Below are 44,155 nucleotides of genomic sequence, written 5' to 3'. Positions count from 1 at the left end.
AATTGAGAAGAGTTAACAGATTGTTTATAGGTTAATAATTTTTTAGCAATTTTATTCTCAGATGAAGATAAAGATTCTTTGAGGGCGAATGAAGAAGAATTATTAACGTGTAAAAGAATTTGTTGCCATTGAGATTCAGATAAAAAAGATAAATCTTCTTGCTCTGATAATGATAATATGTTGTGGCTTATGGCATAAGTATTATTTTTTAAACTACGAATATTGTCTATTTGTTGCAGTTTCTCTTCTATTTTGATTTGAATTTTCTGTGTTAAATTTATATCTTGTTTAAAAACTGGTAATAAACCACTACGAGTTTTTTTCTTTAACTCTTCTGTAGTAATATCGTCAACAAAATCACCGTTCCGGGGGGCAATAATTTTTGTAGGAGAAATAGTGCCAACGGCTAATTCTGGTTGATTATAAAAACGATAGCTAATTAATCCAGTAAAAGTAGAGACGGATAATAACACCATCACTGGAGAGTGAATTTTACATATCCATCGAAATATGATAGGTTTATCTTCATCGTAATGATAAGAGTTAGACTCTCGATGGCAAGAGACGGAAATAGAGTGTGGAGTATCTTTATTTTGCCAGTCTTGAAAAGTTTTGCGAATCAACTGTAACGTATTCATATTAAATCAATTTGACCCCTAAGACCAATAATAAGCGTATAACTTTAAACGTAATCACAACTCCTCTACTTAACCTAATCTCATTATACTTTATTTATTCTCATCTCCTAGTCTCCTCATCTTGTAGAGAATGAGGAATGACGAATATTCAACGCCTTGACATTTATTTTCTACCTAAAAATCAATGAATGTTCAATAAATTAAACTGAAAGTCATATCAAATAAAGTTTCTAGTTTATTTTAATTAACTTTATGTGTTAGCTTTTTATTCATTTTATTGATAATCAATTCCTATTTCTTGATTTTTATAACATTGTTGGGCTTCTAAAGAAATTAAACTTAAGGGAATATTATATTTACGGGCAAGGTTGGCACAATCTTCATATTCTGGTTGAATATTGAGAATTTTTCCGTCTTTTTTGGCTATTTTTACCAAAACATCGCCATATTTTGTGTTAATTGTGTTAATTTCTCTCTCTAAAACTGAGCGTTGTTGAATTTGACGGCGAATACCTATGGTAGTAGTTTCTCGAAAAATAATGCTTTCACAAGTATCTATTTTATCTAAGTCACAAATTACTGTTAATAAAACTCCCAATCGATTTTTTTTCATCATCACAGGTTGGGTAAAAACATCCCTTGCACCAATTTTTAATAATTTCTCGAAAAGATAACCAAAAATTTGCGGATTTGTGTCGTCTATCTGGGTTTCTAATAATGCTATTTCTTCCACCGATGATGATGTTTCTGTCTTTCCTAACCACAAACGCAAAATATTGGGTATCACTAAATCTTTATTACCTGCACCTAACCCTATTTTTTCTAATGTCATTGAGGGAGGTTGCCCAAATTTTGTTACTAAAGTAGTTGCGATCGCTGCTCCTGTGGGAGTTACTAATTCTTGATCAATACCATTATTATAGACAGGAATTTGCTTAGTTTGCAACAATTCTAACACGGCGGGTACTGGTACTGGTAATTTACCGTGAGCAGCTTTAACCATACCTCCTCCTGTGGGTAAAGGAGAACAGTATAACTTTTGAATTTTTATATAATCTAACCCTAAACAAGTGCCAACAATATCGACAATTGCATCTGTGGCACCAACTTCATGAAAATGAACTTTTTGAGGTGAAATACCATGTACTTTTCCTTCTGCTTGCGCCAGACATCGAAAAATCCCTAAACTATTCTCTCTAACTATGGCAGGTAAATTAGCATTATTGATCAGGTTTTCAATCTCAGCTAAATGGCGATGATGGTGAGGATGGTGGTGGGTTAAGTTTACCTCAATTTTAATGGCACTTTGCCCTTGTCTTAAAACATTTTCTTGTGTTAATCGATATTCGGAGGTTAAATTTAATCCTTTTAAACCATTTTCGATATATTCTAAAGGCACACCAACAGATACTAATGCACCTAAAAACATGTCACCAGCAATACCTGTCGTGCACTGTAAGTAAGCTATTCTTTCCATTTACGATAAAATCAATTAGTAATGAGAAATTAACCATACTTATTACCTAATACTTATAACCTATTCATTATTAACTATTCGACAATTATTAACTATTCATTATTCATTATGGCTACATTATACGAATTAAATGCCGATAATCCACAACCTCGTAATATTGAAAAAATTATCAAAGCTCTAAAACAAGGTGCTATTATGCTTTATCCCACTGATACAGTTTACGCTATTGGTTGTGATATGAATGTAAAATCTGCCGTAGAAAGAGTTCGAGCTTTAAAACGCTTATCTAATGATAAACCATTGACTTTTCTTTGTTCTTCTTTATCTCATATTTCCGAATATGCCGTTGTTAACGATATCGCTTATCGTATCATGAAACGCTTAATTCCTGGTCCTTATACTTTCTTGCTACCGACAACTAAATTAGTGCCTAAATTGGTAATGTCTCCTAAACGTAAAACTACTGGGATTCGAGTGCCTGATCAAAATGTATGTCAGGCTTTGTTACAATCTTTAGAAAATCCTATTATTTCGACTTCTGCTCATATTATTGATGAATTTGGAGAATTTCCTTCTGAAAATTGGGAAAAATTCCGCTTATTTGATCAGTTTGATAAACAAGTTGATATTATTATTGACGATTATACTAATCCGGGTTTTGATGTTTCTACTATTATCGATTTTTCTACTAATAAACCTTCTATAGTGCGCCAAGGATTAGGGTGGAAAGAGGTAAACAACTGGTTTAATTTTGATTAAATAATTAAAACTACGATTAAACGTTGATCTCACTTTTACATTTAAAAATTACTATATTTTCTCAAGTTTTAATTAATTTTATATGCCAAAACAAAGAAAAAAAGCTGACTTTCCTACCAAAATTTGTTCTGTTTGTAATTTATCTTTTACATGGCGTAAAAAATGGTCTAAATGTTGGGATGAAGTTAAATACTGTTCGGAAAAATGTAGAAAACATAAATAAAATTATTACAGAATAGTGATGGGTAAATAGTGAAATAATTAATAGCTGTGGAATAGGCATTTTGTCTGCAATTAATCATTATTTTTATTAATCAATAATTTTAGATCAAACTGAGCATGAAAGAATGAATTATTTAGTTAAAAGAATCTTAATTTCTTTACCGACTTTACTGGCTATTAGTGTGGTAATTTTTTTAATCTTAGCATTAGCACCCGGTGATCCTTTAAGTGAGTTTGCGTCTAATCCTAATATAACGGCAGAAGTAAGAGAAAATATCAGAAAATCCTTGGGGTTAAATCAACCTATTTATCTTCGTTATTTTAAGTGGCTTTTTGCTTTTTTTCGAGGAGATTTAGGTTATTCTTTTACTAGCAGAAGCCCTGTTTTAGATTTAATTTTACAACGTCTTCCTCAGACTTTAATGATTGTAGGTATTGCCTATATAATTAGTATTTTTTTGGCGATTCCTATGGGTTTAATTTCTGCTGTTAAACGTTATTCTTTACTTGATAATATCATTACGGCGATCGCTTTTTTTGGTTATTCAATTCCGCCTTTTTTTACTGGATTATTATTGATAATTATTTTTAGTGTACAACTGAAATGGCTTCCTTTTATTTTTGATAGTAATTTAATTGTTACTAATTGGCAAACTTTCTTACAACAAATTAAACAGTCACTAATGCCCATCATAGTATTAAGTCTATATCAAACTGCAGTATTAATGAGATTTATGAGATCATCAGTGATGGAAGAATTAAGTAATGATTATGTGCGCACGGCTTACAGTAAAGGTTTAAATAGTTATCAAGTAGTAATAAATCATGTTTTACGCAATGCTTTAATTCCTGTTATCACTCTTGTTGCTCTTGATATTCCTAGTATATTTACTGGGGCGTTGGTAACAGAACAAATTTTTCGCATTCCTGGTATTGGTGCTTTATTAATAGAATCTATTTATCGTAGTGATACTCCAGTAGTTATGGCGATCGCAATGATTTATGGCATTTTAATAGTTATCTTTAATCTTATAGCAGATTTAACCTATTCATGGCTTGATCCTAGGGTAAGATTAAATTAAAGTAAAATTTTGTAAGCTAATTGTTTAGTAAATCAATCTTTTATTTTCCATCAAACTAATTTAAACGATTAAAATAAAAACTTAATAAAAAGAAATCAAAATGTTAAAGTAAAGATAAAATTTATGAGGAAATATAACTAGGTGAAATCTAATTTTCAAACCAAAATAATTAATCTTAATAATTCAGGCTTAGGTTGTTTATTAACATTTATAATTGTTAGTTTATTGTTAGGTACAATCGGTTTACAATGGGTTGTAAATGGGTTTTTAATCTTTATTGCCTTACTATTAATTACTCCCATTATCGCAATTTGGGGGTTTCGTTGGTGGTTAAAAAGAATTTTAGTAGAAGATAATTGTCCAGTTTGTAATTATACTTTTACTGGGTTTAATCATACTGATTGCCGTTGCCCGAATTGTGGGGAAGTTTTAAAAGTAGAACATGGTAAGTTTATCAGAGAAATCCCTGAAGGCACTATTGAAGTCACGGCGATAGATATTTCTAGTCAAATTTTAGATCAAGGAGAGGAATTTAGAATGAGGAATGAGGAATGAGGAAAATTTAGCCATTGCCCTGTGCATCGTTGCCATTCATTCCCTTCCCACCTTTTAAGGAAGGATAAAAGGGAATATCTATATCCTCACCAACTTCTTGACGCACCCCTAATTAACTATTAATGATGATAGAGTTTTTTCTGATGATATTTTGATTAACTTTTAGAGAAAGATTTAGGGGTTGCACAGAATTAGAAGATATTTTTTGCAAATTTTTATCTAGTTTATTAATTATAATTGGCTCAATTTCGAGATCTTTTAATAAGATAAAATATTCTGTAACTTCATTAATTTGAGAAAAAGTTAGTTGATTATTGCTCCATAATTCCATGATTTGATTAATGCTATGTAAACGTTGTAAAGAAGTATCAGCATTTAATTGATGTATTAACTCGGCAAAAGAAGGAGAATATTGTTTATTTTTAATGGTGTTTTTTTTCCATAATTTATAACTCATAAATCCGACACCGACTGTAAAAAATACTGTTTGCCAAATAATTCCTAAAGCTAACCATTTATTATCTATTTCTGTCCAAATATTTAAAATGATATAACTAGCGATCGCCAAAGTTCCAGCACTAGTAACAGAGAAAATTAAGGGTTTATTTTGAGGAGTAAAAAACCGAATTAGATATTGATTATAACTTTTCCAAGATAGATATTTTACTTGATAAGTAGCTAACAAGGTACCAGCAAAAATAGAAGTAGCTAAAATCAATTTTAGATCACCAACACTCAAAGTTAATCCTAAGAGAAATAAATATAATCGACGATTATTTAAACATCTCAAGTATTTATTTTTTATCATCATAGTTCGAGTAGAAAAGTTAAGATTTAAAATGGGGATAATGAGGTATGAGATATGGGCAATACAATAAATAGATAATAGGTAGGGAAGGGTTGACACTTTAACGTCTAAAGACAAAAATTCCTATGTACCCCACAATACTTAAAGCCTTTTTCAAAATATTGATAACGGCATTAATATTTTGATCACACACAAACCCACAATGAGGACATAGCTGAGGCAATTATCTTAGCATGAGATAACTGAAAAAACAACTATTCCTACTAATAGACATCTCTCATAATTGGCGAAACGAGGGCTGAAGCCCTTACTACGAATCAATTAAAAATCTTTTTACCAGAAGTCTAATGAATAATATTCACTGCACCCTCAAAAGCATCGTAATACATTCCACCCTTGAAAGAGGCGATGCTTTTTGCGAAGTTATTGTAAAATGCGATGGGGGATACCATGGGCAATTAAATTAATGGGGCATTGATAAGTTTCTTGTATCATTGTTGATGTAATTATTTTGTCTTGGTGATAGTGTAGTGTTCGATTTAAACAAGCAATAGTTTTGACATAGGTAGAAATAACACCTAAATCATGAGAAATTAACAAAATTGTTATATACTCGTTAAGCTCTTTTAGTAATTCATAAATATTCTTTTGAATTTTTGAGTCAACATTGGCAGTAGGTTCATCTAATAGTAAGATACTCGGTTGACTGGCTAATGCACGGGCAATATATACTCTCTGTCTTTCTCCGCCTGATAATTCACCAATAGATCTCCCCCTTAATTCTATCATACCGACTTGTTCTAAACAATGGGTTACAATTTCTTCATCTTTGGAGTTATAACGTTTAAATAAATGTTTTTTTGAGAGTCTGCCCATTCTGACAACATCTTCTACTAGAATAGGAAACGCTTGATCAAATTCTAAAACTTGAGGCACATAACCGATATATTTTCTACCTTGAGAAACAGGATAATTCATGATAGAAATTTGTCCAGATAGAGGAGAAATTAAGCCTAATAAAGTTTTTAATAAAGTACTTTTTCCAGCACCATTTGGTCCAATTATCCCGATAAAATCTAATTCATTTACTTGAAAATTTATATTCTCTAAAACATTCTTTTTACCATAATTAACATAAATATTAGATAACTTAATTACTGCATTCATTATCTGATTTTTTCCTAAAATATCATTCATAAATTATTCTGTCTTTTTACTTCATCGATTGAGCTAATTTATCAGCAACTTGTAAGAGATTTTCTGCCCAATTTTCTGCTAAATCATCTAATAAAACAACTTGAGCATTAATTTCTTTTGCCAGAGTATCAACGGTTTTTTTACTGAATTGAGGTTGAGCAAAAATAACGGTAATATTATCACTTTTAGCTTGTTTAATCAGATTTGCTAATTCCGCAGAAGTTGCCTCTTGCCCTTCAAATTCTATTGGTATTTGTTGTAAGTTATAATCTTTAGCAAAATAACCCCAAGCTGCATGATAAATTAAGAATTTTCGTTTATTGACATTAGCAAACTTTTCGGTTATTTGTTGATCCAATACATCAATTTCAGCAAGAAAATTAGTTAAATTTTGTTTATATATAGCTTTATTTTTAGGATCAAGTTTTACTAATTCTTGATAAATATTTTCAGCTTGAATTTTAGCCAATTTAGGGGATAACCAAATATGAGGATCAAGGCTTTCTATTCCTTCTTTTCTTTCTGTTTTTTCATCTTCATGATCCTGATGATTATGTCCGATCATGGTTATTTTGTCAATATCTTTCCCAGAATTAATAATAGGAATTTGTGCATTAGCAGATTTAATTTTTTCTAACCATACTTCTTCAAAAGGCACACCAATACTAATATAAGCTGATGATTTACTTAAATTAGCTAATTGTTGCGGTAATGGTTCGTAAGTTTCGGCTGACATACCCGGTTCAACCATTACATTTACAGCTACTAATTCTCCGCCAATTTTTTCAACAAAATATTTTTGAGGTAAAATGCTTACCGTCAAATTTAGTTTATTTTCCCTAAAATTAGATACAGTTTCTTCAATTTTTGTATTATCTAAGTATGATTTTGTTTTTTGATTTTCTTGGTTACATCCTGCTAAGTTAAATAAAATAAAAATTAGTAATAAGTTAATTAATTTAAGGTTAAAAATTTTCATAAAAAGCCTCTATACTCACAGTATTTAATTATAACGAAACTGTTAAAATGCTTGTATGTTTAGCTGTTCAGATAATCAGATGAGATAATGATTGATTCATTCCAAAGATTCTTTATTCAGTTGGCGAATAGGCTGTTTATATTCTCATAACTCCTATAGCTTAATTTTTAAACCTATTACTAATCATCAAAGAGTAAAAATTATTGGTATTGCCCACCTTAGATTTAGGATAAAAATTTCTAGTTTATTGAATAACTTCTATATTAGATTTTTTTTCTGTCGATTCAGAACTATTATCTTTTTCTAAGGATTCAACTGCGGTAATTTCTTCATCAGTTTTATCGATATTTAATTCTTGTTTAATTTCTACTTTTTTAGTTTCAACGTTAGCAGTTTTTTCTTCAATATTTTTAGCTTTTTCTTCTTCCTCAATTATCGGATTTTCTTCCTCCTTATTTAAAGTTGGTAAAGATTCTTCTACATTTTCGTTAACTTCTTCCTCTGGGGTAATTTCTTCTTGAGTAATAACTTCTTCTTCGGCAGTTACATAGTTACGAATAGTGATAGCTTTAGCTTTGTTTAAACTAATTTTACCTGTAACTAATTTAGCTAAAGTATCTTTAATGTTAGGATCATATTCGATGGCTCTTACGGTACTATTAAAAGCATTCTTAATCACATTGCCATTTTCATCTATAAATTCTAATTTAACCCAGTTTTGCCCTTTATTAAAACCAGTTAAATAAATTGGTTGCCAAGTATCCAATAAAAAAGATTCACCATTGACAGTAACTCGAATACGCCAATCAGAAATCTCGTCATCAGGATTTTCTTTCGCCACAACATGAAGAGGTGCATTAGTTAAATAAAAATCTAACATAATCGGTTGTGCACCATAAACTCCTTGAGGGCGACTATAGGTAAGTAAAGGTAGAGTATCGGAAGGGTTATTATCTTCTGTGGGGGTAAAAACATGAAAAGTAGTTTCAGCGTAAGCACCTTCATTTTTAAAACTTTCATGCCAAGGCCGAGATGCAAATACTCTGATAGTATGAGTACCGGGGGTTAAATCCGATAAAATAATGGGTTTTTCTATGCTATAAATAGCTTGATAGGGTTGATCATCAACAAAAAAGTGTAAATGAGGACCCATTTGTAATTCTTCATCTTTAAATATATCTAATCCCTTCACATCTAAAGTTACCGATACATCTTTGGTATTTAAGACTTCCCCATTATTGGGAGTAAGAATTTTCACCTGTGGTTGAGATTGCACAAAATTTTGATTAAGTTGTTGAATTAAGGCAGGAGGTGCAACTTCGGCGATATTTTCAACGTTAGGAATTGGTGGTTTTGAATCAGTATTAAATGCTTGTACACTGTCGATGGTATCATTACAGGCGGCTAAAATACAGCTAAAGATAATGATAGTTAACCAAGAGAATATTTTTTTAAACATCAGACTTTTATCAAAAATAAATTTTACTAATCTAATCATAACGACAGAATAGACTTCTTGTAAAAGTTTCAGTAATAGGCAATAGTGAGGAGAATTTATCTTAAATTACTTTAGTTTAATGATACTTTTATTGTGTAAGAGATTTAATTTTATTAATGAGGTAATGCTTGAAAAATCTGATTATTACTATTAAAATCAAAGACTATTAGTTATAAAATTTTAACCCTAGTCAATGAGTTATTCTTTAAATGAGTAAATCAATTAATCTGTATCCTTCAAAATCTTTAATCTTGGGGATAACTTTAGCATTAATTTCGTTTGTAATTTTACCTATTAAAACTATCGCTCAAAATCAAAATAATACCCAACAAAATATCATCGCTCAAACAAATTCTGAGGATGAAGCAAAAGTTGCTGAGGTAGAAAAATTAAACACTCAAATGGAAGAATTGTTGCAAAAAGGGAATTACCGAGAAGCTATTTCTGTGATGGAAAAAATATTAGCTATCGTTAAAGAAGGGTTGGGGGAAAATAATGTTTATACAGCCGTGTTGATAAATAATTTAGGAGAATTATATTTTGCTGTAGGAGATTATAAAAAAGCAGAATCTTTTTATCAACAAGCATTAATGATTATCAAAAATATTTCTAAGGAAGATACTTTAAATACAGCTATTTTTCTGAATAATTTAGGAAAAGTACAACATATCCAAGGAAATTATAGGGAAGCTGAATCTTTTTATCAACAAGCCTTAACTATCACAAAAAAAGTATCAGGAGAAAAAAACTTAACTGTTGCGACTTTATTAAATAATTTAGGTGATTTACAGCGTTTACAAGGAAATTATCCACCAGCAGAATCTTTTTATCTACAAGCATTAAGTATCGCTAAAGAAGTATCTGGAGAAGATAATCCTGATAGTGCCATATTTCTGAATAATTTAGCTTTATTATACTATACCCAAGGCAATTATGAAAAAGCTGAACCACTTTACCAACAAGCATTAAGGATAAAAAAAGCAATATTCGGTGAAAATCATCCTGATGTAGCAGTTTTGGTTAATAATTTAGCAGAATTATATCGTTTTAAAGGTGACTATGAAAAAGCAAAATCCTATTATCAAGAATCATTAAATATTAGTAAAAAAATATTAGGAGAAAAACATCCTACTATTGCTCAATCATTAAATAATTTTGGGTTACTATATTTTTCTCTCGGCAATTATCAAGAAGCGGAATCTCTTTATCAACAAGCCTTAGGGATTCGTAAAGAAGTTTTAGGGGAAAATCATCCTGATACGGCACAATCTTTGAATAATTTAGCTTTAATCTATTTTGCCCAAGGAAATTATCAGGAAGCAGAATCGTTTTATCAACAAGCTTTAGCTATTTATCAAAAAGTATTAGGAGAAAATCATCCAGATACTTTAACCGCATTGAATAATTTAAGTGAATTATATCGTTCACAAGGAAATTATAAGTCAGCAGAGCCTCTTTATTTACAAGTGTTAACTACTCGGAAAAAAATATTAGGGGAAAATCATATAGATATAGCTCAATCTCTCAATAATTTAGCTTTGATGTATCATGAACAAGGAATGCTTGAAAAAGCTGAGCCTCTTTATAAAGAATCATTAGCTATATATGAGAAAATACTAGGGGAAAATAATCCTGATACGGCTACTTCTCTAAATAATTTGGCAGAGTTATATCGTTTACAGAAAAGATATAAAGAAGCACAACTTTTATATGAAAAGTCTTTAGCTATTAGAAAAAAATTATTAGGAGAAAAACATTCTGATATTGCACAATCTCTCAATAATTTAGCTTTACTATATCAACTACAGTCAAATTATACAAAAGCAGAAACTCTTTTTCAAGAAAGTTTAGAGATTTATAAACAAACCTTAGGAGAAAAACATCCGAATATTGCCACTTTACTCAATAACTTAGCAGGATTTTACTGGGAAGAAAATAAAATAAATCTAGCCATTGATTACTTAACCCAAGGCACTGATATTGAAGAAGATAGACTGACAGATTTTCTGAATACTATTGGCGATGAATCTCGTAAACAAGCATACATTAATACTCTGGTAGATTCAACTAACGTTGCCAGCACTATACATTTAACCGCCGCCCCTAATAATCCTCAAGCCGCCCGTTTAGCTTTAACCACAATACTTAGAAGAAAAGGAAGAGTCTTAGATGCACTAAGCAATATAATTGTTACCTTACGACAAAAACAGACACCAGAAATACAAACTCTTTTTGATAATCTTGCCCAAAAAAGAAGTCAATTAGCATCTCTTTCTTTTGAAGGTATTGGTAAACTTAATCCTTCAGTTTATCAAGAATTAATCAACAATTTAGAGCAAAATATTCGTCAATTAGAAGCAGATTTATCTTCTAAAAGTAATGAATTTCGCACTATAAATCAACCCATAACTATCGAAAGTGTACAAAAAGCGATTCCTAAAAATACAGCTTTAATTGAATATCTGGTTTATAACCCCTATAACCTGAAAACAAAAACAATGGATAATCCTCATTATGTAGCTTATGTATTACTCAATGAAGGTGAACCTCAAGCCATTGATTTAGGAGAAACACAAATAGTTGATAACATTATTGAAAAATTCCGCATTGATTTAGCCGACATCGGTAAACCAGAAGATTTAAACAATAATGCCCAAACACTCTATCAATTAATATTTAAACCACTGTTACCACTTCTTCAGGATAAAAAAACTCTTTTGATTTCTCCTGATAGTCAACTGAATCTGATTCCTTTTGTAGCATTAAAAGATGATCAAGGTAAATATTTAGTCGAAAATTACTCTATCAGTTATCTTACCAGTGGTAGAGATTTATTAAGATTAGAAACTCAATTTAAACCACAATCTGGTGCAGTTATCGTTGCCAATCCAACATATAATTTAGAGAAGGATGAAACTTTGATAGCCAGTGTTAGTAGAGGAAAAAATAGTAAACGCTCAGGAGATTTAGATCAATTAGCATGGTGTTGCAGTGCTTTAGAAGGTACAAAAGGAGAAGCTAATGCAATTATTCCTTTACTATCTCATCCTCAAGTTTACACAGAAAATCAAGCCTTAGCGGAAAATATTATCAAAGTAAAAGCACCTCAAATTCTTCATCTTGCTACCCATGGTTTCTTCTTACCTAACAAAGAGGAAAAAACAACTACCTCTAATCAGATTAACTCTCAAAATCAGCTTACCATAATTCAAAGTGAAAATCCTTTATTAAGATCAGGGTTAGCTTTTGCTGGATTTAATCCTGCTGATAATAAAATGGATGGTGCGTTAACGGCTTTAGATGCTTCTAGTTTATATTTATGGGGTACAAAATTAGTAGTTTTATCCGCTTGTCAAACGGGAATTGGGGATGTCAGAAATGGTGAAGGAGTATATGGTTTAAGAAGAGCATTTGTATTAGCTGGGGCTGAAAGCCAACTAATGAGTTTATGGGATGTATTTGATATTACTACTCAAGAATTAATGACGAATTATTATAAAAGATTAATGAAAGGAGAAGGTAGATCAGAAGCACTACGTCAAGTACAATTAGAGATGTTAAAAAGTGAAAAATTTAGCCATCCAGTGCATTGGGGGGCATTTATTCCCCTAGGAGACTGGCGTAATCTTGACAGGCAATAAATTGAATAAATTTCTTGAAAAAAATTAATCTGATTCCCAACCGCACCACCTAAGTAGAGTCTGCTGTTGAGAATCTGAAGACTATAAGAATCAATAATTTTAACACACTACATCAACAAAAAAATACGTAGTTTTAGCAAGGGGTTTAAACCTCTTGTTTAGTCAAAAAATAGGTAAGTAGTATATAATTAGATACTCTAATTCTAACAATGGGCTTAAACCCATTACCCATTGCCTATAGCAATCCTAAATGATTCGTAGCAAAATAAGGACTACAAATTTAAAGGCAAGGGGTTTAAACCCCTTGTTGAATAATAGGTAAAACATTATTTCCTATCTTTAAATATTTCATAACTGATTTAGGATTGCTATATTCTCATCAAAATACTTTTTGACGCACCCCTAAGTAGTTATAAATAATCGAAAATATTTTTCACAAATCTTAATGTTTAATCTTATCTAATAAATCATAAAAAGGTTGCCAATTATCTTCAGTAGTTATCGGTTGCCAAATATCTTCAATAATATTTCTAACAGGTACAATTTGAGGATTATATTGATTAAGAGTATCTTGAATATTATCTAATTCTTCTCTAACAAAATTTTCTAAGGCTTGATGATATAGTTTTTTCCATAGTTCTAAGTTAGCTGAATTAATGTCGCTATTTTCTAAAATTAAATTATGATTTTCATGCCAACCATAATTAAATTGAGTGGCTAAATCAGCAAAAAATTTAGGATAACTAACTTGACTTTCCTTTAATAAATTAACGGTTTCTTCGACTAACTTTTTGCCTAAATTATCAGGTAGATTTTTAAACCCTAATTTTCTGAGCATCAAACTTTGATAAAATTGCTGATAATATTGATCATAATTAGTTAATTGTGCCTGTAAATCTTGATAAGGAATAAGTAAAGCAAGGGGTTTTTGTAATAACTCTAAATTCAACTTACAAATTAAGGGTTGATTTCCATAACTATATCTTCCACCGTAATCAAAGTAAGCAGCCACAAAAAAGGGATCATAAGTATTAATAAAACCATAAGGACCGTAATCGAAACTTTCTCCTGTAATAGACATATTATCAGTATTTAATACTCCGTGACAAAAACCTGCGGCCATCCATTGTGCGGCTAATAATGCTATTCTTTGGACTAATTCTCTATAAAACTCGATGTAAGGATTTTCGGAAGTGGTTAAATGAGGATAATAATAATAAATTACATGATCTAATAAATTTTTGATCAAATCAGGGCGTTTAAAATAATATAGCCTTTCAAAACTACCAAAGCGAATATGAGATTGACTAAACCTAACCATAACAGAACTACGAGTCGGTGACGGCTCATCTCCACGCCATAAAGATTCTCCCGTTTCAATTAAGGAAAAACAACGGGAAGTATTAACACCTAAACGATGTAAAGCTTCACCAGCAATAACTTCTCTGACACCGCCTTTAAGAGTAAGTCTGCCGTCTGCGGTGCGAGAATAGGGTGTTCTTCCTGATCCTTTTGTGCCAAAATCGTATAGACTACCATCAATTCCTCTAATTTGTCCATATAAAAAGCCTCTACCATCACCTAATTGGGGATTATAAGCACCAAATTGATAACCATGATATTTTAAAGCTAAAAATGAGCGTATTCCCTGAAATTTGCCGAAGGCTTCTATCCAATCATTTTCGGTAACAGAATTTTTCTCTAAACCCATGAAAGATAATAAATCATAGTTAGCAAATCTGAGAATATGTTGAGGAAATTCTGCGGCGGCAACTTCATCATAATAATCATCGCCTAAATTTTCCATAGCTGTTTCATATTCAAGGGTGAGAAAAGGATTTGTCATGATGGATTTAAAAAGTTAAGTTAAAGTATAGATATTAAAATTAACTTAACATTTCTTTGCCATTAAGATTAGATTTCTATCTTACTTTTGTGCTTTTCTTTGTGCCTTTGCGAGAGAAAAATGGAAAAATGCTTAAATCTCTAACGGTAAATCTTGTTGAAATTGAATATAAAAAAGATTTTGGTAATAGTATAAACCAATGGCAATTAATCCTAATCTAGCTTGAGAGATTTTTAAGTTTTTTATTTTTATTTCTCCCCAAATTCGACAATAACATTCGACATCTAATATTGCTTTACCTAAATTAATTAAAGATGTTTGATAGTTAAGTTTATTATTAGCCATTTTTTCAGTTATCAGTATTAATTCTCTAATCAATTTTTGTTCATAACTTGCTGCTGACAAAGATAAAACTTGATAGTTAATCATACTCGGTTTTTCTATACACCATTGATTGATAGTAAATTTTAAGTTATTGATCTTAATTATATTATCTTCATGGGCAGATTTTAAAATTGAACAACAACGGGCATGGATATAATAATTAATAAAATTTACTTGATTTTTTTTATTTTTTATGCTGGTTTTTAATTCTAAAAATTCGATTTTATTTACTTCATTTAACCACTGATTGATAAGGCGATCGCCAATAATAAATTCTAGCCAAATATCATCAGAAACTTTAACAAATATATCTTGTTTGGAATAACTTTGATTAAAAATATTAGCTATATTTTGAGCTAAATATAAAGGAGGTTGTGTCTGAATTTGTGTTAAAGATAAACAAAGACAAGTTTTATAGGTAATGTTATCCTTATTTTTACTTAAATCTATAGAAAACTGAATATTGGATAAGTCATAAAGAGAGTTTAATTGTGTCTTAATTAAGGTAGTAAGAGAAAAAGATTGATCGAAAATTAATAAATGATTCATTTAATGAGCATGATATAGCAATCCTAAATCATTCGTGAAGAATTAAAGATTAAAAAATAAATCTATAAATCTTACTATACCTTAAAGCTGACCACTGAAAGCTGATAGCTAACACCTCAAAAAATAGGTAAGTATTATACAATTACATACTCTCATTCTAACAAGGGGCAGCCATCTCATTGCAAGGGTGCCTATCCCGAAAATACTATGAGGCAACCCTTAATTAAATAAATCGATACTTCTTTTCAAAATAATTTTGATGGTGACAATTATGCTTAAATAAATTGAAGTTAAAAAGGCATTATAAGTAGAAGAGTTTATAGAATATTCTTCTCTTTCTTCTTCCGATTCTGCCCTCATAAATTTTCGTTTTTTGATATTAAAGTAAATTAATTGACTAATAATTAAAGTGACTAAAATTATAACTACTCCATCATTATTGATTAATAAACCAATACCACTTAATAAGGTTAAGAAACCACCAATAAACATAAAGTTAGTAACTAAATGATCAACTTTTTTTTGTTGTATTTGTTCAAGACAGGTATCCAGAAAACAAGATTCTTTTGCCGTTTTTAAAGCCAAAATACCTCCGGCAATCCAAAATAAACCAAAAATTCTGAGAAAGTTCTCTATTATATATAATAATAAATTCATTTTTTAGTTACTTTCACTTTGTTCTATTGCCCCACTGTTTCTTTAATAAACTTAATATAAAGATGTTTAAAAGTAGATTTTAATACTCTAGGTAGGCCAAAATCTATGGGCATTAATGCAGATGGTAATTGCCAATTTTCTACTAACAAATCTTCTGGCTTAAGTAAAGGAAATTCAATGTCTTTTAGATCACTTAATAAGCCTAATTTTTTTTGTGCGACTAAAGTAGGCACTATTTCTGACGATACATTTAGTATATCAGCGATGGCGACATCAAGCGCAAAAACATTATTAGAAGCACCTAAAATACCTAATTCCCTAGGCTCTCCAGCACTAGGTCCATTTCCTTCATGGGCGATGATACCATCAATAATAGTCAAATCAGGATTGATAGCCTTAGCGGTTTCTACCAACATTTCTCCAAAACGACTAGCATCTTTTCCAGCTTCCATGTGCCACCATGCCTTCATTTTACCTGGCACACAACCAAATAAATTTTTTACTCCCATTGTCATAGTTAACTGCATATGAGACTTAATTTTTGGTAAATTGATAATTACATCCGCTTCCATAGCCTCTTTCGATAACCGCAGATTCTGAAAATTATGGTTATCAATAGGGTATTTTTGGCCATTAAACTCGATAATTGGCAAATTTAACTCTTCACATAGGGGTAAATAACCGTTAGCTTTGGCTACACCCTTGGCACTACCAAAAGCTGGGCTATCCCCGAGAAATGGTTTTCCGCCAACTTCTAGCACCATCTGAGCAATACAATAAACTATTTCTTTGCGAGTAGTACATTCTTTCGTGGGGCGAGAAGCAGTTAATAAATTAGGTTTTAGCAATACTCGATCGTCTTTTTTTACGAAAGCAGATATACCACCTAAAGGAGCAAGTAAATTTTCTAAAGAAGTGCGTAATTCTTTTAAATTGTAAGATTGAGCTTTAATTAAAGAAACTTGAGTCATAGTACACTAATAATAAAAAATCAAGAATAAACATCTAATATATAGCAGTATTTAAACATTCTTGCCATCTCCTAATCTCATCCCCCGTGAAACAAGCATCTTGCCTGTAATTTTTCATTTCTGGTGAAACAAGCATCTTGCCTGTGATTCCTCATCCCACCATCCAGAAGGCAAGAAAATACCCTTTAAAACCTTTACTTTTTCTTCTGTCATAAAATATGTCCAAGCCTCATCTAAAGGGTAATTAGCGTCATTATAGACCATTATTTTTTGTCGATGATATTCATTGAAAGGAGAATTTTTACCGACATAACCTTCTAACTCGTCTAAATTTTCTAAGTCTTTAACGGAAGCAAAAGAGAGTAAATAGCCAAAAACTTGATTATCTCCTTCAATTATAGCGGGATAACCCATCGGTAAAGCAAATAATCGTCCCTTTGCCCAACATTTTGTTTCTTGTAAAGTTTTCCCTTGACAATACATTTGGTAATATTTCCCATTAGGTTTTAACGTGCCATAAACAAAAACTTTAAGCATATGTTTATACTGAATTAAGGCACAATCAATTATAAAGATCATTTACCGCCTATTATCTCAATTATTAATTAAAAATCATGTTTTTATTTGGACTCGGAGACAAAAAATTAACTTTACCTACCCCAGAGGAAGCATTACCCGGTAGAAGTAATAGTATGCCTATTCCGAAGCAACATTATGTTAACGGAAATCCCATGACTCCTCCTTATCCTGAAACGATGAAAATAGCGATGTTTGGCATGGGTTGTTTTTGGGGTGCTGAGAGAAAATTTTTGCAGTTAGAAAAAGTCAATTATCTCACTGCGGTAGGCTATGCTGCTGGTTTTACCCCAAATCCTAGCTATGAGGAAGTTTGTAGCGGTAGAACAGGGCATAATGAAGTCGTGAGAGTAGTTTATGATCCTGATACCATAACCTATGAAACTCTTTTAAAAGTTTTTTGGGAAAATCACGATCCAACTCAAGGTATGCGTCAAGGAAATGATAAAGGTACTCAATATCGTTCAGGTATTTATACTTATTCTGATGAACAAAAAAATTTGGCAGAAAAATCGAAAATTCTATTTCAAAAAGAATTAAAAAAAGCAGGTTATGGAGAAATTACCACTGAAATTATTCCCGCCCCTGAATTTTATTTTGCTGAAGGTTATCATCAACAATATTTAGCAAAAAATCCTAACGGTTATTGTGGTTTAGGTGGCACAAATGTTTCTTGCCCTGTCAGTTTATTAACTTATTGACACTTCCTCCTTAAATCAAAGATTGTAATAAAGGATTCTTGTTTTTTTCACTTTCCCTCTTAACTGACAATTCTTCCTTAGTTAAGGGGGTGTTTTCATTCGTTGAGGTAAAATTACATTTTATGAGTTCAAGAAGAGTGAACACTTCAACTATTGCTGAAGACATCTCATTTGTTATTAGTATTGTTAATTCATTGTAAGGCGATCGTTCAAATTTCTTAAAACCATTATTTAGCTATGAAGTTAATTGCAACGAATTAATTTAATTCAACACTATCAGAATAACTATATAACTCAATGCCTAATTTTTGAGCCACAGGTTTAGCACGATCATCTACCATTGGACAAATTACCAGTTTGCGATCGACTTTTCTCTGATGGCGTTTTTCATAAAAGGCAGCTTTGCGATCAAAAATGTACATTCCTGCCTTATCAATGGAAGATTTGAGTTCACAAAGTATTAATAAACCATTTTTAACAATCACATCAATTTCCACTTGATCGGGTCTGCCAAAAACTTCCCCTTCATCATCAAATTCATTAACATTGATTACTTCTACCCCAAAAGAATCTTCTAAAATTCCCTTGAGTCCATTCCGAAAACTGGCTTCAGAATATAATCCCCATCTTGCCCCTAAAGCTCCGATGGCACTATCATATTTTTTATGAAGTTTTTTAATTTCCTCAAGAGTTTCATCCCATTTATGATTTTGTTCATCCCATTTATGATTTTGTTCATCCCATTTACGAGCTTGTTCTTCTCTATCTCGCTGTAACTCTGTCAAAATACGGTCAAATTTACTATCGGTTTCTTGCTTTGGAGAATAATATTCAGAAACTGTGCGAAGGATAAAATCTCGAATTTGTGGATCTTTGCTAATCAATTCGGGGAGTTGTTGTTGAATTATATTTTTGATTTCCGTTTCAGTCATATTAGGGTTTATTTTTTTAGCTTTATTTTTGATTATAAATCTTCTCAAAACAGAATTTATGGGCTTAGTTTTTTGCTTCTATATGTCATTGACTATTATCGATCTATTTAATAAAGACTTAACCATTGTGCTACTGTTGGCGGTAAAGGTAGTAAAATTGCAATTAATAAAACTAAAGCTAATAATCCTAAAATATCTCTGGTATTATCTAATTCTGTTACATCGTTTAAAGCTGGTTGATCTGTGACAGGCATAAAGATTAAAATTATCGCCCATAATAAAAATTCTGTTCGTACTAAGGCTAATATTATGACTAAAAGACGGGTTATTTGTCCGATAATAAGAGCTTTTCCCTGTCCAAACATAGCATGAACCATGTGTCCTCCGTCTAATTGTCCTACCGGCATTAAATTTAAAGCAGTGATAATTAATCCGATATAACCAGCTACAGCCGCTGGATGTAAGGAGATCGCTTGATCGGCTACTAATTTACTACCTAAGACAATTTTACTGATAATAGAGAATAAAAGTGAAAAACGAGGATCTAAGGCGGTAAAATTTAATATATTCATCTTTTCAGGCATTGGCACTATTTCCGAATAAGCTAAACCCCATACTAATACTGGTATAGTGACTAAAAATCCCCCCACCGGTCCGGCGATCGCCACATCAAAAACTGCTTGACGATGGGGCATAGGTGATTTAATAGAGATAAAAGCACCAAAAGTACCTAAAAAGAAAGGAAGAGGAATAAAATAGGGTAAAGTTGTGCGAATTTGATAATAAATAGCGAAAAGATAATGACTTAATTCATGAACCCCTAAAATAGCAATTAAACATAAACTATAGGGTAAACCCTGTAAAATTAAAAAAGGATTAGTTTCTAACTCTGATACTTGCACACCGCTAATCTCTGCACCGATAATGGTAGTGGTAAGTAGGGTTAATAGTAACAAAAATAAAGCCATACCTGGGCGAATTAATTTTTCCTGTGGTAATTTTTGGGGAAGTGTATCAGAATAAGGATTAGGTACTAATGCAAAAAAAGGTTGTCCTTGTAAAGTTTCTTGAAAAATAATCAAAAAGCGATCTTGAAAAACTTTTTCTAAATTACCCTTAACGATAGGATAGGCTTTTTCAGGGGCAGTCATTAACTTACCCATACATAAAATCCCTTGGGGTAAATAGTCAATTTTTTGTAAATAATAAACTCCCCAAGGAAAACAATCTCGTAAGGCTTTTTCCTCTTGTGCATTGATAGGGTTAGGAGGTTTAGTTTTTTCTTCCTGAGTAGATTCAGATTCCTTAAGAGTTTTTTCTAGTTTTTCTAAAGAAGATTTATCCTTTGATTCTGTTGGCGGTATTTTACCCCTTTGAATTAACCAAATATATAATATTGGCGAAATCAATAACGGAATCAAGACTAAAAATGATGGCATGGAATTTTGACTAGGATTGAGGATATACCATCCTGCCCAAATTAAAGGAGGAATCATTAAAGATAACCAGAGTAACCAAATGGGGGTTGTAGTAATTTTGCTTATATTTTGTTTAATTACCATATAACTAATGGTACTAAGGAAGAGAAAAAGAATAATTAATTCCATGTTTATTTATAATGGTAAGGCTGTCCGCTATTTTTTGAGGATTATCTTAAAAAGAAGATAGTAAATAACCAATAATTGAAAAATGAACCCTAATTCTAATTCTACAGAAAAAAATAACCATCAGACAAATCACCTCAACCCTCGTTATAAACAACCTAAATTAATTTTAGAAAATATTTTTGCCTTTTCTCCTAATAGAGATACCCTAGGGGGCACTTCTTATTTACTAATTCACCCCGAAGGAAATATTTTAATTGATTGCCCATCATGGCACGAATTTAACCGAGAATTTTGTTTTGAAAATGGAGGGGTAAAATATTTATTTTTAACTAATCGTGATGGTATTAGTAAAGATATTACACAAATAAAAAAAGATCTTCATTGTGATTTAATTATTCAAGAACAAGAGGCTTATTTATTACCTAATCAAAACCCGATTACTTTTTTAAAAGAAGATCAAATTTATGATGATTGTCAACTAATTTGGACATCTGGTTATTCTCCGGCATCCTCTTGTTTATATTTTAGTGGTAATAACGGCGTTTTATTTTCAGGAAGACATTTATTACCTATCGGCAATAATCAAGTAACCGCTTTAAAAATGAAAAAAACCTTTCATTATCCCCGACAATTACGCAACGTGAAATTATTATGCCATCGTTTTTCCGAAAATAACTTAAACTATATATGTCCGGGAGCAAATACTGGGTATTTACGAGGTAAAGGCTTTATTGATAACGCTTATGCTCAAATCAAGAGAAATTAAGCAAAAATATCAACAGATATAGTCATCAACCGTTTTGAAATGAATTTTACAAATACAAGATCTCAAATGTTAAAATATGAAAAAAGTATTTTAATTACTTTTCAAAATCCCTAACACCAGTTTTGTGTAAAGAGAATCAATAAAAATGACTATTAAAACTCCCGTAGAATTTCAAGACGAGTTTGACGTAATTATCATCGGTGGAGGGCATTCTGGCTGTGAATCCGCCTTAGCTAGTGCTAGATTGGGGTGTCGCACTTTGATGTTAACCCTCAACTTAGATAAAATTGCGTGGCAACCTTGTAATCCTGCGGTAGGAGGTCCTGCTAAATCCCAACTTACCCACGAAGTCGATGCGTTAGGGGGTGAAATTGGCAAAATGGCTGATCGAACTTACTTACAAAAAAGAGTGTTAAATAATTCAAGAGGACCTGCGGTATGGGCATTACGAGCACAAACTGATAAACGAGAATATGCCTCCGTAATGAAAAATATTATTGAAAATGAGCCTAACTTATCCATTCGTGAAGGCATGGTGACAGATTTGGTATTAGGGAAAAACGATGAAATTATTGGAATTCAAACTTATTTCGGTACTTGTTTTAAAACCAAAGCAGTGGTATTGACTACAGGCACGTTCTTAGACGGGAAAATCTGGATTGGGGGGAAATCTATGTCAGCAGGAAGGGCAGGAGAATTTGCGGCAATAGGCTTAACCGAAACCCTTAACGATTTAGGCTTTGAAACGGGAAGACTAAAAACTGGTACACCAGCACGGGTTGACAAAAGAACTGTTGATTACTCCAAAATGGAAGTACAACCCCCTGATGATGAAATACGCTGGTTTAGTTTTGATCCTGAAGTATGGATCGAACGAGAGCAAATGAACTGTTATCTCACTCGCACCACCCAAGCAACTCATACTTTAATTAAAGATAACCTCCATTTATCTCCTATTTATGGTGGTTTCATTGATTCTAAAGGGCCGAGATATTGCCCTAGTATTGAAGATAAAATCGTTCGTTTTGCCGATAAAGAAAGTCATCAAATTTTCATCGAGCCTGAAGGTAGAGACATCCCTGAGTTATATATACAAGGCTTTTCCACCGGTTTACCTGAAAATATCCAACTGGCCATGTTACACACTTTACCCGGTTTAGAAAACTGTGTCATGTTACGTCCAGCCTATGCAGTAGAATACGACTTTTTACCGGCAACTCAGTGTTATCCTACCCTGATGACAAAAAAAATTGAGGGTTTATTTTCCGCCGGTCAAATTAATGGTACAACTGGTTATGAAGAAGCGGCCGCCCAGGGAATTGTTGCGGGAATAAATGCCGCTAAATTTGCACAAAATAAAGAGATGGTGGTGTTTTCTCGTGAGCAAAGTTATCTTGGTACTCTTATTGATGACTTATGTAATAAAGATCTCCGTGAACCTTACCGAATGTTAACCTCACGCTCGGAATATAGGCTTATTTTACGCTCAGATAACGCAGATCAACGTTTGACTCCTTTAGGAAGAGAAATAGGGCTAATTGACGATCGCCGTTGGGAGTTATATCAAAGAAAACAAGAGAATATTATTGCCGAACAAGAAAGGTTATATGAGACAAGAATAAAGGAAAAAGAGGAAGTTTCGATAAAAATTATTGCCGATACACAACAGAAAATAAAAGGCTCAATTACCCTAGCAGATTTGTTGCGTCGTCCGGGTTTCCATTATGAAGATTTAGTTAAATATAACTTGCATAATTCTGAGTTAAATAAAGCTGAAAAAGAAGGAGCAGAAATTGAAATTAAATATTCTGGTTACATTAAAAGACAACAAAATCAAATTGAGCAAATTGCCCGTCATAGTAATCGTAAATTAGATGAAAATTTAGATTATATGAACATAGAAACTTTATCAATGGAAGCAAGGGAAAAACTAACAAAAGTCAGACCTTTAACTATAGGACAAGCTACTAGAATTGGAGGCGTAAATCCTGCGGATGTCAATGCTTTATTAATTTATTTAGAAGTGCAAAATAATTTATGTAAAGCTAATAATAATCAATTGTGAAAATGATCAAACTTGCCGAGCCAATTTATTATTACCAAGTGAAAAGTATCTCATTCCCTCAATGGGTAGAAGTTTTAGTCGATTGTGTCTATGCTGAAGGATTATACACTTACAAAATTAAGCCTGATACCATCATTAAAGCCGGTGATATTGTTAGTATTCCTTTTGGTAATGCCATCGTCGGTGGTATTGTGATCAGATTATTATCTCAACCTCCTGAAAATTTGGCGATCGAGAATATCAAAGAAATTGATGAGGTTATTACTACAGGGTTTTTTCCTTCACATTATTGGAAATTACTTGAACTTACAGCCGAATACTATCTCACCGATTTAATCAATGTAGTTAGGGTGGCTTTACCGCCAAAGTTATTGGGTAAATCTCAACGAAGATTAAGATTATTAAGCCAAAATATTCCCGATAATTACGAAGATGATTGTAATATTAATCAAATGCAAATCATCAAATTACTGAAACAAAGTAAAACAAAAGATTATAGTTATAGTTTTATCAATCAAAAAGTAACCAACGCCAGAAAAGCAATTACCGCATTAGTTAAGCGTCAATGGCTAGAAATTTATTTGCAACCTCCCTCAAAGGCAACCCCAAAGTTAACCAAAGTTGTGACATTTTTAGGGGAAAACGAAGACAGTCAACTGAGTCAAAAACAACGAGATGTATTGACAATTTTGAAAAATAATGAAGGAGAGTTAGCTTTGCCAGAATTACTGAGAATCTGTGAGTTAAATAGTAATTCTGTAGTAAATACGTTGGCAAAAAAAGGTTGTGTGGTGATTCAAGAAAGAGAAACTTTACGTTTATTACGGGATTCTTCACCAAAAAAAGACCAACCTAAAATATTGACAAAAGATCAGGCTCGTGCATTAGATATTATTAACAGTTTGGATTGTTATTCTACGGTATTATTACATGGAGTGACAGGCTCAGGAAAAACAGAAGTTTACTTACAGGCGATCGCACCTATTCTAAAAAAGAAAAAATCCGCCTTAGTCTTAGTGCCTGAAATCGGATTAACACCGCAATTAACCGATAGATTTAGGGCAAGATTCGGGGAAAAAGTATGCGTATATCACAGCGCTTTAAGTGACGGTGAAAGATATGACACATGGCGACAAATGTTAACAGGAGAAGCTCAAATTATTATCGGCACTCGTAGTGCAGTTTTTGCACCATTGCCCAATATTGGTCTGATAATCTTAGATGAAGAACATGATACCAGTTTCAAACAACATCAACCGATACCCACCTATCATGCAGTCAAAATAGCTCAATATCGAGCAGAATTAGTCAATTGTCCGCTAATATTAGGCTCTGCTACTCCTTCCCTCGAATCTTGGCGACTTGCCACGGAAAATAAGCCTTTAATACTCCAAAATAGCGAACTTTCTACTTCCCGAGACTTGGGAGTAGGGAGGCAAAAACACCAAAATTATTACTTATCCTTGCCTAATCGTATCCAAAATCGCCCCTTGCCTCCAGTGGAAATTATAGACATGCGTCAAGAATTGCGTAAAGGCAACCGCAGTATTTTTAGCTATAGCCTTCGAGATGCCTTAAATAACCTCAAAACTCAAGGAAAACAAGCAATTTTATTTATTTCTCGGCGAGGACATAGTACTTTTGTCTCTTGTCGTAGCTGTGGTTATGTGATGGAATGCCCCCATTGTGACGTATCGTTATCTTATCATTATACTCACGAAGGGGCAACGGAATTATTACGATGTCATTATTGTAATCATACCGAATTGCATCCCAAAAAATGTCCTCAATGTTTTTCCCCTTACCTAAAGTTTTTCGGCACAGGCACACAAAAAGTATTATTAGAGTTAGAAAAAGAGTTTCCTGATTTAAAAATCTTACGTTTTGATAGCGATACTACTAGCACAAAAAATGCTCACCGCCGTATTTTAGAGCAATTTGCTGAGGGTAAAGCCGATGTATTAATAGGCACTCAAATGTTAACCAAAGGCATCGATTTAGCCCAAGTAACCCTCGTGGGAGTAGTTTCTGCTGATGGTTTACTTTTTCATTCTGATTATAGAGCTAGTGAGAGAGCTTTTCAAACTTTAACCCAAGTGGCAGGGCGCGCAGGTAGAGGTGATGACGCTGGAAAAGTGATTATTCAAACTTACTCTCCTGAACATCCTGTGATTCAAGCTGTCCAAAATCATGATTATTTAGCTTTTTGTCAACGAGAATTACCAGAAAGAAAGAGTTTAGATTATCCCCCTTACGGTAATTTAATTTTACTTAAGTTTGGTGGCATTGACGGTGATAAAGTTAGACAATCTGCCGATACTGTTGCAGATATTTGTACTAATTTATTATCAGATAATATCGAAATTTTAGGACCTGCTCCTGCTAATGTGATGAGAGTAGCTAGGCGTTATCGTTGGCAAATCCTCCTAAAATCTGCGGATATTTTCCCAGTAGAAATCAAGCAAAAATTATTAACGTTAAAACAGTATTGCCATAATGGAGTAACCTTAGTAATTGACGCTGATCCTTTAAGAATAGAATAAAAATTAACACTCATGCTTTTTGACGCACCCCTAAGTAATGAAACGAAGATGATTTTATGTCAAAAAGGGGCTTGACTTTTAAGAAAAAACGTTATATAATTCTCGAAAAATGTAGTAAATATAACATTTAACTTATGAAGGAGGAAGTAAGGTTGGCTAGAAAAAGAAAACGTAAAAGTCGCCGCCGCCTTGAAGGTCGAAAAATTCTTGAACTCGTGCCTCATTTCTATATCGAAAGTGGAGAAGATAAACCAGTTACAGCTGCTCGTAAACACATTAGAGCAAATGGTATTACTCCTCCCGCTTTATTAGTAGTTAAAAGAAATGAACATACTACTGATAGATATTTTTGGGCTGAAAAAGGATTATTTGGTGCTCAATACGTTGAAGAAAATCATTTTCTTTTCCCTAGTTTAAGAGTTATTAAACCTCAAGTCAAAGTAACTGCTCCCGCTTTGTCAACAGTTCATTAGTATTCTCTCTAGCTTTGAGATTTCATCTGTTTTATCAAATAAATTTTTATTTTTTATATTGTATATTGACTAAGGGTTTTACCCTTTATTTTTTTGCTTATCTATGGCCATAAATGATTTAGAATTGTTATATAGCAATACTAAATCAGTTGTGAAATATTTAAAGATAGGAAATAATGTTTTACCTATTATTCAACAAGGGGTTTAAACCTCTTGCCTTTAATATCAGGTTCGATTAAATAGTTATAGTAATATTTCACGCAAAGGCGCCAAGACGCAAAGAAGTTCGCAAATTTTTATTATAAGTAATCATCCGAACTTGATATAAATTTGTAGTTCTTCCTTATTTTGCCACGAATCATTTAGGATTGTTATATATTTTCTGCTAATTAAAAATATGACAAAAAATCTTGAATCTTTATTGCAATCTTATCAAAAATTTGGCATTAATTTAGGTTTAGAAAGAATTAAAAAGTTATTACAATCTTTAGATAATCCCCAGCAAAAAGTTCCCATAATTCACGTTGCAGGTACTAATGGTAAAGGTTCAGTTTGTGCTTATTTATCTTCAATTTTTACTCAAGCTGGTTATCAAACAGGGCGATTTACTTCCCCTCATTTAGTTAATTGGAATGAAAGAATTTGTCTTAATGAAAAACCAATTACAGAAGAAAAATTATTTAATATTCTTAAAAAAATTCAAAAAGTAATTGATCTTAATTCTGAATCTCCTACTCAATTTGAAGTTATCACCGCCGCCGCATGGGTTTATTTTGACACATCAGAATTTGACATTGCCATTATGGAAGTAGGATTAGGCGGCAGATTAGATGCTACTAATGTTAGCGATCGTCCGTTAGCCAGTATAATTACTTCTATTAGTCGTGAACATTGGCAGAGATTAGGGGATACTTTAGCTAAGATTGCCTCAGAAAAAGCTGGTATTCTTAAAAAAGAATGCCCTGTTATTATCGGTGATTTACCTCAAGAAGCGAAAGAAGTTGTTGAAAATAAGATCAAAACTCTTAATTGGCCTCATATTTGGGTAAAATCTGCGAAAAGAATCCCTCAACATCCTCAAAATTGGGCAAAATATCAAGATATTGAATATCCTTTACCCCTCAATGGTGATATACAATTACACAATTCCGCTTTAGCGATCGCCACTTGCCAAATATTACAACAAAAGGGATGGAATTTAAGCCTCGAATCTATACAAGAAGGGATGAAAAAAGCCCGTTGGCGAGGTAGAATTGAATGGATTACATGGGAAGAACAAAAAATTCTCATCGATGGTGCTCACAATGTCGCTTCGGCACAAGTTTTAAGAGAATATGTTGATACCTTGAATACTAACATTATTTGGGTCATGGGAATACTATCCACAAAAGATCATCAGGGTATTTTTCAGGCTTTGTTGCGATCGCAAGATGAATTACATTTAGTACCTGTCCCTGATCATAGTACAGCATTAACGGAAAATATAGCACAAATAGCAATAAAAGTCAATCCTGATTTAATTACAATTAATACTTATGACGATTTATTTTTAGCTTTAGAAACCGTAAAAAAAACTGTTAATCATCATCAAACTATCGTTATTTGTGGCTCATTATATTTATTAGGATATTTTTTAAGTACCATTAATAAACCTAACCAATCGTACATAATTAAGTAATGAGTAATGAGTAATGAGTAATGAGTAACGAGGAATTAATAATTAACCATGATCAATTAATATAGCTAAAACCTAACATCTAATTAAATATGACAGAAGATTCTCAAACTATTTTTTTACCCAATATTGCCAGTGCCATTGCTTTAGCCGGTAGCCAAGAAGAAAATTTAAAATATATTTCTCGTCATACTGGTGCAACTTTAATCTTACGAGGTCAAGATTTAGTAATTTATGGTAAGCAAAAACCAGTACAAAGAACTGTTGATGTTATTTATTGTCTTAAACCTTATTGGAGTGATGCAAAACCTTTAACTCAACCAGATATTATGACGGCTTTTCAGGCTTTAGATACTGGAAAACAAGAAGAATATCAAAATATTCAACAAGAAGTATTAGCAAAAACCCGTAACGGTGAGTTAATTCGTGCCAAAACTTTTCGTCAAAGACAATATATTAAGGCTATTCAACAACATGATATTACTTTTGGAATCGGTCCTGCAGGTACAGGAAAAACTTTTTTAGCTGCGGTTTTAGCCGTACAAGCCTTACTTAAAGATGAATGCGATCGACTTATCTTAACACGCCCGGCGGTGGAAGCAGGAGAAAGATTAGGATTTTTACCCGGAGACTTACAACAACAAGTAAACCCATTTTTACGCCCTCTTTATGATGCCTTATATGAGTTCATTGATCCTGTAAAAATTCCTGAATTGATGGAAAAAGGGAAAATTGAAGTTGCACCTTTAGCATACATGAGAGGAAGAACTTTAACTAATGCTTATATCATCGTTGATGAAGCTCAAAATACCACCCCCGCCCAACTAAAAATGGTGTTAACTCGTCTTGGTTTTGGCTCAAAAATGATCGTAACAGGAGATATTACCCAAACAGATTTACCCTCAAATCAACAATCAGGATTAGTGGTAGCCACAAAAATTCTCAGAAATGTCGAAGGTATTGGTTTTTGTTATCTAACTCAAGCCGACGTTGTTAGACATCCCCTTGTGCAAAAAATTGTCGCTGCTTATGAAGCAAATAGTAATAATTAATCTTTGAATAAAACAACTTAATTCTACGGCAATAATATTTAACTCGTTATTATTGGTAGCTTTCCCCGTAGCATTATAGCCTATATCTCCAGCGATCGCCATAAAGATATTATAATCAGTAATAAGGAAAGCCTTCGCCGTCAAATATTCATCTAATAAAGATTGTTTAATCTCGTCAATTTTCTCTCGATATTTGTTACTAATTAAGCCTTTTTTTATGGTTTCTGCAATTAAATTAATTAAGGCTTGATCAACTCTCCAGGTTAAATATAGCAATAAATGGATTAATTAAGACATTCTCAAAATCTATAGTTGTCATTTCGAGATAACCAGAGGAATATCAAAACGTCCTAATCAACTCGTTATCTGCCATATGTAAAATAATTTTAGCAGTAGAAAAAATTAAGATAATGGAATTGTAAATAAACTTGACAATCAATGTAAATAGAGAGTGAATTTAGAGAAGAAATTAACCACTATCTATATTGAATTAAACCGTATTTGAAAACACTCGATCTCTATAGTTAAAGATTAAACGATTTTCGTATCTTTCTATACAGTTATCCCCTGCCGGGGTTTGGTATTGTAAATCCAAAATTAAAAGCAATTAAAGAAGGTTTCTAGGGTTCCGATGTGAAAACATGACAGGTCCGAGAGAGACGAGCTACTAAGAATTTGAAGAAAAATAGTAGCTACACGGAGGGAGAAAAGCCCGGGAGGAAGTGATGGTAAATGCTGTCACCCTTCTGGGCTTTGTCATTCATATATATAGGAGAACATCTGATGAGTAATCAACCAGAAAGCGAAGCGCAAAAAGCCCTCGAAAAGGAGACTCAACTATCATTGACGGGGTGGCAACAGGAAGTTCAAGACGGTTTAAAATATGGACTCGAAGCGGCCGATAGTATCAAAGATCGCACTATTTCCACTTTCTCCCGAGGAGAATTGCCCCACTATGCAGGTATTAACACATTTTTAAAAGCCCCTTATATAGAAGATGTCAATAAGGTTGGAAATTATGATGTGGCGATCGTCGGTGTACCTCATGACTCTGGTACTACTTACCGCCCCGGTACAAGATTTGGCCCTCAAGGTATCCGCCGTATCAGTGCCTTATATACTCCCTATAATTTCGAGTTGGGAGTGGATTTAAGGGAACAAATTAAACTCTGTGACGTGGGCGATATATTTACTATTCCTGCTAACAATGAAAAATCTTTTGATCAAATCTCTAAAGGTATTGCTCATATCTTCAAGTCAGGAGCATTTCCTATTATATTGGGGGGTGATCATTCTATTGGTTTTCCCACTGTCAGGGGGATTTGTCGTCATTTAGGGGATAAAAAGGTGGGAATCATTCATTTCGATCGCCATGTGGACACTCAAGAGACAGACTTAGACGAAAGAATGCACACTTGTCCTTGGTTTCATGCTACTAATATGGCAAACGCACCAGCAAAAAATCTTGTACAACTAGGCATAGGCGGTTGGCAAGTGCCACGTCAGGGGGTTAAGGTATGCCGTGAAAGGGCTACTAATATCCTTACCGTTACCGACATTATGGAAATGGGCTTAGATGCGGCTGCCGATTTTGCCATCGAAAAAGCAACAGATGGTACTGATTGCGTCTGGATTAGCTTTGATATTGACTGTATAGATGCAGGATTTGTACCCGGCACGGGATGGCCCGAACCAGGAGGCTTATTACCTCGTGAGGCTTTATACCTGCTTAAGAAAATTGTCCAAAATACGACAGTTTGCGGTATTGAGATAGTGGAAGTTTCTCCTCCCTATGATGTCAGTGATATGACTTCTTTAATGGCAACCCGTGTTATTTGCGATACTATGGCTCATTTAGTGGTTTCTGGGCAATTACCTCGCAAAGAGAAACCTGACTATATCCATGAAGAAGCCCAAGTAGTTGATGAGCCTTGGAGTTAGTTTTTTCTCTCGCAACCCCCCTTTATCCCCCCTAATAGGGAAGACAGCAAAGGCGCAAAGGTTAATTTTTCCTGTATTTTTTGACAATCTTTTATATTCTGCTTTCTTACTAACAACTTGAGTCATAGATTATCCTAATAATTAATCACAAATTAAGGTTGAGAAAATATGAATATAGAGGACATTCAAAATACCATCGAGGGGATGTTAGCTGTGCAAAGAGGCTTACAAGAATCTCAATTAAAACTCCATGAAGAACAGTTGAAACTAAATCAAGCCTTAGAGCAATTACTCAATCTCCATATTACCCATGAGATAAAGCACATTGACTATGAAGAAAGGTTGTTACAACTTACTCGCCGAATTGAAAATTTAGAAAAAAGTTAAACTCTTATATCTTAAGAATGATCAAATATTAGATTAAGACTATGAATATAGAGGACATTCAAAATACCATCGAAGGGATGTTAGCTGTACAAAGAGGCTTACAGGAGTCTCAATTAAAATTACAGGAGTCTCAAATCAAACTCCATGACGAACAGTTGAAACTAAATAAAGCCTTAGAACAATTACTCAATCTTCACATTACCCATGAAATCAAGCAGATTGACTATGAAGAAAGGTTGTTACAACTCACTCGTCGAATTGAAAATTTAGAAAAAAGTTAAACTCCTATCATGCACGAAACGGATATGACAAAGGCTCTCATTATAACAGTAAAAGACTGGTATGACTCTCAACCCCAACCCTACAAAATGTAAAAAGTTCAATTAATTGTAGGGGAGTTTACCTGTGTTGAACCTGCTTCTTTAGAATTTGCCTTTGAGGTGCAAACCCGCAACACTTTCCTTGAGGGAGCAACCTTAGCTATTAAAGAAGTTCCCTTAGTTGCCTATTGTCATCATTGCCAAGAAGAATACAAGCCCCAAATCGGTTTACAGTATTCCTGCCCTCAGTGTCATTCTCCTATGGATGATATTCGCTCAGGTAGAGAGTTAAAGATCGATCGACTTGAGTATTCTACTATTTCTTGATCCCCCTTGTCCACCTATTTAATAAGGGAATTGAGATTTTAAGCCTTATCTATGAATGTGGGCATTGCCCACCCTACAAAAAAATACTGATTACAAATTCCTAATTATTATGCACCAAACATTCGATGCCGCTTTAGAAATTAACCTACTCCACGCCAATCAAGCCGGTGCTGATCACAATCGATCGCACTTTGACGAATGGGGTATTACTTGTTTTAACCTCATGAGTAGCCCAGGGGCAGGTAAAACCGCCCTGTTAGAAAAAACCCTCGCTCATCTTAATCAAGAGTTAAAAATGGCAGTCATTGAAGGAGATATGACTACCGAATTAGATGCCGATCGATTACGCCTTCATAATGTACCTGTTATCGCCATTAATACGGGTCGATCATGTCATTTAGACTCCAAGATGGTATCAGGGGGTATTCATCAATTAGTCGCTAAATATGATCCCTCACAGTTCGATCTGGTGTGGGTAGAAAACGTTGGTAACTTAGTTTGTCCAGCAGAATTTGAAGTAGGCGAACACGCAAAAGTAGCACTCTTGAGCATCACCGAAGGAGAAGACAAACCTCTTAAATATCCCATTATGTTTCAAGAAGCTGATTGTTTGCTCATCACTAAGATGGATTTAGCCCCCTACTTAGATTTTGACCTCAAAAAACTAATTAATAACGTCAGACAGATGAATCCTGATGTAATTATTATTCCTGTATCTAGTAAGACAGAAATGGGGTTAGATGAATGGTTTACTTGGGTCAAAAATCAGGTTAATGATCGCAAAAATCTTCAAAAATCAGAACTTATCGCTATTTAAACAAATCAGTTTGTAGAAGCATAATATATTATGCCCGTACGGGGCTTAAGCCCTTTTACCGTAAATTATCATTTTATATAAATAATGAAACGACGATCACTTTTATCATATATTGTCATATTCTTGGCAACTGTTAGCTTAAGTGTAGCTTGTTCTAACCCCGCATCAAATATTCAGACTAACACAGAAACCCCAACAACTCCAAACACTTCCACTGAAACGGCAGTCAGACTGGGTTTTAGTGCTTGGCCTGGTTGGTTTCCTTGGCAAGTAGCAAATGATCAAGGTATTTTTGATCAAAATAATGTCAAGGTGGATCTTAAGTGGTTTGATGGCTATCTCGAATCCATTAGTACTTTAAATGCTCAACAAATTGACGCCAACAGTCAAACCCTTGGGGATACAGTAAACTCGATCGCCGGAGGTGCAGATCAAGTTATCGTGTTAGTTAATGATAACTCCACAGGTAACGATAAAATCATCGTCAGTGAAGGTATTAATACAGTTCAAGATTTGAAAGGCAAAAAAGTAGCCGCCGAAGAAGGCACAGTAGATCATTTTCTTTTACTTTTAGGGATGAAAGAAGCAGGTTTAAAACCAGAAGACATTGAATTTGTACCACTGGAAACCGGTTCAGCCGCCGCCGCTTTTGTAGCAGGTCAAGTTGATGCTGTAGCTGTGTTTGCACCCTTTACCACTCAAGCCTTAACTCGCCCTAATAGTAAAGAGTTATTTAGCTCAAAAGACTTTCCTGGTTCAATATCTGATCATCTTGTTTTCACTCGTAAATTTGTAGAAGAAAACCCCGAAAAGGTACAGGCAATGGTAGATAGTTGGTTCGCCACTTTAGACTATATCAAACAAAATCCAGATAAAGCTAATGAAATTATGGCAAAACGGGCAGGAGTTTCCGTTGATGAATATAAAGAATATGCAGGAGGTACAAAGTTATTTACAATCGAGGAAAACTTAGAAGCATTTAAGGAGGGTAATGATAGAAAATCTCTTTATTTTTCTGCCCAAGAAATGAGCAAATTTTTGGTAGATGTAGGTTTAGCAACTCAACCAGCAGATATTAGCAAAATTTTTGACGATCGATTTATCAAAGCCTACGCAGAAAAGAACAAAACTAAAAGTTAATATTTTCTTGTAAATTCGATTAACACTAACCAAAATCAAGTTCATTTAATCACTTAACACTCTTTCTAATACCCTTTGCGTCATGAGCGTCTTTGCGAGAAATAATCTAATTCTCTAATGAAGCAACTTCTAATTATACGAACTTGAGAACATCATGCGAAAAAAGAATACTAATTATGATGATAACCAAAAACATGGAAAAAAGCAAAGCAAATATACTTAATGGTTTTTGGCGCTTATCGGAAGACATACCCAAACCTCTATATATTAGCCTAACCATTTCCTCGATCGCACTCCCGTTAATATTATGGTGGTTAGTGACGACGATAGGCAATATTGATCCGAAATTTTTACCATCTCCTGCTAACGTATTCCAGGCTTTTGTAAGGTTATGGAAAAGTGGCGACTTAGTTAAAGATACCATAGCTAGTTTATGGAGAGTGGGATTTGGCTTTTTCTTCGCCGCCTTATTCGCTATTCCTATCGGTATTTTAATGGGGAGTTTTGCCAGTATCAGAGCATTATTTGAACCTCTATTTGGTTTAATGCGTTATATGCCAGCACCCGCCTTTATTCCCCTTCTCATACTATACCTTGGCATTGGAGAAGAACCGAAAATCACTCTTATATTTATAGGTGTATTTTTCTTTAATGCGTTAATGGTTATGGATACTGTAAAATTTGTATCAAAAGACCTGATCGAATCAACGTATATTTTAGGTGGTAATCCTTGGCAAATTTTAACTCAAGTGATATTTCCTCATTCTTTACCCGGTATTCTTGATGCTTGTCGTATTAATTTAGCCGCTGCATGGCAGTTAGTGATTGTGTCTGAGTTGATAGCATCCACCGAAGGTTTAGGAAGGCGTATCAGTGTCGCTGGAAGATTTTTACGCACTGATGAAATTTTTGTGGGTTTAATTGTCATTGGCATTATCGGTTTATCTTTAGATTTATTCTTTCAATATCTATTAAGAGTATCCTGTAATTGGGCTAGTCAAAAACGTTAATTTTCATTTAATTTAGTTTAATCTTGGAGAAAAAAATCATGTTTTTACAAGTTAGTAATTTACATAAAAATTTTGAGACAAAAAATGGCAAATTAGCTGTTTTAAAAGATATTAATATGACTATCGTACAAGAAGAATTTATTTGTGCAGTAGGAGCTTCAGGTTCAGGTAAATCTACCTTATTACGTCAAATAGCTGGATTAGATAAACCTTGTTTTGGAGAGGTAAGAATTGATGGAAAAACCATTACAGCACCAGGACCTGATCGAGGTATGGTGTTTCAACATTATACTCTTTATCCTTGGTTAAATGTACAAGAAAACACAGAATTTGGTTTGAAATTACAAGGAATATCAAAAAAAGAACGTAAAGAAAAAGCTAGTTATTATTTAAGTGTAGTCGGTTTAACTAATTTTGCTAAATCCTTACCTAAAGAATTATCAGGAGGTATGAAACAACGAGTGGCGATCGCTCGTGCATTAACATCAGAACCTAAAGTATTACTAATGGATGAACCTTTTGGGGCATTGGATATTCATACTAAAGAATCTATGCACGAATTTATGTTAGATTTGTGGCAACGCACCAATTTAACTATCTTCATGATTACCCACGATGTGGAAGAAGCGGTATTTTTATCTAATCGTATCTATGCTTTAGGTGCTCGTCCGGGTACTGTAAGAAAAGAAATGACAATTAATTTACCTGAAAGAACTGCTCATGTCAAGCGTCATAGCCAATTCCATGACTATCGTGATGAGTTAATGGAATTAATGCGTTTACATGGTAAAGAAGCCTTAACTATGGTGGCTTGATTTGATTACAATAACTATTTCTCGGTTATCTGAGTATCAATCAATAAATCTAAGTTATAATTAGTTTAGTTTATTGAACTTAGTTTAAAGATGAATATTGTCAATATCCACCAAGCAAAAACACAACTTTCTCAATTACTATCAAGGGTAGAAAAAGGAGAAAAAATTATCATTGCCAATCGGGGAAAACCCGTAGCCTATTTAACTCCCTATACCGAATCTCTCCTTCCCAAACGTATTGCTGGACGTTTACGAGGAAAATTTACCGTATCAGAGGATTTTTTTCATACTGATGAAGAATTAATTAATTTGTTTGAAGAGGAAGAAAGTTGAAATTATTGCTAGATACTCACTGTTGGTTATGGTGGTTAGTTGAGCCTGAAAAATTGAGCGAGACGGCAATAGAAGCCATTACTAATGATAAAAATGAACTATGGTTATCTGTAGCAAGTATTTGGGAAATCGGAATTAAATTCAAGGGCAGTAAATTAAATTTACCCCAACCTCCAGAAATTCTGATTCCTCAACAAATGCAAATAGATGGAATCTTAGCTTTATCCATTACTCCTAGTCATGCACTGTTAGCTTCTGCTTTACCTTTACATCATAAAGATCCTTTTGATCGAATGTTAATCGCTCAAACTCAACAGGAAACTATGACAATCTTAACTAATGATAGCACTTTTAATTTTTATAATATCAGAATTTTATGGTAATAGATATAATTCTACATCTTTCTAAATTATAAACTCAATAATATTTATCTAATTCTTGATAGTTGGGTAACTCATTTTTTATTATTTTACCTTCTCTAATTACAAGACGATCGCTTTGATTTCAAGAAAACAATTCATTAAAATAACGAGCTTTAAAAACAATATTAAGTTAATTATTTTTACTACTATTTTCGTCACAATCAAAGTCTAAATCTAAGTTTCTTTCTTTGGCTAGTTGAAAAACTTTCTTAAACCCAAGGATCAAGTTTAAATTCTGACTTTAAAAAATTAATAAAACAATTGATTTTAGCAGGATAAAAACGACTACGACGATAAACGGCATTAATAGGAAATGATGTAGGAGGATAATCTTGTAACACAATTTGAAGATCATTTTCATAAATTTTATCACCAAACATCCATACCGGTGCAACGGCAATACCTAAACCTGATAAAATTGCTGATCGAATAGCGATAGAACTATCAGTTTGAAAATATCCTGCAACTTGTACTTTAATTAATCCGTCTTTTCCTTGAAAATGCCACTCATTTCCTGTTGCTAGATTACTATAAACAATACAGTGATGATTAACTAAATCTTCAGGAGTTTGTGGTTCACCTGCTTGATCAAAATAGTCTTTTGTTGCTATCGTTATACGATGAGTAGTGCCAATATGATGACTAATCAGAGAATTATCTTGGCGATCGCCAATACGGATTAAAACATCTAAACCTTGTTCCACCATATTCACAAAATGATCTGCCATCACCAAATTGATTTTGAGATCAGGATAATATTTGATAAAAGTATTTAATCTGGGTACAATCTGCATTTGTCCAAAAAGAACAGAACAACCTATTCGTAAAGTACCTTTGGCTTCCTCTTTTCCTCTTAAATTCGCTTCAGCTTCGGTAACAGTTTCCAAAATTTGCTGACAGTATTGATAATATATTTTGCCCTCTTCCGTTAAACATAAATTCGTAGTAGAACGAATCAGTAATTGTACTCCTAAATATTTTTCTAGGGCAACAATTTGTTTACTAATAGTTGGTTGCGTCGTCTGTTGTTCTCGTGCTACAGCAGAAAAACTATTTAATTCAACCGCTCTAACAAAACTCTGCATACAAGCAAGTCGATCCATACAAAAGTTTTACCTCTTCCAAAATGGCATATCTGATATTCTAATTTGCCCACTTCTCAAAAAAAATTAAATAAATTACCATACCGTTATTAATTTCATTGATTTCCCAAAAAAAATGTTAAAGTCAAAATTTTTTAGCCCTTTTCTGACTCCTTTAGCCGTTGCTACGGTTATCACGGTGGGAAATGTCGCTCTTGATAGTTTTATTCCCCAATTTGAGAATAAGGCGATCTCAGCTCCAGAACTAACAGCAAAGCAAAAAATTGAGCTAGTGACCAAAAATAAAGGACAAATTGGTGGAGGTGATCAATTACGTCGCTTTTTCTTTGGTGATTTATTACCTTTAGGGGTACAGCCCGGAGGTGCTGGTATGGTGGTGAATCTTTACAACAAAGCCAATGATGTCACCTTTTCTTACTGTGCTACCTATGATGTGGTTGTAGCCGTAAAAAAAGGTAAAGTAACCATGTTTCCCCCCAATGAAGTCAAGTAATTAATTGATGGTTACCATTAGGCTTTCAGGAGTTGATATGTCGAGAATGGGCGGTCGTGTCCTTTATCGTGTAAGTGCTAAATTACAAGAAATAGGAGACGAAATCCCCATCGGTTCGGCAATGGTAAGATTAAAGGATCAAACTTAAGTACTTATTTAATCAAACTCTAATGATAATGATGAATAGAAGAATTTTTGCCTTAGAAGCTTATACTTGTTCTGATGATCAAAATGCTACGGTGACGGAAATTACTCAGACTGAAAACTCTAGTATTGCCGTATGGTTAGTTAAACCCGGACAAATTGTTCAATCTCATTATCACCCAGACGGACAAGATACTTGGGTTATGATTAAAGGTACTTTAACCTATTATTTAGGTGATGGTCAAAGTCAAAGTTTAAATGCGGGTGAAGTTGCTTTAGCTCAAAAAAATCAGATTCATGGGGCGATGAATAAAAGTAACGAAGATGCTGTGTTTGTCTCTATTTATTCTGCACCAAACATCGGCTATGAAAAAGCATTATTAACAGATGATGAAAAGTATTGATAATGTACAAAAAAATTTAAGTCGAGTTCCTACTAAAATATATCTTATTATTGCAGTTTTAATTTTTGGGGCTTCTAACTCCGTTACCACTAAACTTATTGACATTGGTAAATCTCACTTAATTGATGGTCAAAATCCAATTTCACCCTGTAATGTTTTATTTGTGGGTAATCTTTGTGCTTTAGGATTAATGTTCCTAATTTTTCATCACGATTGGAAATTTACTACTCTTAAAGTTTTAACTCGTCAAGATTGGATTAGTTTAACCGTTACGGGTATTTTATCAGGGGCGATCGCTCCTTGGCTAATTTTTACAGCTCTTGAGAACACTAACGTAACTAATATTGTTTTAATTGGACGTATAGAACCTATCTTAAACCTAATTTTGGGTGTTTGGTTGTTAAGTTCACCAGTTAATTTTTGGACAATGACAGGCTCTATTGTATCCTTTTTGGGTGTGGTTACCACTGCTTTATTGGCAAGTTCTGGACAGATGATTACTATGGGCGGATTTCAAATCGGAATCGGTGAATTTTTTGTGGCGATCGCCTCTCTTATCTCTTCGATTTCCTCCATTATGGGTAAATTACAATTGAGATCTATTCCTTTAGGAATTTTCATGATTTATCGTAATATACTAGGCACTGTAATTTTTTTTCTCTTAGCTAATTTTCTTTATGGATTAGATCATTTTAATCATGTATTATCTCCTTTTCTTTGGCAATGGATGTTAATATATGCAGGAATTATTGTCGTATTTGGTCAATATTGTTGGTTAGCAGCTTTAAAGAATGCCACCTCAACGCAAATTAACTTAGCTAGTTTATTTAATCCGATAGTTGCTATTTTTATGGCTTATGTGATTTTAGGAGAAATTCCTACTATAGCTCAATATTTAGGAGGAAGTTTATTGCTAATAGGAATTATCCTTAGTTTTTTAGGTAATTTACCTCAATCTTAGATCTTGCATCTCTATCATCAATTCTCGATAAGGATAGGGAAAAGGGAAGAGGGAAGAGGGAAAAGTAATCAGAATTGATTTTAAAACTCCTAAAATTGATTTTTCCCGTTTTGTTTCATTGGTATTATTGTACTAGTGCAAGCAAGATCTGAGTCAATAATTAGGGGTTGCAGTAAGATGAGCCTCTTTTTAATCTAATTCTTGATAGTTAGGTAACTGATTTTTTATTATCTTACCATCTCTAATGATAAGACGATCGCTTTGATTTCGAGAAAACAATTCACTAAAATAACGAGCTTTAAACACTACTAAATTAGCGGGAGAATTTACCCTTATTTGCCCTAAATCTGGTAATTTCATCAAATCAGCAGGAATTTTAGTAACAGAGGTAATCCAGTCACTATAAGGAGTGTCTAAATGCACAATCTTTACTGACTGGTTAAACACTTCTAACATATCATGATCTCCGAAACCGAAAAAAGGATCACGACAATTATCACTAGCAAAAGTAACTTTTATTCCTGCTTTTTTAAATTCTTTTACCCTCGTTACACCCCGCCAAAAAGGAGTAATATTTTCTTGTCTATCCTGCAAATATAAATTACACATCGGCAAACTAACAATACTAATATTTGCTTCTTTGACTAAGTTAATTATTTTTACTACTATTTCTTTGGGTTGTATAGATAAACTACAACAATGTCCGCACAATATATTATTAGTAAAATTCATTTTCAATGCTGTTTCAGCAATTTTTTGCAAACAAATTGAGTCAATTTCTCCGTTTTCGTCACAATGAAAGTCTAAATCTAAGTTTCTTTCTTTGGCTAGTTGAAAAACTTTTTCTAACTGATTTTCTAAGTCTGGATTAGTATAAGCAACACCTCCTAAAATTCCGCCAATTTCTGCAATTTTATCTGCTAATTTCACACCATTTTCTGTTAAAAAATAATCTAAACTAACTAAAGAAACGGCTTGTAAAGTAATTTTATTTTGCCATGCTTTTTGTAATTTTTGCCAAACTTTTAGACTAATATCGGCTTGATTTTCATGACAATCTAAATGTGTTCTAATAGCGATCGTACCATAGGCGTAACTACATTTCAAAGCAAATTCCATACGCTTATATAAGTCTTCTTCATCCCAGAAAATAGCATCTTTCTTCACAGTTTCTAAGGCAGTTTTGAAATCACCTTGTAAGTTTGGCGATCGCTCAAAAATATGTCCTTTATCAAGATGAGTATGTATATCAACAAAACAAGGCAAAATAATTCTTTTTTGTAAATCAATGCCAATGGTATCATGAGAAGCTGAAATAATTTGACTAATTTTTCCTTCTTGAATTTGTAAATCAGCTAAACATAAATTTTCTTTTGTATCTGGAATAAATCGATTATCTGTGATTAAACAAGTAGGAATATGAGCATTTTTGAGCCAATAATTATTTTGGTTTATCATTACTTTTTATCGAAAAATATCAGGTAATTTTCAATCCATAAATTTATCTTAAACTATTCTACTATACTTGATTGATATACCTTTAGCTTTTTTAATTCATTGTCAATAAATTTAGTCGCATCTTCCGCTTTGATAGGTTTAGAATATAAATATCCTTGTCCATAATTACAGTTAATTTTTTTTAATATTTGCTCTTGAATATCAGTTTCAATACCTTCAGCTACTACGTCTAAAGAGAGATTATGTGCTAAAGTAATAATCGCTTCTACAATGGGATGTTTTTGATTAAGATGAATTAAAGGTTGAATAAAAGCTCTATCAATTTTGAGAGTATTAAAAGGCAGACGGTGAAGATAACTAAGAGAAGAATATCCAGTGCCAAAATCATCAAGGGAAATTTTTAAATTACGAGCTTGAATTTTGTCTAAAATTTCTTTAGCATGATCATAATTATTCATTAAAATTGTTTCTGTAATTTCAATTTTTAAAAAATGAGGATTAACTTTAGTTATAGTTATAATTTCATCTAATTCTGTCAAAAAATTAGGGTTTAATAATTGTTTACTAGAGACGTTAACTGCTGTAAATAATTTTAACTCACCATAGAAATCTTCCCATTGTTTTATTTGTTTTGCTGCTGTGTGTAAAATCCATTTTCCCATAGAAAGAATTAACCCTGGATCCTCAGCCATAGGAATAAATTCTACTGGAGAAATAAATCCATGAATAGGGCTTATCCAACGAATTAAGGCTTCAAATCCAGCAATTATTCCTGTTTTTAAATTGATAATTGGTTGATAATAAAGTTCTAATTCTTCATTCTCTAAGGCTTTTCTTAATGCAGATTCTAAACTTAATCTTTTGACTAAATCTGTGTGCATAGTCGGGTTAAAAACTCGATAACAATTACGCCCGTTTTCTTTAGCTTGATACATAGCTAAATCCGCATCTCTAATCATTTCTTCCCCTTTACGATAACCAAATGAACTTAATGTTATACCAATACTTACCGATGAAAAAACATTTTGTCCATGTAAAACAATATTTATTTTACAACTATTAATGATTTTTGTAGCAATATCATAACTTTCTTGTTCTGATTTTATATCTGGTAAAAATACCACAAATTCATCACCACTAATCCGGGCAACAGTATCATTTTCTTTTACACAATTTACTATTTTATCGGCAATTAAAGTTAATAATTCATCTCCTATTTTATGACCTAAACTATCGTTAATTTTTTTAAATTCATCAATATCAATTAATAAAATACCACAAAAATTTTGACGATTATTATTAACTCTATTTAAGAATTGTGTTAGCCTATCCATTAAGAGAAAACGATTAGGTAATCCTGTTAATTTATCATGAAAAGCATCATAAAATATTTGCTCTTCCATTACTTTTAACTCAGAAATATCGATAATTTGTTCAATAAATTGGATAATTTCTCCCTGATTATTTCTTAAAGCTGTAATGTTAACAATAGTATAAACTACTGAACCATTATGGGCTAGAAAACGTCTTTCTTGACTATCTTGATCTAAATATTCTGTAATAATTTTTTGTTTAAATAAAACACATTTTTCTCGATCATCAGGATGGCATATATAAGTCTCTTCTTGATTAATTAAATCAGAAAAAGGATATTGTAATAATTCATAAAGAGAGTTATTAACTTGAAGTATTTTCCCTTCTAAATTAGTAATTATCATCCCAATAGGTGCTAATTCAAAAATTAATCTTAATTCTTCTTCACTTTTTTCTAATGCTTTTTGAATTTTAGTTCTATTAGTAATATCAGTAATAATGCCATCAATACTAATCATATTATTATTTTCATCATAAACAATATGAGCTCGATCTCTAATATATTTTTCCTCTCCATCACCAACTAAAATACGATATTCTATATCATGAGACTGAAGATTATCCCCTAATAATGATATGTTAAATAAATTAGAATAAATTTCTTTGATTTGTTGTTTTTGTTGAGGATGTACTAATTCTAACCAATAGGTTCTTTTTTGAAAAAAATTAGATAAAGGAGTTTTAAATATAATTTCGGCGGCACGATTTATATAAGTTAATTGTAAGGTTTGAGGATGAATTGACCAAATTACATCTTCTAATGAAAAAAGCATATTTTTAAGTCTTTCTTGACTTTCTTCTAAAGCAATATTTATTTGTTGTTTTTCTAATTCTGTTTCTTCTGCTACAATAATTCTGGCGATCGCTTGACAAATAGATTCCATGAGAGTATCTTGATAAGTAAAATTATAGTGACTATTGCTATTACTTAAATTAAATAGATGTAATACTCCATAAATATTATTGTTAATAAAAATAGGTGTACCTAAATAAAAATCGATATTAAATTCTTGAGATATTAACTGTTGTAATACTACACTTTCTCCTATAACT

At 32.8% G+C, this 44,155-nt stretch carries 41 protein-coding genes, 2 pseudogenes and 1 riboswitch; of the genes and pseudogenes, 26 read left to right on the top strand and 17 right to left on the bottom strand.

All coding sequences use genetic code 11. From position 1 onward, the window contains the following. Both FWJ34_RS02665 and larC read right to left on the bottom strand, forming a co-directional pair. Positions 1-638: pseudogene (locus FWJ34_RS02665) on the bottom strand (hypothetical protein); the annotation flags it as partial. Between the two features lie 274 nt (positions 639-912). Continuing rightward, positions 913-2,115, bottom strand: a complete 1,203-nt coding sequence (larC, locus tag FWJ34_RS02660; protein WP_308253781.1) for a nickel pincer cofactor biosynthesis protein LarC — start codon at positions 2,113-2,115, stop codon at positions 913-915. Positions 2,116-2,223: 108 nt separating this feature from the next. On the opposite strand from larC, the gene FWJ34_RS02655 reads away from it, so the two are divergent. The 4 genes from FWJ34_RS02655 (at position 2,224) to FWJ34_RS02640 (ending at position 4,733) form a co-directional block, all read left to right on the top strand. Beyond that, the gene (locus FWJ34_RS02655) at positions 2,224-2,874 is read left to right on the top strand and encodes an L-threonylcarbamoyladenylate synthase (protein ID WP_308253780.1); all 651 of its coding nucleotides are present in this window, start codon (positions 2,224-2,226) and stop codon (positions 2,872-2,874) included. Between the two features lie 82 nt (positions 2,875-2,956). After that, complete coding sequence (locus FWJ34_RS02650; RefSeq protein WP_308253779.1) at positions 2,957-3,097, top strand: DUF2256 domain-containing protein; 141 nt, start codon at positions 2,957-2,959, stop codon at positions 3,095-3,097. 124 nt (positions 3,098-3,221) lie between these two features. Then, a complete protein-coding gene (locus FWJ34_RS02645; protein ID WP_308253778.1) occupies positions 3,222-4,178 on the top strand; it encodes an ABC transporter permease in 957 nt (318 codons plus the stop codon). A 141-nt stretch (positions 4,179-4,319) separates the two neighbouring features. Then, on the top strand, positions 4,320-4,733 hold the full coding sequence (locus FWJ34_RS02640; protein WP_308253777.1) for a hypothetical protein: 414 nt from the start codon (positions 4,320-4,322) through the stop codon (positions 4,731-4,733). A 112-nt stretch (positions 4,734-4,845) separates the two neighbouring features. On the opposite strand, the gene FWJ34_RS02635 is transcribed toward FWJ34_RS02640, so the two are convergent. From FWJ34_RS02635 to FWJ34_RS02620, 4 genes are all read right to left on the bottom strand, one after another. Further along, positions 4,846-5,544, bottom strand: coding sequence for a hypothetical protein (locus FWJ34_RS02635; protein WP_308253776.1), 699 nt, complete (start codon positions 5,542-5,544; stop codon positions 4,846-4,848). A gap of 420 nt (positions 5,545-5,964) precedes the next feature. Next, positions 5,965-6,708, bottom strand: coding sequence for a metal ABC transporter ATP-binding protein (locus FWJ34_RS02630; protein ID WP_308253783.1), 744 nt, complete (start codon positions 6,706-6,708; stop codon positions 5,965-5,967). Positions 6,709-6,754: 46 nt separating this feature from the next. Beyond that, complete coding sequence (locus tag FWJ34_RS02625) at positions 6,755-7,717, bottom strand: metal ABC transporter solute-binding protein, Zn/Mn family (protein WP_308253775.1); 963 nt, start codon at positions 7,715-7,717, stop codon at positions 6,755-6,757. A gap of 244 nt (positions 7,718-7,961) precedes the next feature. Next, positions 7,962-9,176 (bottom strand): DUF6130 family protein, encoded by a 1,215-nt coding sequence (locus tag FWJ34_RS02620; RefSeq protein WP_308253774.1) that lies wholly within the window; start codon positions 9,174-9,176, stop codon positions 7,962-7,964. A gap of 248 nt (positions 9,177-9,424) precedes the next feature. Between FWJ34_RS02620 and FWJ34_RS02615 the strand changes: the two genes are divergently transcribed. Further along, complete coding sequence (locus FWJ34_RS02615) at positions 9,425-12,856, top strand: tetratricopeptide repeat protein (protein ID WP_308253773.1); 3,432 nt, start codon at positions 9,425-9,427, stop codon at positions 12,854-12,856. Between the two features lie 442 nt (positions 12,857-13,298). Here FWJ34_RS02615 and FWJ34_RS02610 read toward each other — a convergent pair whose 3' ends face one another. The 5 genes from FWJ34_RS02610 to FWJ34_RS02590 form a co-directional block, all read right to left on the bottom strand. Beyond that, entirely contained in the window at positions 13,299-14,702 is a 1,404-nt protein-coding gene (locus tag FWJ34_RS02610) for a protein adenylyltransferase SelO family protein (RefSeq protein WP_308253772.1), read from the bottom strand. A gap of 132 nt (positions 14,703-14,834) precedes the next feature. Continuing rightward, the gene (locus FWJ34_RS02605; RefSeq protein ID WP_308253771.1) at positions 14,835-15,635 is read right to left on the bottom strand and encodes a hypothetical protein; all 801 of its coding nucleotides are present in this window, start codon (positions 15,633-15,635) and stop codon (positions 14,835-14,837) included. Between the two features lie 219 nt (positions 15,636-15,854). Then, positions 15,855-16,292, bottom strand: coding sequence for a hypothetical protein (locus tag FWJ34_RS02600; protein ID WP_308253770.1), 438 nt, complete (start codon positions 16,290-16,292; stop codon positions 15,855-15,857). Positions 16,293-16,315: 23 nt separating this feature from the next. Next, the gene (locus tag FWJ34_RS02595; RefSeq protein ID WP_308253769.1) at positions 16,316-17,263 is read right to left on the bottom strand and encodes a DUF362 domain-containing protein; all 948 of its coding nucleotides are present in this window, start codon (positions 17,261-17,263) and stop codon (positions 16,316-16,318) included. A 114-nt stretch (positions 17,264-17,377) separates the two neighbouring features. Continuing rightward, a complete protein-coding gene (locus FWJ34_RS02590; RefSeq protein WP_308253768.1) occupies positions 17,378-17,800 on the bottom strand; it encodes a gamma-glutamylcyclotransferase in 423 nt (140 codons plus the stop codon). Between the two features lie 77 nt (positions 17,801-17,877). Here FWJ34_RS02590 and msrA point away from each other — a divergent pair, with 77 nt between their 5' ends. Beyond that, the gene (msrA, locus tag FWJ34_RS02585) at positions 17,878-18,540 is read left to right on the top strand and encodes a peptide-methionine (S)-S-oxide reductase MsrA (RefSeq protein ID WP_308253767.1); all 663 of its coding nucleotides are present in this window, start codon (positions 17,878-17,880) and stop codon (positions 18,538-18,540) included. A 257-nt stretch (positions 18,541-18,797) separates the two neighbouring features. Here the strand turns inward: msrA and FWJ34_RS02580 are convergent, their stop codons facing one another. After that, a complete protein-coding gene (locus FWJ34_RS02580) occupies positions 18,798-19,472 on the bottom strand; it encodes a DUF3782 domain-containing protein (RefSeq protein ID WP_308253766.1) in 675 nt (224 codons plus the stop codon). Positions 19,473-19,579: 107 nt separating this feature from the next. Beyond that, positions 19,580-21,079, bottom strand: a complete 1,500-nt coding sequence (locus FWJ34_RS02575) for a site-2 protease family protein (protein WP_308253765.1) — start codon at positions 21,077-21,079, stop codon at positions 19,580-19,582. Between the two features lie 82 nt (positions 21,080-21,161). Here FWJ34_RS02575 and FWJ34_RS02570 point away from each other — a divergent pair, with 82 nt between their 5' ends. From FWJ34_RS02570 to FWJ34_RS02545, 6 genes are all read left to right on the top strand, one after another. Then, positions 21,162-21,845: an MBL fold metallo-hydrolase gene (locus FWJ34_RS02570; RefSeq protein ID WP_308253764.1), complete on the top strand. Its 684-nt coding sequence runs from the start codon at positions 21,162-21,164 to the stop codon at positions 21,843-21,845. A gap of 145 nt (positions 21,846-21,990) precedes the next feature. Beyond that, positions 21,991-23,910, top strand: coding sequence for a tRNA uridine-5-carboxymethylaminomethyl(34) synthesis enzyme MnmG (mnmG, locus tag FWJ34_RS02565; protein ID WP_308253763.1), 1,920 nt, complete (start codon positions 21,991-21,993; stop codon positions 23,908-23,910). 2 nt (positions 23,911-23,912) lie between these two features. Continuing rightward, positions 23,913-26,453 carry a primosomal protein N' gene (gene priA / locus FWJ34_RS02560; RefSeq protein WP_308253762.1) on the top strand — a complete coding sequence of 847 codons (2,541 nt, stop codon included), beginning with the start codon at positions 23,913-23,915 and terminating at the stop codon, positions 26,451-26,453. A 152-nt stretch (positions 26,454-26,605) separates the two neighbouring features. Next, the gene (locus tag FWJ34_RS02555; protein WP_308253782.1) at positions 26,606-26,926 is read left to right on the top strand and encodes a DUF3155 domain-containing protein; all 321 of its coding nucleotides are present in this window, start codon (positions 26,606-26,608) and stop codon (positions 26,924-26,926) included. A gap of 397 nt (positions 26,927-27,323) precedes the next feature. Continuing rightward, positions 27,324-28,604: a folylpolyglutamate synthase/dihydrofolate synthase family protein gene (locus FWJ34_RS02550; RefSeq protein ID WP_308253761.1), complete on the top strand. Its 1,281-nt coding sequence runs from the start codon at positions 27,324-27,326 to the stop codon at positions 28,602-28,604. An 89-nt stretch (positions 28,605-28,693) separates the two neighbouring features. Then, entirely contained in the window at positions 28,694-29,653 is a 960-nt protein-coding gene (locus FWJ34_RS02545) for a PhoH family protein (protein ID WP_308253760.1), read from the top strand. On the opposite strand, the gene FWJ34_RS02540 is transcribed toward FWJ34_RS02545, so the two are convergent. Beyond that, entirely contained in the window at positions 29,576-29,929 is a 354-nt protein-coding gene (locus FWJ34_RS02540) for a hypothetical protein (protein ID WP_308253759.1), read from the bottom strand. The two genes, FWJ34_RS02545 and FWJ34_RS02540, sit on opposite strands and share 78 nt — an antisense overlap. Before the next feature lie 333 nt (positions 29,930-30,262). Beyond that, a riboswitch (guanidine-I (ykkC/yxkD leader) is annotated at positions 30,263-30,374 on the top strand. A gap of 62 nt (positions 30,375-30,436) precedes the next feature. Here FWJ34_RS02540 and speB point away from each other — a divergent pair. From speB to FWJ34_RS02490, 10 genes and pseudogenes are all read left to right on the top strand, one after another. Then, positions 30,437-31,594: an agmatinase gene (speB, locus tag FWJ34_RS02535; protein WP_308253758.1), complete on the top strand. Its 1,158-nt coding sequence runs from the start codon at positions 30,437-30,439 to the stop codon at positions 31,592-31,594. A 168-nt stretch (positions 31,595-31,762) separates the two neighbouring features. After that, positions 31,763-31,981 (top strand): hypothetical protein, encoded by a 219-nt coding sequence (locus FWJ34_RS02530; RefSeq protein WP_308253757.1) that lies wholly within the window; start codon positions 31,763-31,765, stop codon positions 31,979-31,981. 41 nt (positions 31,982-32,022) lie between these two features. Beyond that, positions 32,023-32,262, top strand: a complete 240-nt coding sequence (locus FWJ34_RS02525) for a hypothetical protein (RefSeq protein ID WP_308253756.1) — start codon at positions 32,023-32,025, stop codon at positions 32,260-32,262. Positions 32,263-32,271: 9 nt separating this feature from the next. Next, positions 32,272-32,628: pseudogene (gene hypA, locus FWJ34_RS02520) on the top strand (hydrogenase maturation nickel metallochaperone HypA). A 109-nt stretch (positions 32,629-32,737) separates the two neighbouring features. Next, positions 32,738-33,445 (top strand): hydrogenase nickel incorporation protein HypB, encoded by a 708-nt coding sequence (gene hypB, locus FWJ34_RS02515; protein ID WP_308253755.1) that lies wholly within the window; start codon positions 32,738-32,740, stop codon positions 33,443-33,445. Between the two features lie 84 nt (positions 33,446-33,529). Next, positions 33,530-34,585 (top strand): ABC transporter substrate-binding protein, encoded by a 1,056-nt coding sequence (locus FWJ34_RS02510; RefSeq protein ID WP_308253754.1) that lies wholly within the window; start codon positions 33,530-33,532, stop codon positions 34,583-34,585. Between the two features lie 176 nt (positions 34,586-34,761). Further along, positions 34,762-35,595 (top strand): ABC transporter permease, encoded by an 834-nt coding sequence (locus tag FWJ34_RS02505; RefSeq protein WP_308253753.1) that lies wholly within the window; start codon positions 34,762-34,764, stop codon positions 35,593-35,595. Positions 35,596-35,633: 38 nt separating this feature from the next. Continuing rightward, complete coding sequence (locus FWJ34_RS02500) at positions 35,634-36,410, top strand: ABC transporter ATP-binding protein (protein WP_308253752.1); 777 nt, start codon at positions 35,634-35,636, stop codon at positions 36,408-36,410. Between the two features lie 90 nt (positions 36,411-36,500). Next, the gene (locus FWJ34_RS02495) at positions 36,501-36,743 is read left to right on the top strand and encodes a type II toxin-antitoxin system prevent-host-death family antitoxin (RefSeq protein WP_308253751.1); all 243 of its coding nucleotides are present in this window, start codon (positions 36,501-36,503) and stop codon (positions 36,741-36,743) included. Next, positions 36,740-37,126, top strand: a complete 387-nt coding sequence (locus FWJ34_RS02490; RefSeq protein WP_308253750.1) for a type II toxin-antitoxin system VapC family toxin — start codon at positions 36,740-36,742, stop codon at positions 37,124-37,126. Before FWJ34_RS02495 ends, FWJ34_RS02490 begins: the two co-directional genes overlap by 4 nt. Positions 37,127-37,374: 248 nt before the next feature. Here FWJ34_RS02490 and FWJ34_RS02485 read toward each other — a convergent pair whose 3' ends face one another. Next, positions 37,375-38,268, bottom strand: coding sequence for a LysR family transcriptional regulator (locus tag FWJ34_RS02485; RefSeq protein ID WP_308253749.1), 894 nt, complete (start codon positions 38,266-38,268; stop codon positions 37,375-37,377). 115 nt (positions 38,269-38,383) lie between these two features. On the opposite strand from FWJ34_RS02485, the gene FWJ34_RS02480 reads away from it, so the two are divergent. The 4 genes from FWJ34_RS02480 to FWJ34_RS02465 are packed head-to-tail and all read left to right on the top strand — an operon-like array spanning position 38,384 to position 40,270. Next, complete coding sequence (locus FWJ34_RS02480) at positions 38,384-38,761, top strand: hypothetical protein (RefSeq protein ID WP_308253748.1); 378 nt, start codon at positions 38,384-38,386, stop codon at positions 38,759-38,761. 7 nt (positions 38,762-38,768) lie between these two features. Then, positions 38,769-38,909 (top strand): hypothetical protein, encoded by a 141-nt coding sequence (locus FWJ34_RS02475; RefSeq protein WP_308253747.1) that lies wholly within the window; start codon positions 38,769-38,771, stop codon positions 38,907-38,909. Positions 38,910-38,937: 28 nt separating this feature from the next. Further along, a complete protein-coding gene (locus tag FWJ34_RS02470; protein ID WP_308253746.1) occupies positions 38,938-39,309 on the top strand; it encodes a cupin domain-containing protein in 372 nt (123 codons plus the stop codon). Continuing rightward, positions 39,293-40,270: a DMT family transporter gene (locus FWJ34_RS02465; RefSeq protein WP_308253745.1), complete on the top strand. Its 978-nt coding sequence runs from the start codon at positions 39,293-39,295 to the stop codon at positions 40,268-40,270. Before FWJ34_RS02470 ends, FWJ34_RS02465 begins: the two co-directional genes overlap by 17 nt. Positions 40,271-40,459: 189 nt before the next feature. Here FWJ34_RS02465 and FWJ34_RS02460 read toward each other — a convergent pair whose 3' ends face one another. Both FWJ34_RS02460 and FWJ34_RS02455 read right to left on the bottom strand, forming a co-directional pair. After that, the gene (locus FWJ34_RS02460) at positions 40,460-41,728 is read right to left on the bottom strand and encodes a cytosine deaminase (RefSeq protein WP_308253744.1); all 1,269 of its coding nucleotides are present in this window, start codon (positions 41,726-41,728) and stop codon (positions 40,460-40,462) included. A gap of 53 nt (positions 41,729-41,781) precedes the next feature. Beyond that, positions 41,782-44,155 (bottom strand): EAL domain-containing protein (locus tag FWJ34_RS02455; RefSeq protein ID WP_308253743.1); only part of this gene is annotated, 2,374 nt, incomplete at its 5' end.

Source organism: Geminocystis sp. GBBB08, from assembly GCF_016743215.1.
In the GTDB taxonomy this organism is placed as follows: Bacteria; Cyanobacteriota; Cyanobacteriia; order Cyanobacteriales; family Cyanobacteriaceae; genus Geminocystis.
The sequence above is the reverse complement of the archived record's forward strand: the minus strand, read 5'-3'. Positions and strand labels throughout refer to the sequence as shown.

Coding starts and splice junctions, on each gene's coding strand:
- larC (WP_308253781.1), bottom strand. CDS start 2,115: ATGGAAAGAATAGCTTACTTACAGTGCACGACAGGTATTGCTGGTGAC.
- FWJ34_RS02655 (WP_308253780.1), top strand. CDS start 2,224: ATGGCTACATTATACGAATTAAATGCCGATAATCCACAACCTCGTAAT.
- FWJ34_RS02650 (WP_308253779.1), top strand. CDS start 2,957: ATGCCAAAACAAAGAAAAAAAGCTGACTTTCCTACCAAAATTTGTTCT.
- FWJ34_RS02645 (WP_308253778.1), top strand. CDS start 3,222: ATGAATTATTTAGTTAAAAGAATCTTAATTTCTTTACCGACTTTACTG.
- FWJ34_RS02635 (WP_308253776.1), bottom strand. CDS start 5,544: ATGATGATAAAAAATAAATACTTGAGATGTTTAAATAATCGTCGATTA.
- FWJ34_RS02630 (WP_308253783.1), bottom strand. CDS start 6,708: ATGAATGCAGTAATTAAGTTATCTAATATTTATGTTAATTATGGTAAA.
- FWJ34_RS02625 (WP_308253775.1), bottom strand. CDS start 7,717: ATGAAAATTTTTAACCTTAAATTAATTAACTTATTACTAATTTTTATT.
- FWJ34_RS02620 (WP_308253774.1), bottom strand. CDS start 9,176: ATGTTTAAAAAAATATTCTCTTGGTTAACTATCATTATCTTTAGCTGT.
- FWJ34_RS02615 (WP_308253773.1), top strand. CDS start 9,425: ATGAGTAAATCAATTAATCTGTATCCTTCAAAATCTTTAATCTTGGGG.
- FWJ34_RS02610 (WP_308253772.1), bottom strand. CDS start 14,702: ATGACAAATCCTTTTCTCACCCTTGAATATGAAACAGCTATGGAAAAT.
- FWJ34_RS02605 (WP_308253771.1), bottom strand. CDS start 15,635: ATGAATCATTTATTAATTTTCGATCAATCTTTTTCTCTTACTACCTTA.
- FWJ34_RS02600 (WP_308253770.1), bottom strand. CDS start 16,292: ATGAATTTATTATTATATATAATAGAGAACTTTCTCAGAATTTTTGGT.
- FWJ34_RS02595 (WP_308253769.1), bottom strand. CDS start 17,263: ATGACTCAAGTTTCTTTAATTAAAGCTCAATCTTACAATTTAAAAGAA.
- FWJ34_RS02590 (WP_308253768.1), bottom strand. CDS start 17,800: ATGCTTAAAGTTTTTGTTTATGGCACGTTAAAACCTAATGGGAAATAT.
- msrA (WP_308253767.1), top strand. CDS start 17,878: ATGTTTTTATTTGGACTCGGAGACAAAAAATTAACTTTACCTACCCCA.
- FWJ34_RS02580 (WP_308253766.1), bottom strand. CDS start 19,472: ATGACTGAAACGGAAATCAAAAATATAATTCAACAACAACTCCCCGAA.
- FWJ34_RS02575 (WP_308253765.1), bottom strand. CDS start 21,079: ATGGAATTAATTATTCTTTTTCTCTTCCTTAGTACCATTAGTTATATG.
- FWJ34_RS02570 (WP_308253764.1), top strand. CDS start 21,162: ATGAACCCTAATTCTAATTCTACAGAAAAAAATAACCATCAGACAAAT.
- mnmG (WP_308253763.1), top strand. CDS start 21,991: ATGACTATTAAAACTCCCGTAGAATTTCAAGACGAGTTTGACGTAATT.
- priA (WP_308253762.1), top strand. CDS start 23,913: ATGATCAAACTTGCCGAGCCAATTTATTATTACCAAGTGAAAAGTATC.
- FWJ34_RS02550 (WP_308253761.1), top strand. CDS start 27,324: ATGACAAAAAATCTTGAATCTTTATTGCAATCTTATCAAAAATTTGGC.
- FWJ34_RS02545 (WP_308253760.1), top strand. CDS start 28,694: ATGACAGAAGATTCTCAAACTATTTTTTTACCCAATATTGCCAGTGCC.
- speB (WP_308253758.1), top strand. CDS start 30,437: ATGAGTAATCAACCAGAAAGCGAAGCGCAAAAAGCCCTCGAAAAGGAG.
- FWJ34_RS02530 (WP_308253757.1), top strand. CDS start 31,763: ATGAATATAGAGGACATTCAAAATACCATCGAGGGGATGTTAGCTGTG.
- FWJ34_RS02525 (WP_308253756.1), top strand. CDS start 32,023: ATGAATATAGAGGACATTCAAAATACCATCGAAGGGATGTTAGCTGTA.
- hypB (WP_308253755.1), top strand. CDS start 32,738: ATGCACCAAACATTCGATGCCGCTTTAGAAATTAACCTACTCCACGCC.
- FWJ34_RS02510 (WP_308253754.1), top strand. CDS start 33,530: ATGAAACGACGATCACTTTTATCATATATTGTCATATTCTTGGCAACT.
- FWJ34_RS02505 (WP_308253753.1), top strand. CDS start 34,762: ATGATGATAACCAAAAACATGGAAAAAAGCAAAGCAAATATACTTAAT.
- FWJ34_RS02500 (WP_308253752.1), top strand. CDS start 35,634: ATGTTTTTACAAGTTAGTAATTTACATAAAAATTTTGAGACAAAAAAT.
- FWJ34_RS02495 (WP_308253751.1), top strand. CDS start 36,501: ATGAATATTGTCAATATCCACCAAGCAAAAACACAACTTTCTCAATTA.
- FWJ34_RS02485 (WP_308253749.1), bottom strand. CDS start 38,268: ATGGATCGACTTGCTTGTATGCAGAGTTTTGTTAGAGCGGTTGAATTA.
- FWJ34_RS02480 (WP_308253748.1), top strand. CDS start 38,384: ATGTTAAAGTCAAAATTTTTTAGCCCTTTTCTGACTCCTTTAGCCGTT.
- FWJ34_RS02475 (WP_308253747.1), top strand. CDS start 38,769: ATGGTTACCATTAGGCTTTCAGGAGTTGATATGTCGAGAATGGGCGGT.
- FWJ34_RS02470 (WP_308253746.1), top strand. CDS start 38,938: ATGATGAATAGAAGAATTTTTGCCTTAGAAGCTTATACTTGTTCTGAT.
- FWJ34_RS02465 (WP_308253745.1), top strand. CDS start 39,293: ATGATGAAAAGTATTGATAATGTACAAAAAAATTTAAGTCGAGTTCCT.
- FWJ34_RS02460 (WP_308253744.1), bottom strand. CDS start 41,728: ATGATAAACCAAAATAATTATTGGCTCAAAAATGCTCATATTCCTACT.